Source organism: Hymenobacter qilianensis, assembly GCF_014638675.1.
Classification (GTDB): Bacteria; Bacteroidota; Bacteroidia; order Cytophagales; family Hymenobacteraceae; genus Hymenobacter; species Hymenobacter qilianensis.
On record NZ_BMFN01000004.1, the window covers coordinates 171,967 to 215,412 of the forward strand.

The window sequence follows — 43,446 nt, forward strand, 5'->3', positions numbered from 1 at the left end:
CGGGTACCGGCAAAACGGCGGCTTATCTGCTTCCTCTCCTCGACCGCATTTCGCACGCCAAGCACGGCCACACCTCCACCCTCATTCTGGTGCCCACCCGCGAGCTGGCCACGCAGATTGACGAGCAGGTAACCGGCTTCGGCTACTTTGTGGAAGCCAGCAGCATAGCCATTTATGGCGGCGGCAAAAGCGAAGGTTGGGAGCAGCAAAAACGCGCCCTCACCAGTGGCGCCGACATCATCATTGCCACGCCCGGCCGCCTGATTGCTCACTTGCAAATGGGCTACGTGAAGTTCGACCAGATCAAATATCTGGTGCTGGATGAGGCCGATAAGATGATGGACATGGGCTTCTCCGATGACATCCTCAACATCGTGAGTCAGTTGCCGAAGAAGCGCCAGACGCTGCTTTTTTCGGCTACCATGCCCAATAAAATCCGCGACTTCTCGAAGCAGATTCTCAACGAGCCCGAAGAAATCCGGCTGGCCGTATCCAAGCCCGCCGCCGGCATCGACCAGCAGTTGTACATGGCTTTCGACCGCCAGAAAATCTATATTCTGGAGCACATTCTCAAAACCCAGAATGTGCAGAGCATGGTGCTGTTTACCTCACAGAAAGCGGCCGTGGGCAGCATCGTGCGGTCTATTAACAAGCTAGGTTACGTGGCCCAGGGCATCAGCTCCGACCGTACCCAGGAAGAGCGCGAGCAAATCATGCGCGACTTCAAGAACAAGCAGTTCCCCATTCTGGTAGCTACCGACGTGCTCAGCCGTGGCATTGATATAGATAGCCTTTCGCACGTAGTGAATTACGATATTCCGCGGGCTGCGGAAGATTATGTTCATCGCATCGGCCGCACGGCCCGCGCCGCCACTACCGGCACGGCCATCACCTTCATTGCCGACCAAGACCAGGACCGCGTTCTTAAGATTGAGAAGCTCATTGAGCGGGAGCTGGAAAAGAAGAATATCACCGAGGAATTGGGCTTGGGCCCTGCACCGGAGTTTGACCCCAAGCGCTTTAGCGGTCTGGGGGGCAAAATTGGTGGTCGCCCGGCTCGCAATGGCCATTCTGGCGGCGGAAGCTCACGTGATGGAGGCCGTGGCCCCCGCCGTGAAGGCCCTCGGGATGGTAGCCGCCCGCCCCGCCGCGATGCAGATGCCAACGATCCTGGGCAGAAAGAGCGTATTGCCAAGGCTAACGCGGCCCTGGCTGCTCTCGACGCCGGTGGTGCGCCAGCTCAGCCCTACCAGCGCCCGCCCCGCGCCCCGCGTCCGGAAGGCGAAGTGCGGGAGCCGCGTGCACCCAAAGCTGAAGGCGAACCAACAACTGGCAGCAGCCAACCACGCCCACCACGCGAGCCTCGAGCTGAAGGAGACGCTGGTGAAGTTCAGAAACGTCGCAAGCGCGGAGGCCGTAACCGCAATAGTCGTGGCCCACGGCCTGAAGGCGGCAGCACCGAGACCGCGCAAGCGGCGCCTTCAGTAGCTGACAAAGACTAGAACTCAAGTAAAAGCCCCCCAGATAACTATCTGGCGGGCTTTTTTTATAAGAAGCCAAGCTGCCAAATTCCTAAAGTTGCTGGCGGAACTAGCTTAGGCAAGTGGGTCACCGATCTCGCGTCCTGTTGGGAGTCGGGCAAGGTAATTAACTACTTAAAAGTTGACTTGAGCCTGCAGGCGCAACAACCCACCGCGCTGCTGGTTGCTGGGTCGCTGAGAATCCTCGAAGCGTCGCGAGGAAAGCGTGTACATGGCCACCAGTTCGAAGCTGCTGAACGGCTGCCACTCCGCCCCGATTTCGGCCTCGCGCACGGTGTAGCTGCGGGCGTCACGCTCGTGCTTTTTGCCGCCATCGTAGTACTGAATGCGCAGAAACGGATAAAGCTGCTGCTGCTTATAGCGCAGCCGGTAGTTCAGCAGCATGTAGCCGCCGTGCAGGTTCTGGGTTTCAATGCTATCGGTGCGGGGGTTAAACTCGGGGCCTCGGCCCACATTGTATTCGGCCTGCACCCCGAACGGCTGGGGATAAAGCACGAAAGTGGCCGCCACGCGCTGATCGGGGTAGCGCAGGTCGGGTCGATACTTCACGCGGGCCGACAGTTGATCCTTGGCTACCACGTACTCGCCAGTATAGGCCTGTAGTCCCGGCTCTATGATCTGCTGACCCACGACCAGCGGGTACGTGAAGCGCGCTACTATGTGGCGCTGGTTGTTAAGTTCCGGGCGGTTGGCGGTCTGGCCATTGTAAGCGCCCACGCCCAGCATGCCGTAGTCGCCGGAGCCTTTGAGTCCATCCTTGACGAGCTTTGCCAAGCGCTCCCGCACGGCCGTAGGCGCCCAGTAGAACATGACCCCTAGATCCCGCTCATTAGCCACAGCGCTATTCAGGCCGTCATTGCGGTCGAGGGCCAGACGGTTCTGGCTCGATTGCATATTCTCGAAGCCATAAGGCACTTTGCTCTGCCCTATCCGCAGCCGAAACCGGCTAGCCTTATCCAGGCCCAGATCGATGTAGGCATCGCGCAATTGCCCAAAGTTCTGGGAGCTGCTCCCACTTGGAACGCTGGCAAAGTCAGGCTGCAAATAAAAATAGACGCGCTCGTGCAGCTGCCCGAAGAAAATTACCCGCACCCGCCGCAGGAAAAATCCACCATTTCTGCCCCACGACCTGTCGCACTGCTCACAGGTCAGGTCGGGGTTGGTCTCAAGCAAACGGTTGTAGCGTGCCTGCGCGTAGCCCCGGATAGCAATGTTCTGGTACCATTTTTTAGCAGCCGGCGTGGTTGGAGGCAGCGAGTCGGCCATTTGACCGTAAGCTTGACTGGCTAGTAAAACCAGCAAGCTGAGTAACAATTTCTTCATGAAAGGATAATGCTGGCACAAAGTGCGGCATTATATGTTACCCCTATGTTACCTAAGTGTGACCTTAATGTTACGAATGAATTGCCGGCTTTAAGGTTAGTCGTCAGGATGCATCTTTTTAAGAACAAAAAGCCCCCTAGTGTTGGTATGGGGGGCTTTTTTGGGTCTAGACAATATTGCTGGGTAACGGAAAAGCGGCAATTCGCTCTACAGCCCATCTGCTTATTCAACCTCCCATTACACCTACCCTGAATAGGCAAATGAAGGTGCTAAGCAAGGGAAGGTAAAAAATCAGCAAATAGATGCCTGAATAAAAAGGCCTTACATTTGGCAATTCAATGAGTGAATGTATCCTTCTCGGAATATCTACCGTTGATAAGCACCTAAATACTTCCCTTATGAAGCCTACCAAATCAAAACAGGTTGAAGAGCTGAAAGACGCAGCTACCACCACGCGCCAAGCAGAAACGCCTCTGGAGGCGCTATATCGCCGGGTTAAGCAGGCCCAACAGCGTCGTATCCAAAAGCGCAAGCGCATTCACGCCCACTAATCTGGCCGTGCAGTTTCAATAAAAAGCCCCGGCTACTGTTTACGTAGCTGGGGCTTTTTATTGAAACTAGAGCTGATGGTGAGCCTGAGAATGAGAGTTTATTTCTCTCATTCTCAGGCCACAGATTTTTCATCAGTGAAAATGAGCGTGGCATACGCATCAAATCTAAAAAAGCCCCCCAGCATATTGTTGGGGGGCTTTTTTAGATTTGATGCGTATGTCTAGTTGCGGGTCATCAGCGCATTTGCCTGCAACTCGCCAGCCGGAATTGGCCACACATACAGCGGATCTGATGGGGCAACGGCGCTGACAGAGCTTTTCTCTGGAATCGTGGCATTCAATCGCATGATGTCCATGTTGCGAATTCCCTCGCCCAAAAACTCGATACGGCGCTCAAGCAGAATATTACTGACCGTAGCCTGCGTATAAGGGGTGCCTGCAGAGCGCGTACGCACAGCATTGAGCAGGTCCAAAGCCTGAGCATCGGTGGGCCCGTTTACTCGAGCACGCGCCTCAGCCAAATTCAGGAGCACCTCAGCGTACCGAATAACCGGCGCTTTATCCAGGAACGGGTTTGTGGAAGTAGAGCCGTTGGAATACTTCGTCAGAAAAGGAGTCGTTCCGACCCGGAATACGAAATTCGTCCTGCGCGCATCCGTAGCCGACCAGGCCGCATTGCCCAGAATGCCATCGGAGTTCAGCGCGTACTCACCGTTGCCACCGCGTGAGCCTGGCAGGAAGTAAAATCCCAGCTGATTTTGGGTGCCAGGAGCGTTCTGAGCAGTAAATGGGAAGCTCAAGATGCTCTCTGAGGTTTCCTCTGGAAAGGTAAATACGGCGGCTATCGAAGGATTGAGAGCATGAGCCACGCCACTAGTCGCGGTAAAAGGCGCGGCGGCAGACACAATCTTATTGGCCTCCGTAATAACCTCTGCGTAGCGTCCCATTGCCAAGAGTACACGCGTTTTTAGGGCAATAGCGGTATTGCGATGTGCTCTGGTTGTGTTTAGGGCAGCACCACTATACGTCAGGGGCAAATTTTGCTCGGCAAAGATCAGATCAGCTAAAATCTGATCATACACTTCAGCTACTGTGCTGCGTGCCAAGTCGTTGTTGGTGGAGCCGGTTTCTGCCATGATGCGCAAGGGCAAACCGGGCCTGCTCCCCTGACCATCGGCATAGGGCCGGGCATAGAGTTGCAAAAGCGCGTGGTAGCTCAGCGCCCGGAGCAGCCGTGCCTCACCCCGGTAAGTATTGGCTGTAGTAGTTGCGAAGTCGGCGGGAAAAGCCGGAGCCACAAACTTTGCCGTGTTGGCATCAATGCCAGCCAGAAACACATTAACCTGGTTAATAGCAGCATACGCGGCGTTCCAGAGGTTGGTAACGTCATTTTGCGACGACTCGGTAAGCGTATGATTCCATACACTATAGCCCGTCACGTTATTACTCGTTTGCACGATAAAATCGTCGGCCCGAATATCGCCATACACCTGATAGCGGCCGCCATAAAAGGCGCCTGCCTTCACATAGGTGTAAAGGGAATTAACCTGTAGCGCAACCCGCGTGGGAGTGTCAAACACCACCAAATCGGAGAATACCGTTTCTGGAACCGGCTCCAGCAAATCAGTCTGGCAGGAGAAGGTTCCCATGCTTAGTAAGGCAGTGCAGATAGCCACCTTCGCCTTGTTCTTTAATATTGTATTCATCAGTGTCAGAGAGAGCTAGAATTAGAAACCAATGTTGAAGCCAGCCGTGAATGTGCGGGCCTGACCGATGGAGTTGCGGTCGACACCGGCGCCAGTGTTGGTATTTCCGTTTGTCGAGATTTCGGGGTCAATACCTGAGTAGTTCGTGAGCAAGGCAGCATTCTGAACCTGCACATACACGCGAGCGGTGGCAAGTCCCAACTTGGTAGCCAAGGTTGAAGGCACCGAATAGCCCAGCGACACATTGCGCAGACGAGCGAAATCACCCTTTTCTACATTGCTCGATATTACCAGCGCAGAGCCGTTCGACACGTTGTCGCCGTACACCACGCGGGGCCATTCAGCATTCGTGTTTTCTGAAGTCCAACGGTTCAGGATATCCTTCTCGTTGTTCCAGAAGCGCTGATCATGCAAACCCGACTTGGTGCCATTATAGATATAATTGCCCCCCGAGTACTGAATGAATACACCCAAGTCGAAATTCTTGTAGCGGAACGTGTTATCGAAGCCGCCGTACCACTTTGGCAGCGTTGGGCCAAAGTAAATACCGTCGGCCAGCTGCGTAGGAGCCGTGGTGTTCACGCCGTCAAGCGTTGTCCAGCCGGTAGAGCCGGGGCCGGACGTACCTAAGTGATTGTACTGAACGACTGTGCCGTCAATTTTGCGCACCATACGCTGACCGTTGGCTGGATTCACGCCCATGGAGGGAACAGCCAGGATTTCGCCCACCGACCGGCCCACTTCCGTGAAGTTGACAATCTCAAGACCGGAAGTAGCCGTAGCAATGCGCTGGCCTTCAGTAACAAGCGTCAATACGCGGTTTTTCAGGGTTGTAAAGTTGCCGTTAACTGTCCAGCTGAAATCCTTGCCCTGGATAGCCCGCAGGTTAAGGTTTAACTCAACACCAGTGTTGTGCATGGAGCCTACGTTGGCTGCAATAGTGTTATTCGGAACACCTCTGGAAGGCGCCTGGGGCACATCCAGAATCAACCCATCAACGAGGTTGTGATAGTAAGAGAAGTCACCCTGTACCCGATCCTGGAATACGCCGAAGGAAAAACCAACATCGGTCTTTTTGCTGGTTTCCCACGTCAAATCCGGGTTGCCAGCCGTAGAGTAGCCCAGCGTTGCACTGGAGCCATACAGACCCGAACCATACGTCGACAATGAAGCGAAGTCGTTGATGCCCTGGCTGTTGCCTACCTCACCGTAGCTACCCGTAAACTTCAGGAAGTTGAAGACATTAGAAAAGGCGGCATCCTTCCAGAACTGCTCTTCCGATACAATGTAGCCCAGAGATGCCCCGTAGAAATTGCCCCATTTTTCGTTGCCCCAAGCTGAGTAGCCGTCACGACGCACATTGATAGAGGCCAGATATTTTTTGGCAAAATCGTAGGTCAAACGGCCGAAGTAAGAAACTAAGTAGTTTTCTCCCTGAGAGTTGCCCGATACGGCAATGTTGGTGTAGTTGCCTTGGTACGTGTTAAAGAAGTCATCAGCTACCTGCGTACGACTGGCTCCCCAGCGGTCCACCTGCGTGCGCTGTTGCTCGCCGCCTAGCAGGATGGAAGCATTATGGTTGCCGAAGCTGCGGTCGTACTGAGCAGTGTTCTGCCAGTTCCAGCGCTTGTTAGTGCGGAAGTAATTGGCGGCTTGGCCCCCGGTGGCATAGCCGTCGCCGGATAGGGCGGTATAGAACAATTGATCTTCAAAGGAGCTATTGTTCAAACCATAGGTGGTCCGTACGTTCAGGCCTTTCAGTATCTCCCAGTTCGCATACAAGCTACCCTGAATCTCGTTGCCTTCGGAGGTGAAGTAGTTGTTCTCCAGGTCAACCAGTGGGTTGTAGTAGCCCGTGACCAAAGGAGCGTAATTCGGCGCGGGGTTGGTATTGGCTCCCGGCCCAACGCCATTGCCCGCCGTATTGATATTTGGAGTGCCGTCGGGATTGCGAGCGGCTACGTTTGGAGGCAATACCAGCGGAGCCCGACCTAAGCCGGCTATGCTGAAAGCGGCATCACCAATAGAGCCAGAGTTGGGCGAAGAATTGTAGTTATTAGAATAGCCGATTCGAGCGCCTACGGTGAAGTTCTTGTAGACTTTGTGGTCGATGTTTATCCGGCCCGACAGACGCTGAAATTCGTTATTCTTCAACATGCCATTCTGGCCCGTGTAGCCAACCGAGGCATAATAGGTCGTCTTTTCGGTACCGCCCGAGAAGTTCAGAGCGTTGGAATGCGAAAAGCCGGTGCGGTAGATGTAATCATACCAACGGGTATCAACGACATTTCCATCAGCATCAAAAGAAGGCAGAAACCCTTCCCGGTTGTTGGCAACGGCCCCTACAGAGGCGCGGTTTGCATTCAGATTGCGAACAGCCTCGTTTTTGATCAGCATGTAGTCTTCGGCACCCAGCACTTCGTACAGGCGGACGGGTTTGCTCCAGCCTACCCATGAGTCGAGCGATATGCGACTCTGCCCTTTTTTGCCACTCTTGGTTGTTACCAGAATAACGCCCCCCGCAGCCCGGGAGCCGTAGATAGCAGCCGCAGCGGCATCCTTCAGCACTTCAATGCTTTCAATATCGTTGGGGTTAACGTTGCTGAGCGGGTTGTTTGGCACGCTGGAAAGCGCCGAGTTGTTGCCGCTGAACGCCGGAATGCCGTCGATTACATACAACGGAGCCGAGCTGAGGTTGATGGAGTTCACCCCCCGAATCCGGACGACGGGCGGCGTATTCAGCACGCCATTAGGAGTCGTGACGTTTACGCCGGGGGCGCGGCCCTGCAACGACTGCTCAAAGCTCTGCACTGGCTTCTGAGCTATATCCGTTCCGCTGATGGTCGCTACTGAGCCCGTCAGCTCGCGGCGAAGCTGGGTACCGTAGCCAATCACAACTACTTCGTTGAGGCCGGTAGTATTAGGCACCAAGCTCACATCGATGGTCGTCTTGTCTCCTATTGCTACCTCTTTTGTATCGTAGCCGATAAACGAATACACAAGGATAGTAGCTGTGGTTGGCACCGCGGCCAAGGTGTAAGCGCCATTGGCATCAGTAGAGGCGCCCTGCGTGGTTCCTTTTACCACCACAGTAACGCCTGGAAGCGTACTTCCATCTGCTGCTGCCACCTGCCCAGAAATGGTGCGTACCTGCGCCTCGACTTGGTGGACGAGGAGGGCAAATACTGTAAGCATGCACAGTAGTAATGTTTTTCTCATGTGTCGGTTTTTAAGCGTTAAAAAAATTTAACTGATGCCGACAAGAAATGGGCTTTATTTTAACTGAACAACTGGATCTTTGAATTATGAAATTGTAAACGTTTGAGTTAGAAAACATTGTTTCTTAAATCATATCATATGTAGATACGGTTTTTATTATCTAACTATCACTTAGACGATTACGCTCTGTAGACAATTAACTTTTTAAACAGCTTCACTTTTGTAATTTCTCTTTTAGAAGCCATTTAACCGAAAATAAAAATGGCTAACACAGTAGTTTTCACGGCTCATTTCATTTAAAAATATGGTCTGTTATTAGAAAAAACTCGAATCAAAAAAGGCTCATTTTATCTGTTGCTTCACAGATAAAATGAGCCTTTTTTGATGCTATTCTACTGCATCGATTATTTCTTACTCGCTTAAGAAGAGCAAGAATTTTGAACCGACGTATTCCAATAAAGTCAAAGAGCCGGCTCGCACCTCAAACGCGACGAACCGGCTCTGACACTTGCTACCAAACTGAATTGCTCAGTCTGGAGCAAGGATTGATTAACTGTTGCAAAGGCTAAGGGTTACTTAGAAAAAAGCCCCCCAGAGGTCAGCTAAGACGCTTTTGCAGCAGCTTTATTTGTACTGATAATACCGCACGTAATCAACCTGCATCTGCTTGGGAAATGTGGTGCTGGCATCGGGGTTGCCATCAAAATCGCCCCCCACGGCTACGTTCAGGATCATGTAGAACTTATTGTCGAAGGGATATGGGGAAGCGTCGTTGGGCGTAATGGTGAAATACTGCTGCCCATCCAGAAACCACCGCAGCTGGCCCTTGCTGCGCACCAAGCTGAAGATGTGATAATCGTCGGAAAAATCGCCGCTGGGCAAGCGGATCTCTGTGCCTTTGAACTTGCGCTCGGCCACCGTATTACCAAAGTGCACGGTACTGATATTCACCGCTGGCTGACTGCCGCGTAGCTCCATAATGTCGATTTCGCCGCAGGCTGGCCAGGGTGCCTGGCTGTCGTTGCTGCCCAGCATCCAGATGGCCGGCCAGATGCCTTTGCCCTTGGGTAGCTTCGCACGTACATCGATGCGACCGTAAGCAAAGTCCTGCTTGCCCTTCGTAATGATGCGGGCGGAGGTATACTGCCGGTTGCGCAGCTGCTCCTGCTTCGCCTGAATGGTCAGGTTGCCGCCAGTGAGAAAGAGGTTTTCGCTGCTGTTGGTAGTGGCTTGCAGCTCATTATTGAACCAGTTGTCGCTCACTTCATAGGTCCACTTTGTCTGGTTCAGTGCGCTGCCCTCAAACTCGTCGCTCCACACCAGCTCTGTGTACTGATTATAGTCGCGGGGGTCGGCGTTTACTTCGGTGGCGGCGGGTGGCGTGGGCGTTGGGGCCGGCACAGAAGCTTCTTTTTCCTCTGTGCAGGCCGTTGCTGTTAAGCAACACAGTACAGCACCAACAAAAATGCCCCCCAAGCTCCGATAATACTTCAAATCATTTTTCATGCAACAAACAGTTAATCAACAGCATACAGAGCTCTCAGCACAACTTTACTTGGCCACGAATTTCATGGTAAATACGGTACCTCCGTTTGCACCACTACCCGCCCGCAACGTCATCTTCTTATCATCGATGGAGATAATGCGGTACACGCGCTCGGTGGGTGAGGCATCGGTAGTGCCGATAAAAGCATTGTTCCGCGCCAGAACAAACTGCGCTAAGCCAGTGCCACTTGCTGGGCCAAAGGTGAAAGCTGAAGTACCAGACTGCGCTGGCTGACAGGTAAAGCCGGCGGCAGCCGAGAACGTTTCAGCCTTCGCATTATAAGTCAGCGTATTCGTCGTGGAGAACGTGTACTCGTCATCGGACTGGCAAGTGGGCAACTCGCCTGCCTTTACGCCTGCGAAGTACTGTAACGGATTACCTTCCGTACCTACTATAATAGGCGCATCGGTAGCGTTGTCGAGCATCCAGGTCTTAGACGAACCACCCGTAAGCAGCTGACGAACAGGATCAGTAGCGTTGAAGGGCACAAGTGTTACTACGGTTTTGGTGCCATTGGCATTCGTGCTTTTCAGACGCAGACGCTGGGCAGTGGCCTCCACGATGTCGTAGGTGCGGGCCGCGGCGGGGCTGGAAGTGCCAATGAAGGCATTATCAGCCTGGAGAACAATTTGGGCCGGGCCGCCGCCATTGGGACGAAACCGGAAGGCAGAATTGGCATCAGCTGCGGTAGCGCAAGCGCCGTTCACTGAAGTTTGCCCCCCGCTCTTGTAGATATACTGGTAGCCGCTGCTGAAGCTGAACTGATCGTCGGCCTGACAGGCAGGCAGGCTATTGGCAGCCGAGCTCGACACCACCGTGCGGTCATCGGCCGCCAGCACTTCTATCGCGCCGGCGGCGCGTGAGTACGTCCAGACCGTGACACCTCCCCCGTTACAGTCGGTAAGGCCCGCGAAGGATGCATTGGCGCAAGGCGAAGGAACTACTACGTCCTTCTCGGGCGAAGTGCCGGTACCACCCCGACCCGCGGCGGTAAGGCGAACCTTATAGGTGCCCCCCCGGGGATAGGTGTGTGTCACGGTTTCGCCGCTGCCAGTAGAGTTGTCGCCAAAGTCCCACTGGTAGAGAAAGCTATTCTGGCTGGTATTTGTGAACGTGACAACGGTAGGAAACTCAGTGGTATTGACCTCAGCCGTAAAATCGGCCGTTGGCACTACGCCTTCTATCTCCCCCGTGTCTTCTTTATCGCAGGAGGCCAGCAGCAACGAGCCGCTCAGTAGCGCCAGACCCGCTTTATTCCAGATATTTTTCATACAAATCAAAGTAAATCGTCGGTGGGAAGTGGCTTAGTAGCCAGGATTCTGAATGAGAGCAGGGTTGGCATCAATCTCCGACTGCGGAATGGGCAGCACCAGATTGGTAGCCGTTGGTACGCCGCGCTGCACACCAAGCGTCCGCAGGAAAGCGGAGTGCTCAGTCATGCGCGTAATGAACTTGCCCGTCCGCTTCAGGTCAAACCAACGGTCCATCTCAAAGGCCAGCTCGTAGAGGCGCTCGCGCAGCACGGCATCCGTAAAGTTGGGGGTCGTCGTGGTCAGGTCGCGGGCGGCAGAAGGCGTATTAATAGGCAGCCCGAACGCACGGCGGCGCACTTTGTTGATGGCTTCTACGCCCTCAGCTGTTGGTCCTACGGCCTCCGCCAGAATCAAATACACCTCAGCCAGGCGCATCACCTTCATATTCAGGGGCGAATCCCAGATGTTGGTGTTTACTTTACCGATAAACCATTTCTTGGAGCTGTAGCCGAAGGGAGAACCCGGCAGGCTACCAGGATTCGTTCCGCCACCGGGCCACGCGTCGCCAGGTGCGAAGATGCTGACGGCTTTGCGCGTATCGCCGGCCTCGTAGCCATTCACGAAGTCGGGCTCCGGAATGTTGAAGCCGTAGCCATCGCCTACGGGCGTGAGTCCACCACCGCGGGGGGCAAAAAACTGGTTGGCCGCCGAGCCTACATTGTTGCGGTCGTACTGGTTGCGGCCGTTCACGAACTGCACCTCAAACAGCGACTCCTGGCCGTTGTCGTTTTCTACTTTAAAGATATCGGCGTAGTTGGCGTACAGGGTTTTGCCGGAGCCAGCAATGACCTCGCGGGCCCGCTGCGCGGCTTCGGTCTTTTTATCCTGGGTGAGATATACCTTGGCCAGCAGCCCCGTAGCTGCCCACTTCGTAGCCCGGCCGATATCTTCGCCGCTATACGAAGCGGGCAAATTACCGATAGCCTCAATCAAGTCCTTTTCGATCTGCGCATATACCTGCACGGCGGGCGTACGTGGGATATTTACCTCAGCCGCCGTGACGGGCGGCACAGTATACAAAGGCACATCACCGTAGGCCCGCACTAAGTCAAAGTAATACTTGGCCCGCAGAAACTGTGCTTCGCCCAAGCAGCGCTTTTGAATATTCGGATCAATATTCGTAATCAGGGGCACCTTCTGCAGCACAATATTAGCCCGCTGAATACCAATAAAGGACCCGCCCCAGAGGCGGTTAGCAATGATATTGGTAGTGGGAATATTGTAGTTGTCGAGCTGCTGGTATTCAATACCATCGCCGCCGCCGCCGCCGCCCGTAGTCGAGACGTCCGCCATAATATCCATGGCCCACAAAGCCGCGTTGTACTGCCCTTCCTTCGTCAGCTCGCTATAAGCGGCCGTAACGGCCTGAATGGCGTCGGTCTGGGTTTTGTAAAAGTTGGCGTCCGTTATCTGGTCGGTGGGGGCCTCCTCCAGGAATTTCTCGCCGCAGCCGGTCAGTAAGCCCAGCGTGAGCAGAAAAGCGCCGCACGTATATTTTGAGATAGTCATTGTTCTGTGGAAATTTTAGAAAGGATTAAAACCCGATGTTTAAACCGGCCATGAATACGCGCGACTGGGGATAGATACCCAGGTCGACGCCGCTGGCGCTCACCTCAGGATCGAAACCGCTGTACTTAGTCAGCGTGGCCAGGTTCTGAGCCGTGACGTACACGCGCAGCTGGGTGGCCGAAATCCGGCTCATCAGGCCTGTTGGCAGCGTATAGCCCAAAGTCAGGTTTTTGATGCGGGCATAAGAGCCATCTTCGATAAAGTAAGTAGACACACGCAGGTTGGTGTTCGGGTCGCCACTAACGGCGCGAGGCACGTCGTTGCTGGTGCCGGGGCCGGTCCAGCGGTTCAGTACGCGGGTAGTGCCATTGGTAGTACCATACAGGGCGCCTTCCGTGATGTAGCGGTTCAGGTTGTACACGTCGTTGCCCTGCGAGCCTTGAATAAAGAAGCTCAGATCGAAACCCTTGAAGGTCAGATTGTTGGTAATACCGTACGTGAAGTCGGGGTTAGGATTACCGATAAAGGTCCGATCATCGGCGTTGATGACATTATCCCCATTCAGATCGCGGAAGCGGATATCACCGGGTGCGGTGCCGGTTTGCTGGGTGGCGTGCGCGGCTACTTCATCCTGCGTCTGGAACAGGCCATCGGCCGTGTAGCCGAAGAACGAGCCAAAGGCATAACCCTCGTCGTAGCGCACAATGGTGCCGCTCAGCGAGCCCAATCCGTTGTAAGGCAGGCCTTCACCCAATGACTCCAGCTCCGTTTTGAAAGCCGACAGGTTCAGCGTCGTGGTCCAGTTGAAGCCTTGCCCTGAGCCCTGCACATTGCGGGAAGTAAAGCTAAAGTCGACACCACGGTTGTAAGCGGAGGCCGCGTTACGATTTACTGGCTCGTAGGTGCCCGAAGCGATGAGCGGCGGCACGGGAGCAATCAGGTTGGGCGAGCTACGGTTGTAGAGGTCGATGCTGGCCTCGAAGCGATTTTCCAGGAAGCCCATGTCCAGACCAATGTTTGCCTGGTTGTTGGTTTCCCAGCGCAGCTCAGGGTTAGCTAGGCGCGTGGGTGCGCCGCCCGTATTGATCGTGCCATCCGGACCGAACGGATACGTGATACCGAAATTGACCGAGTAGAGGTAAGCAAAACGCCCGGCGTTCAGTGGGTTACCCACTTTGCCGTAGCCGGCCCGCAGCTTCAGGTTGCTGACGGTGGTGTTGTCTTTCAAGAACTCCTCTTCAGAGATGCGCCAGCCGGCGGATACACCAGGGAAGAAGCCAAACTTATCGCCGGGAGGGAACACGGAGGAACCGTCGTAGCGGGCTACGGCTGAGAGTAGGTACTTACCATCAAACTCGTAGTTGAGGCGACCAAAGTAGCTGGCCAGGCGCTGGGGGGCATTTATGGTGCCCGCATTAGCCAACTGCGTATTGAGCGGACCAGCATTGATTACCTGCAAGTCGTTGCGAAGATAGCCCGTGCGATAAGCCTCTACGTTGCTGCGGTTAAACTCCTGAGCCGACTGGCCTAACAGAACTGTAACCTGGTGCTTGTCGGCGAAGAGATGATCGTAAGTGGCCGTGTTCTCGATCAGATAGGTAGGCGCGTAGGCGGAAGTAGCCGTGGCACCTGCCACCGTATAGCGTGAGCTGTAGCCTGCCAGTGTCGGCGCAGAAGGAGCAAACGCATTGAAGTTGTCGAAGATAAAGTCGCCACCTACGTTGGTGCGCAAGCGCAGGCCTTTAACTGGCTCAAGTTCAGCGTATAAGCTGATCAATGCCCGGTTGCGAGTAAACTTCTGGTTGGTTCGCTGGGCGCTGGCGAGGGGGTTCTCCTCAATAAAGTTATCGACGCTGCCGCTTGGCTCATACCAGTAACCATCGGGGCGGTAAGGCTGCACGGTAGCCGGGATACGCAGTAAGTGCTGCACCACGCCATATTCTCCGCTGTTGGTCGTCACCTGACGGTCCTCTAAGTGCGTGAGCTGAATGCTGTTGCCTATCTTCAGCATTCTGCCTAACTGCACGTCGCCATTGGCCCGCAGAGTAAAGCGCTCGAAGTTGGTGCCGACAATTGTACCGTCCTGCTGGAAATAGGTACCCGACAATGCGTAGCGTGCGCTTTCGCTGCCGCCCGTAGCCGAGAGGGAATAGTTCTGAATCTGAGCCTGACGGAATACGAGGTCCTGCCAGTCGGTGCCTTCGCCCAACGCGGCCGGGTTGCGCAACTGGTCCACCACAATGGGCAGACCCGCCGCGATGCGGTTTTCGTTGTTGATGAGGGCATATTCCTGGGCGTTCAGCAAGTCCAGCTTGCGGGCCACGCTCTGGATACCGCGGTACACATCCAAATTGACGTTCGTCTTGCCGGCCTTGCCGCGCTTGGTTGTAATGATTACAACTCCGTTGGCAGCACGCACCCCGTAGATAGCCGTCGCCGATGCATCCTTCAGAATATCAATGGTTTCGATATCATTGGGGCTGATGGCGTTCAGCTGATTTTCCTGGTCGCTGGAAGGCAGCGGAAAACCATCTACAACGTACAGCGGGCTGTTATTACCCGCTGAAGTTATGCCGCGAATACGTACCGAAGTACCAGCAGCGCCGCCAGGAGCGCCGCCGTTGGAGATAATGGTAACACCGGAAACCTTGCCTTGAATAGCCTGGGTAACATCAGCTACCGGCTGGCGCACAATCTCTTCACTGGCCACCGATGAAATAGCGCCGGTTACGCTGCCCCGCTCCTGGGTGCCGTAACCTACCACGACTACTTCGCTCAGCGACTTCGTATCGCTCTCCAGTGTCACATTAAGACTGGTAGTTGCTCCTGTTACGGGGAACTCGCGGCTGGTAAAGCCAATGGAACTGAACACCAGCGTGCTGCCCTCGGGCACGTTGAGCGAGAAAGTACCGTCGCTGCTGGTAGAAGCACCTATGGATGTGCCCTTTACGAGCACCGTTACGCCCGGCAGGGCTTCGCCATTGGACTGAGTTACGCGCCCCGATACGGGCACATCAGCCGTTGCCAGAGAAGCGGCAGCGGGGCTGGGGGGCAAATTTCGCCCGGCCAAAGCGGGAGCCACAACCGCTGGCAACCCACAGGCCGTCAGCAGAATGGCTCTTCGCAAGAAGGATGAGTAAGAATTTAGGGTCATGTGGGTAGGAATAAGTAAGCTGAAAGCAAGCGTGAAAAAACCGATCAGCACCGACTATTCGTCGGCGCTACAGGTGAGAAATTAAGGTTTGGAATCTTTTGCGGCGCGGCCCGCTCCTCCTGCCTGAGCAGAAGCACCCGCGTAGCGAAAACGTTTTAGTTGATCGCCAATACGAAGCGTGAAATAGCCATCTTCTAGTTGCCGGCGGCCATCAGCGTCTGGATAAGTTAAATCGCGTTGGGGCTGAATCTCAAAAACCAGCTCACGACTTTCACCAGCCTTGTATTCGGCTTTTTCGAAGTGCTTGAGCAAGCGCACGGGGCGGGTGATGCGGCCTACTTCATCGGTCAGAAACCAGAGCGCAGCCTCTTTACCGGCGCGGGAGCCAGCATTGGTCACGCGCACGGTAGCACGCAGCGTAGCGTTGCCGCTGAGCACTGAGTCGGTGAGGGTTAAGTCGCTGTAGCGGAAGGTGGTGTAGCTCAGGCCCTGCCCAAACTCGGTGAGCATAGAAGGCTTGTATTTTGCCCCCCGGTTCTCAAAGCCAGCACCAAAGTCGCTAAGCTCCAGGCTGTTCTCATTATTATCGTGGTGATAGGGCGAGAAGTGCCCGGCAAACTGCGGATAAGTGAAAGGTAGCTTGCCACTGGGGTTCACCTTGCCGCTGATAATCTCGGCAATAGCCTGGCCACCGCCAAAGCCGGGCAGCCCGCCCCACAAAATGCCCCCCGAACCATCGGCTACGGCCCGAATGATGCTGGGCCTCCCTCCTATCACCACCAGTACAGAGGGCTTGCCTACGGCCTGCACTGCCCGAGCCAATTGCAGTTGATCTTCGGGCAGCGTCAGGTCGCTGGTATTACCTAATCCTTCCGTGTAAGGCCGTTCGCCAAGAGCCATAACAATAGCATCGGCGCGGCGCGCGGCAGCCGTTACGCGCGGCAGCGCCAACGCCCCCGCGGCATCACGGTAGGCCACGGTTTCAACCTGGGCATTCGGGTACTCCTTCTTTAAGGCTGCGTAAATAGTCAGAACTTCCTTAGGATAAGCCTCTTCTGCCCGGCCCTGCCACGCCAGTGTCCAGCCGCCGGCCAGGTTTGCGCGCGAGTCAGCTGAAGGACCAACCACCAACAGGCGCTTTACTTTAGACGCTGCAAGGGGCAGTAAGTTATTCGTGTTTTTGAGCAGCACGATAGACTCGCGAGCAGCCTCTACGGTTTGTTGTTTCAGGGCGGGGTCGCCAATCCGGCTGAGGCGGTCGGTGCGGGGCATGGGGTTTTCGAACAAGCCCAAGTCATCCTTTAATTGCAGTATGCGGCCTGCCGACAAGTTGATGCGTTCTTCAGTCAGGCGACCTTCCTGCACTAGCTCCTTTACCAAGGTGCAAAAGGTCGTCGTGTAGGGCGTCATGGCCATATCTACGCCCGCATCAATGGCCATAAACGTGGCTTCCTTCTCGTTGGCGGCTACTTTCTGAATGCGCACTAAGCGTATGATGTCTTCCCAATCGGTGACGGCCACGCCCTGAAAGCCCATTTTGGTGCGGAGCAGATCGGTGAGAATGCGGCGCGAAGCGTGCACCGGCTCACCGTTGATCTGCCCGCTATTGATCATGATGCTCTTCAGTCCTGAATCGATTGCGGCCTGAAAAGAAGGACGAAAAAACTCCTCGATACGCTGATCGGAGATTTCGGCTACCGTGCGGTCCCATCCGGTACGCGGATCGGAATAGCCGAGGAAATGCTTACCGCAAGCGGCCACCTTATAGGGGGCAATTTCCTTGTTTTCCTGCATCTCCCGCACAAAAGCAGCGCCCATCACCGACGCTACCAATGGATCTTCGCCATAGGTTTCGTAAAAGCGGGGCCACTGCGCATTTACCCCTAAGTCTATGACGGGAGCGAACACCCAGTGATGGCCCAGATCAGCCGACTCAAGCACGGTAGCGCGCGCAGCCTGACGGGAAAACTCAGGATTAAAAGTGGCCCCCAGGTTTAAGTTGTGAGGAAAAATGGCCGCCCCGGAAACATAGCTGGCCCCGTGCATATGGTCGATGCCATAGATGATGGGAATATGCAGACGCGATTCGCGCATCGCAATTCGCTGTAAAGCAGCCGAATACTTAGCCCATTGCGCTGGCTCTACAGCCTCACCATTTAGAAAGGAGCCGACGTGGAATTGCTTGATGAGCGGTATCAGCTTGGCGGAGTCTAAGGTGATGTCCTTCTGCTGCCCAGTATTATTTATGGTTGTGTTGGCGAGCTGAGTCATCTGCCCGATTTTCTCCTCCAGCGTCATTTGCGCGAGCAGGGCGCGCACCCGCTCGCTCACAGGCGCAGGCTTAAAGCTGGTGGCGGGCTGAGCCGAACCAGCGACAGTAGTTGCTGGAACTGTGGCGGCAGAAGTGCTTGCCCGCTGGCAACCCTGACTAGCACTGAGCAACACCCCAAGCGTGAGCCCTTGCAGAGCAAGCTTGCCAAGATGGCTCGGCGCTGCTGCTCCCGTATTTGTGAAAGGAAAAGATACCCGTAAAAAGGAAGTAGGTAATCTCATAAGGACAGGGAAGTTTTCCCAAATATATCCGTCCTTGTTTTGAAAATGCAAAGCAAAAAAGCCCCCCACAGCCTCAAAACGAACTTTTTATAGGTATACTAAATCTAATTTATACACTTACTGCACACGTAAAACCCAGCTAATTACGGGCTGCTGCGCTATAGCTGACTTAAGCCCGAGAAAGCAGACAACGGCTAAGAAACAATGAAAAAAAGCGAAGTCAGACAGATTTTTTTTCAATAAAACACTCAGCTAGTCGTCTTTTAAATGGTTTTCCTCTGAGACACCGTATACCAGCTACTCTGCCCAGCGTTACCTGCAAAGCCTACTTCGCGTCTGGGCGGCAGACATAAGTTTAGTTTGCTGCTGGTGGGAGGCTTCAGGCCTTTTGAGAAAGTGAAGCGGAAAATTCTGATTCAGAAGTTTCATCTGCTTCGCTGGTCGCGTCAAGCAGGATATGTGTCCAGCTTTCGTTTACCTCATAATCAGGTGACAGGCGGCGGCGGCGCATGGCATCCATTACTTTCTGACTAAAGCTCCAGCACGTGGCTTGGCGCAGGTCCAGAAGGCGGGACATCTCCTGGGAGGAGTAATTGCCTTGGTGGGCATTGATCAGGAACACTGCATACAAAGCCTTGACTATCGAGAACTTACACTTCTGCAACATAGTGTAGGCCGTGGCCGACTCCACGTAGCGGCAGCGGGTACAGCGCCGCGCGTGGGGCTCGCGGCCGGTGCAATACTTCTCGTAGCCACACTTGCGGCACTGGTAGCCGTTTGCCCATTTCAGGTCCGCTAAGTAGCTCAGACAGGCATCTTTGTCGGGATAGATCTGGCTGAACTCGCCAAAATCTACCTCTTTGGCTAAGACACGGGCGGTCTGGGCCTGCTGCAAATCGTGCTGAAGGTTGGCATTTAGCTTTTCAATAGCGGCCGATTGCAGGGCTAATAATCCGTTGGCTTGCAGCAGTTCGCGGTTTTGGGCAGCTATGGTTTCGCTTTGCTGACGCAGTTCCTGGGTGCGTCGGGCTACCTGCGCTTCCAGCTCTGAGTTGAGTTGATCCTTGAGCTGCTGATTTTGCTGGAGCTGCTCCACCAGGCGGTCTTGGGCCAAATGCTTTTTGCGGAGCTGCTTCACCAGGCGAGCCTGCACGGCCAGCCGGGCATCTTTAATTCCCTTAATCTTTTCGCCCAGCGCATAGGATAAGATAGTCACTTCCACCACAAACGCCACGTTCATGCTATACACGGTGAAGTGATTATTTAAGAATTCGATGCCAAGCTTGCGGGTAATGAGGAAAACCAAACTGACAGCTACCAGCGCGTGCGCCAGCAAAAAATAGCGCGCCGCCCGCAGCCCCTGCTGATACACCAGCACAGCGGCATAATAAATAAGACAGTAAGGCAGTAGATACAGCCAGAAGCTGAAGCCCGATTGCACTACCAGTATATCGGCCAGCAGCAGGGCCACGCTCAGGGCGCCAATCAGCCGAATCCACCAATCGAGGCGGGGCACGCGTAGGGATGTATCGAGGAAGCCGCGCGCGTAGTGCATAAAGGTAAAGAGCAGCACTACGGGTGCGCCAGCATTGATCAGGCGATTAAGCCACGGCAAATCTGACCACACATACTCAAACCCCAGCCCGTCCTCGGATAAGAACAATAGGCTACAGCTCAGCACGTACAGCACGTAGCGCAGGTAGGTTTCTTCCCCGATAAAAAGGTAGATGCACAGATTATACACTACCATGATGAAGAGCACTCCATAAAAGCCCCCCAGCAATCCGTATTGGGTCTGGAAATGGGTGAGCAGCACCGGCTCATTGCGCATCATGGCGCGAAAGCTCGTCTTGGAATCGGACGCTAAGCGCAGGTAGTACGTTTGAGTCTCACCCAGCGATAAGGGAAGGTCAAACAGAAAGTCTTTGTAAGGATGGGGGCGCGTGGCGAAAGGCAGATCGGCACCGGTATGAAACTGCTTGTAGCCGGTAGCGGTAGGCTGAAAAAATCGCACATCATTGATGTGGGAGTCGAATAAATCGAGGAACCAATGCGTGCCAGATGGGTCTTCGTTGCGCACGGTAAAGCGCAGCCAATACGCCGAATTCGTATTACTCATGTTCGGTGCGCCGGTGTAGGGGGCAAACTGGCTGGCCTTGGCCGGGCGGCGCACGTCATGAATTGTTAACTGGCTCGAGGAGTCTTCCAGCACACTATAGTAGGAGCCATCGATGAAAAAATCGGCTCCGGAAGGTCGCATTACCAGCGTGTCTTCCGTGGCGGCCCGCGCCGAAGTAGTGGCAAAAAAGCTGAACAAGCAGCTCCACACTAATATAAACCGAGTAGAGAATAACAAGGATAGGCTTAGGGCACGCATAGTGCTGGCTAATGTACACATTTGCCCCCCAGAAATTGCTACAAATGCGCAAGAGCCGGGTCTACAGAAGCTGCCCTATTCCAAACAACAGCACAAATACCAGTGTACTCATGGCCATTTGCTTCAGCAATGGGTCGAGTTTTTTGGAGTCTTGTCGCGCCCAAACCTGACGGCCATTAAACCAAAACAGTGGTACAGAAAGCAAAAACAGCCACTGCCAAGGCGAGTGATAGGTAAGCGCCACGTATACAGTGGCGCTGCCCAGGCCGAATATCAGCAGTAGCCAGTGGTAGCGCCGCGCCGATTTGCCCCCCAGCCGCACGGGAATCGTGATTTTACCGGCCAACTCGTCGGAGCGCAGGTCGCGGATATTGTTCACATTGAGCACGGCCGTAGCAAAGCAGCCCAGACTAGCAGCGGGCAGCCATACAGCCAGCGGTAGCGTCTGGGTTTGCAGAAAGTAAGTGCCGCCCACGCCCACGAGCCCAAAAAAGATGAACACCGACACATCGCCCAAACCGGCGTAACCATACGGATTACTGCCTGCCGTATAGTTAATAGCGGCCCAAATAGCGGCCAAGCCCAGCAGCAGGAACGTGAGCAGAACCCACATGCCAGCCGCGCCTAGCGCTACCCACAGCAGCGCCAGCCCAGATACAAATGCAGCCACGCCAAACACACCCATAGCCTGCTTCATACGGGCCGGTGTGATATAGCCGGCCTGCACCGCCCGCAACGGGCCTTCGCGGTGCACACTGTCGGCGCCGTTTTGGGAATCGCCGTAGTCGTTGGCGAGGTTACTCAGAATCTGGAGTAAGATGGTAGTGAGCGCCGCCAGCCCAACGACTGCGCCATTAAATTGCCCCCCAGCGGCAGCTAAAAAGCCCCCCGTGAGAATGCTGGCTAAGGCCAAAGGCAACGTGCGCGGCCGAAAAGCCGAAACCCAAGCGCTGACGGGGCTTGGGTGGGGAGGTGTAGAAGAAGCCGAAGAGGAAGTCATACGCCAGAAGCGAAAATCAAAACGTCATGCTAAGGATCTCGAAGCATGACGTTTTGCAAAGCAAACAAAAGCTATAAACCTTTTATTTCAGAATAGCACTCACCAGTTCATCGCTCATGGGCTTCACTTTGGAAGGATAAAAGCCGATTACGTGGCCTTGCTCATCCACCAGGTATTTGCAGAAATTCCAGGTAGGCGCGTCGCTGATAGCGCCGTTCTTGGTTTTGTCGGCCAAGAACTGAAACAGGGGCGCCGTGTCGTCGCCTTTCACCGATACTTTCTCAAACAGAGGAAAGGTTACACCAAAGTTCTTCTCGCAGAAAGTGGCAATCTCCTCGTTGGTACCGGGCTCCTGACCACCAAAATTATTGGCTGGAAAGCCCAGCACCGTCACTTTGTCGCCGTGATTTTTGTGCAACTCTTCCAACTCCTTGTATTGTGGCGTATAGCCGCACTCCGAGGCCACGTTTACGATGAGCAGCTTTTTGCCAGCAAACTGGCTTAGCTTCAAATCTTTACCATCAATGGTTTTGACAGTGTAATCGTACACGGTGCCAGCAGCGGCGGTTTCGGGAGCAGTGGTAGTCATGGTATTAGAATTAGAATCGGTTGTAGGCTGAGAGGAAGAGGAAATTCCGCAGGACGCAAGCGCGACCGTTAGAAGAATGACTGATGCTTGCATGGGGGGCTTTTTCAAGGGCTAAGTATAAAAACCAATACGGGTAGCATCGCCCAAACCGCTGGTACTGACACAATGTTTCGGACTTGATATGTCAGAGGATAGAAACAAAGTCGTGCTTACTTCTATCTCCTCAATCAGCCGGTTGTCGACTTAAGTAGTGGGTGGTGTCAGCCATTTTTCTACCTCAATCGGCTCAAAATGCAGCATCTTATCCAGCAGCACTGATGGCGATTCGTGCTGCAAGAGCTGCGCACGGTTCTCCTGGCGCAGCAGCCCCTCCCGTGCCATCGTATCGAGCAGGGCCAGCAGCTGATCATAGTAGCCGCCTACGTTGAGCACAGCCACCGGCTTGCGGTGCAGTCCCAATTGCGCCCAGGTCAGCACTTCAAATAGCTCTTCCAATGTGCCGTAGCCCCCGGGCATAGCCACAAAGCCTTCCGCCAAATCAGCCATCAGCAGCTTTCGCTCGTGCATTGACTTCACGATGTGCAACTCGGTCAAACCGCGGTGCTCTACTTCCTTCTCCACCAGAAAATCGGGGATGACACCAATGGCCCGGCCACCATGGCGTAGCACGCTGTCGGCCACAGCACCCATGAGGCCTACCCGACCACCACCATAAACCAGCATCATATTACGCTCGGCCAGGGTTTGCCCCATTACTTCCGCCTGCTGGCGGTAGATATCATTGAGGCCGGCATTGGCACCGCAGTATACTGCTACACTTTTCATACAGGAAGGTATTCGTCGAAACACATAGGAGCGTATTTCGGCTTTGACTACTTAGAAAACTGCCTGCCTTATTATTTAAGTGAAGGCAGCTTAACTTTTACATTCGCTCGGGCACGGTGATACCTAGCAGGCGCATACCGGCTTTGATGGTACGGCCGGTTTGGGCCGAAAGAGCCACGCGGAAGCGACGCTTCGTTTCGTCGGGCTCGCCAAACACAGGTACTTCCGTGTAAAAGCGATTGTATGCTTTCGCCACTTCGTACACGTACTGCACCAGGATGGAAGGCGCCATAAGACGAGCAGCCTCCGCCACTACCCCAGGGTAGCCGGCCAGCAACTGTACGGCGTCGCGCTCGGTTTCGTGCAGGCTTTCGGGAGCGTCAATTTGCCCCCCAGTCAGGCCCAGCTCGGTGGCTTTGCGCATAATGGCCGCAATGCGGGCGTGCGTATACTGCACAAACGGACCGGTATTGCCCTGGAAGTTGATGCTTTCCTCGGGGTTGAAGAGCATGCGCTTTTTAGGGTCAACCTTCAGCAGAAAATACTTGAGCGCGCCCAAAGCCAGCGTGTGGTAGAGCTGCTCGGCTTCCTCGGTGCTGAGTCCTTCAATTTTGCCCAGCTCCTGGGTAGTGCGGCGGGCCGTGTCTATCATTTCCTGCACCAGCTCGTCGGCGTCGACTACCGTTCCCTCGCGGGATTTCATGCGGCCCGAAGGCAAATCGACCATGCCGTAGCTGAGGTGATGAATGGCTTCGGCGTAGGGCTTGCCCAGCTTGTGCAACACCGCCTGTAGCACCTGCATGTGGTAGTTCTGCTCGTCGGCAATCACGTAGACCGACGAATCGTAGTTGAAATCCTGGTATTTGAGCTCGGCCGTGCCCAGGTCCTGGGTGATGTAGACGCTCGTACCGTCGGCGCGGAGCAAGAGCTTTTCGTCGAGGCCTTCTTCCTTCAGATCAACCCACACGGAGCCGTCGTCTTTGCGGAAGAAGACGCCTTTTTGGAGGCCTTCTTCCACGCGCTCTTTGCCCAGCAGGTAGGTTTCGGACTCGTAGTAATACTTATCGAAATCGACGCCGATGGTGCGGTAGGTTTCGTCGAAGCCTTCGTACACCCAGCCATTCATCTGCTTCCACAGAGCAAGCACTTCCTCGTCGCCCTGCTCCCACTGCTGTAGCATGTATTGGGCTTCGGTCATCAGGGGAGCCTGGCGCTTGGCCACATCCGGCAGGACGCCCTCCGCTTCCAGCTGCCGGATTTCTTCCTTGTAATGGCGCTCAAACAGCACGTAGTATTTCCCGATCAGGTGGTCGCCTTTGATACCGGAGCTTTGGGGTGTTTCGCCGTGCCCGAAGCGCTGGTAGGCCAGCATCGACTTGCAGATGTGGATGCCGCGGTCGTTGATGAGGTTGGCCTTGGTAACGGTGGCGCCAGTGGCTTTTACAATCTCGGCCACGGAGTAGCCCAGAAAAATATTGCGCAGGTGGCCCAGATGCAGCGGCTTGTTGGTATTGGGCGATGAATACTCCACTACTACCCGCTGGGGGCCATTTGAAGGCACCGGAGCGTTATCGGGCCGGGCCAGCATCTCAGCAAATTGGCGCAGCCACTCACTGTCACCTATTTCCAGGTTCAGAAAGCCTTTCACTACGTTGAACCCACTCACGCGGGGCTCATTGGCGGCCAGCCATTCGCCCAGCGCCTGGCCTATCTGCTCCGGACCTTTGCCCAGACTTTTCGTCAGCGAAAACGTTACGAGCGTAAACGTGCCGGCGAATTCCTTGCGGGTGGGCTGAATAACAAGCTGCTCCGTTGTAACCGTAGCGCCAAATACCTGCTGAATAGCTGCGCTTAGCGCAGCTTTGATGTCTTGTTCGAGTTGTTGCACGGGGTGCGGAGAATTAGGAAGTTAAGCGGCACAAAAGTAGTGCAAGCTACGGCTTAGGTTACGAAAAAGCCCCCCAAGCGCTTATTTAGCATTCACTTGCTGAAGCACAATGTTCACGTCGAGGGGGTTGCCGTGGGTGATAACGGGGTAGGCTTGGGTAGTAGTGAATAGCAATTTGCCATCTGCCAGAATGCGGGCCTGCACGGCGTAGGTACTCTGCGCGTTGATTTGGGCCGGATCGTAGCGCAGCAAAAACTCGTAGGGCACCTGCTTGCCCTCCGAGGGGCGCAGGGTCAGGGAGTCGAGCACGGTGGCGGCCACATCGGCGAAGCTTACGTCCAGAAGCTGCAGCTTCACTATGGCCGTGGGCGGCAGTGCAATTCGCTCGCGGTAGCTTACGGTGCCCGTAACGGCGGCGCTTACGGTCTGGCCGGGCACATCGCCCTCAGGGCCGCGCTTTTGGGGCGATACAGAGCAGGCACTTAGCGCCAAAGCCATTATTCCCAACCGCGCGTTACTGAGCTTCATAGGACTGGAGTTTTAGTCTGAACTTGAATTGAATATAAGGAAGCCACCGCAGCTTTAGCAGTGATAATCGGAATCAGGCACCACAGGCCGCGAAAAAAGCCCCCCAGCATCCTGTATTGCTTGTGTTCTCGTTAAACTTAGCAGACTACGTAGTGGCGCGGCTTTGGCGCGAGGTAGCATCGGCGTGCTGCAAATGATTCTGGATGGTATCGGTGGCCGCTTCCAGAATGTCGAAAGCGTTTCTGGCCATCGTGTTTTCCGAGTCGAGCGTCGGGTTTATTTCTACCATCTCGAAGCAGACTATCCGGTCGTTATCCAGTAGCGCCTGGCACAAAGCAATGGCTTCTTCTACATTCAGGCCTTCTTTTACGGGTGTGCCCGTGCCTTTGCTGAAGCGCGAGTCCAGAGAGTCAACGTCGAACGACACGTACACCAAGTCGCAGTAGCGGAGGCGCTCATAAATCTCACGGGCTACCTGCTTCGGACCCTTTTCTTTGAATTCGGCCAAGCCGAAATTCTTGATGTTGTAGCGCCTGATTACTTCATTTTCCTCGTGCTCCGTATCGCGCACCACTACATACACTAGGTGTTCGGGCTTGAGCTTGGGACCCGGCTCGCCCAGGTTTTTGAGGCGATGCCAGAAGAATTCGGTTTCCGGCTCCGGCACATTCCGCTGACACTCCAGGTTATCCTCGTTCAGCGCCATGGCGATGGGCATGCCATGAATATTACCCGAAGGCGTGGTGTAAGGAGAGTGAATATCGGCGTGAGCGTCTATCCATACTACGCCCAACGTTTTGTGCGGATAAGCTGTTTTAATGCCCGCTAGGGTTGCGGCGGCGTTAGAATGGTCGCCGGCTAGCACTAGTGGGAATTCGCCGAGGCGTAATGTTTGTTCAACCGTATTGGCAATGTTTTTCTGAACCGTATAAACTGAGTCGATGTGCTTGGCGTAAGGGAAGTGGTTTTTATCGAACAGCACATGATTCAGATCCGGCACAGCCACGGAATTGAACCGGCGGAAATAATCAGAACCTTTGTTTAAACAGGCAATCCGTAGCGCATCTACGCCCAGACTGGCCCCGCGAGTCCCGGCTCCTAGCTCGGAGCGGACTTCGATGAGCTTAATACGTTTCATAAAAGAACGATGCGCCGACAGGAACGGACGGCTAAGGGCCTTGGCCGAATACCAGAGAGCAGGACCACGTCTCACCGCTCTCGCCCTGGGCGCCCCATATCGGAGTACCCACCTACCGCCTATCTTTGCCGGCCCACAAAGGTGCGGAAAAGCCCGCAAAAGGCCAATCTGTTGTTAACTGGCGGAAAAGGCAGTTAGTGATTTATCACCTGACCACTTCGTCCCCTAATTCTACCCATTCAGTTCCTTACTTCCCCTAATGGATACCTACCACGACCTGATTTCCCAAACCTTCGATTTCCCAACTGTCGACTTCACCGTTCAGGACAACGAGCTTCGCTTCCACGATATTCCGCTCATGGATATCGTGAAAGAGCATGGCACCCCGCTGCGGCTCACGTATCTACCTAAAATAAGCTCCCAGATTCAGCGGGCTAAAAAATGGTTTGCGGACGCTATCGAGAAAACCGATTACCAAGGCACCTACACGTACTGCTACTGCACCAAGTCGTCGCACTTCAGCTTTGTGCTAGAGGAAGCGCTCAAAAACGACATTCATATCGAGACTTCTTCGGGCTTCGATATTCACATTGTGCGCGAGCTGTATCGGCGCGGTAAGCTCAATAAGCAGAGCTATATCATTGCCAACGGCTTCAAGCGCGAGCGGTATCGGCGGCACCTCACGGAGCTGATAAATGAGGGTTTCGTGAACTGCATGCCTATTCTGGACAACCTCGCCGAGATAGATTATTACCACGATCACGTAACCGAGAAGTGCAACATAGGTATGCGCCTGGCTTCCGACGAGGAGCCTCGTTTCCAGTTTTATACTTCTCGCCTCGGCATTCGTTACGCCGATGCAGTGCCGCTATACGAGCAGAAAATCAAGGAAGACCCGCGCTTTCAGCTCACCATGCTGCATTACTTCATCAATACGGGCATAAAGGATACCAGCTACTATTGGTCGGAACTGTCACGCTTTGTGCATAAATACTGCGAGCTGCGCCGCGTGTGCCCTACCCTTACCACTATTGATATCGGCGGCGGCTTGCCCATTCAAACCAGCATTCAGCCCGAATATGACTATCAGTACATGGTAGAAGAAATTCTGCGCACCATCAAGCGTATCTGTAAGGAGGAAGGTGTGCCGGAGCCGCATATTTTCACGGAGTTCGGCATTTTCACAGTGGGCGAAAGCGGCGCTACTATCTACTCTATTCTGGATGAGAAGCTTCAGAATGACAAGGAGTTGTGGTATATGATCGACGGCTCTTTCATCACCAACCTGCCTGATACCTGGGCCCTGAATCAGCGCTTTATTATGCTGGCGCTGAATGGCTGGGAGAAGTCTTACAAGAAGATTCAGCTGGGCGGCCTCACCTGCGACTCGCAGGACTACTACAACGCCGAGAAGCACATTTATCAGGTGTTCCTGCCCGAGCGCAAGCCCACCGATGCCAAGCCGCTCTACGTTGGATTTTTCCATACCGGCGCTTATCAGGAAAGCCTTTCGGGCTACGGCGGCCTCAAGCACTGCCTTATCCCGGCGCCCAAGCACGTCATCCTCGACCGCGACGCCGACGGCACGCTGCGCAATTGGGTATTTGCCGATGAGCAGGACAGTGACAGCATGATGCGTATTCTGGGCTATCAGCAGTAGAGTCTTTGTTTATAGACAAACCTGAGGCTACAAAGCCATTACAGTACTAAAAAAGCCCCCCACGTTCGCTTTGGGGGGCTTTTTTAGTACTGTAGAATATAAATAGCTGGCAGCAGCAATCCGCAGATGTTTTTCCGCGCAGGAAAGTGTTCTTAACACTACCTACAATTGAACATTGGACAAGACTGAAGTATATTAGAGGACAGGATGTACGCTGACGCACTGATTTTGCGTAGGCTCCACCTAATTCCTAGCCTCACAGACAATTTAAATTGCGCCTGACCGTTATCGGGCATAACATTTGAGGAATGCATTATCAGCGTCCGAATTTCCTCTCAACTTGTATTTTATCATGAAAAAACTGCTTCTAGTAGCCGTTGTCGGACTGGCCGGCCTGGGCTCATGCCGCACCAAGTGCCCGGCTTACTCCACTACCAAGCCTGCTACCCAGGTTTCGTCTTCCATTACGGCTAGCGCAGAACAAACTTCGGCCGCGCGGCAGTAAGTTGCCAAGGTTTTGCTACACGCATCAAAGCCGGCTTTCCTTCACTGGGAGGCCGGCTTTGATGCGTGTAGAGAGGCCAGCAACGGGTTAGCTATTTCTGAGTATGAAGTCGGTGGCTTCTACTAAATCATTGGCTTGCACGAGGTTGGAATGAGTCGTAGTGTCGCCTACCAAGATGCCGCGCACGCCGGCGCGGGCACCCGCTTCCAGGTCGCGGAGCCGGTCGCCGATTATCCAGCACTGAGCCGGATCGAGATGAAAGCGGGCCAGGCCTTTCTCCACCATCAGCGAATCCGGTTTGCGCAGCAGCGACTCGCTTACCGAAGGATGCCCCGGCGCGAAGTAAAGCGCATCCAGCACATCATTGCAGGCTGCTTGTAGCTTGGCATAGCAGGCCTTTACCTCGGCAGCCGTGTACAAGCCCTTGGCAATGCCAGCTTGGTTGGTCACCACAATCAGATGATAGCCAGCCGCTTTGAGGCGGGCCAGGCTGTCGGGCACGCCTTCCAGTATCTCAAAGTCCTCCAAGCGCCAGACGTATTCGCCGATTTCTTTATTCAAAACCCCATCGCGGTCCAGAAATATGGCTTTGGCGCGGGAGGAAGTAGCAGTTTGCGGGTTATTCATTGGCATAAAGCTACTGATTCTGGCTGGGGGGCAAATTAGCGGCCTTACCTTTGACGCCACTGCTGATCAAGGGCATTTATTAGCGGCAGGTTGTGTTGATGAAAGTGTCGCTCGTGGGTCACTGTTCAGCTCGCACAACTTAGCGGCATTTATTTTTCGCTGACTATGAAAGTCGCTATTCTGGGGGGAGGAATTTCGGGGCTTACGCTTGCTTTTTACTTGCAAAAAGCGGGCATTGCGTACGATTTATTTGAGGCTGATGAGGTGCTGGGGGGCAATTTGCGTACCGAGCGCCGCGGTAGCTACCTGCTCGAAACCGGCCCCAACTCCCTGCAGCTCAGCGACGAGCTGCGCGACTTGCTCACCGATCTGAACCTTACTACCGAAATTCAGGAAACGGCCGCCGTCAGCGCCAACCGCTATATACTCCGCGATGGGCGCTACCATCGCTTGCCGGCCTCGCCGCCGGCTTTGCTCACCAGTGGCTTTTTCGGCTTCAAAGCCAAGCTGAATCTGCTGCGCGAATTCGTACGTCCGGCTGCCCCAATCAATACGCAGGAGACGCTGGGGGGCTTTTTTCGGCGGCGCTTTGGGTCTGAAGTCGTGGATTATGCCCTCAATCCATTCATCTCCGGTATTTACGCCGGCGACCCGGAACAGCTGCTGCTGCACAAAACTTTCCCGAAACTCGCGGCCCTGGAGCAAACGCACGGATCGGTGCTGCGCGGCTTGGCCAAATCGGGCGGTGCCGGCGGACGGCGCAAGATTTTTTCGCTGCGCGGCGGCCTCCAAACGCTGGCCATAGCCCTTACCCATCACCTCACCAACCGCCACACCAGCCAGCCCGTTACGGGCCTGACGCGTGATGCGGCAGGTAAATATCTGGTTCAGACGGCTCGGGGGGCTTTTTCGGATACCTCCTACGATGTAGTTGCTTTGGCCCTGCCCGCCTACGCCGCCGCGCCGCTGCTCAAACCGCTTTTTCCGGAAGCAGCTTCGGCCCTGGCCTCCGTGAATTACCCGCCTATGGCGGCCGTATTCACCGCCTACCGCCGCACCGATGTAACCCACGCGCTTGATGGCTTTGGCGCCCTTCACCCGAAGGTAGAGCAGCCCTATGCGGCTGGCAGCATCTGGACCAGTTCTATCTTTCCTGACCGAGCCCCTGCCGATCAGGTGCTGTTTACCACCTTTGTGGGTGGCAGCCAATACAGGGCTCATGCCGGGCAGCCGGCCGATGCGCAAAAGGCGGCCGTACACACGGAGTTAAGCCGCTTCTACGGAATTAAGAGCGCCCCGCTGTGGCAGCACCAATACTACTGGGCCAAGGCTATTCCGCAATTTGATGCAAATATCGTAGCGGCTCATGCCGCAGCCGATGAACTGGCAACGCAGGGAATAGAGTCTGTGGCCAATTGGCGGGCTGGTGTTGGCGTGCCCGACTGTGTGCGCTACGCTCGTCAGATGGCAGAAAAAATCGCTAAGAGTGCAGCTTGAGTGCCTATATTTCTATCTTTGATCCAATGAATGATGGGCTGGTCCTAATTCCGACGTACAACGAGCGCGAAAACGCAGAGTTGATTATTCGCAAGGTATTCTCGTTGCCTAAAGCCTTCGACGTGCTCATCATCGACGATGGCTCGCCTGACGGTACCGCTCAGGTTGTGCGGGAGCTGCAAAACGAGTTTCCTGGCCGCCTGTTTCTGGAAGAGCGGCGCGGCAAGCTGGGCCTAGGCACGGCCTATATTCATGGTTTTGGCTGGGCTCTGAAGCACGGCTACAGCTATATTTTTGAGATGGACGCCGATTTCTCGCATAACCCCGACGACCTCTCTCGCCTTTATGAAGCCTGCGCAGTAGAAGGCTACGACATGGCCATCGGTAGCCGCTACTGCCAGGGCGTGAATGTGGTCAACTGGCCTATGGGCCGGGTTTTGATGTCATGGTTCGCCTCGGCTTATGTTCGCTTCATTACGGGTATGCCTATTGCCGATGCTACGGCGGGCTTCAAATGCTATTCGGCAGAAGTATTGCGTACTATTGAGCTCGACCGAATCCGTTTTGTGGGCTACGCCTTCCAGATTGAGATGAAATGGCTGGCTTACAAGTATGGCTTTCGCATAAAAGAAGTCCCGATCATCTTTACTGATCGTACCCGCGGCACCTCCAAAATGTCGAAGGGTATTTTTAAAGAAGCTTTTTTTGGCGTCGTGCAGATGAAAGTAGCCAGCTGGTTTCGTCGCTTCGATCGGACTTCAGTTGCCAGTTCCGACGCTATTTCCGTTACGACCGCAACCCCGGCCCGCTAAACGAGGTAAGGCACCTACGGCGGAGTTGCTGCCGGGCAGCGGTCCAGTATCTACCTACTAACAACGAATGGAAAATACCCCCGCCTTTTGGGTTGGCTTCAACATCTTTGTATTGGCAATGCTAATGCTGGATTTGCTGGTGTTCAACCGCAAGGCCCACGTGGTAAAGATGCGCGAAGCCCTGGGATGGAGCGCCTTCTGGATTGCACTTTCTCTTTGTTTCAATTACCTCGTGTACCGCACGATGGGGCAGCAGGCCGGACTAGAGTTCCTTACCGGCTACCTGATCGAGAAGTCCCTGAGCGTGGACAATTTATTCGTGTTCCTGCTCATTTTCAGCTACTTCAAGGTTCCGCAGCAGTATCAGCATAAGATTCTGTTTTGGGGTATTATCGGGGCCTTGGTGCTGCGGGCAATATTTATTCTGGTGGGAGCAGCCTTGCTGGCTAAATTTCACTTCCTGCTCTACGTGCTGGGCGCCTTCCTGATTTATACCGGCATAAAGATGGCCACCAGTGGTAGTGAGCCCGAAATAGATCCGGATAACAATCCAGTGGTCAAGTTCTTGAGCCGCTACATGCCCATTACCAGCAAGATAGAGGATGGGCGCTTTTTCGTGCGCAAGGAAAACCTGCTCTTCGCCACTCCCCTGTTTGTAGTGTTGGTGATGGTCGAAACCACCGACGTGGTGTTTGCTGCTGATTCCATTCCCGCTATCCTCGCCGTCTCCCGCGACACGTTTATCGTGTACACTTCTAATGTGTTTGCACTACTTGGCTTGCGGGCTTTGTATTTTGCTTTGGAAGGCCTGATGCGGCTTTTCCACTACCTGCACTACGGCTTATCCCTGATTCTGATATTCATCGGTTTCAAGCTTTTAATTACCGATTACTTCCACATTCCTATGGCCATTTCTTTGGGAGTGGTAGGCTTTATTCTGGTGATATCGGTTATTCTATCTCTGATGTTGCCCAAGAAGGAAAAGGAGGATACGCTGCCATTGCATAAGTAATAGAATACCCACAAAAAAGCCCCCCAGACTATTTCTGGGGGGCTTTTTTGTGGGCGTATGTTCCTTTATCAGGAACGCAGCTTTTAACACTCACCTTTAGCTAACTGAATAGCGGACAGATACACTGTTCCCCTCGCTTAGACTAGAGAGAACAAGCAGCTTATGGCTGTTTTGGGGTTGGAGCAGGGTTATTATCCTGATCCGGCGGGGTGGTATTTACGCCCTCATCGGGCGTTGTATTGCCGCCAAGCAAGTCAATCAGATTCAGAGGCTCAAACTGCGCGGAGTCGGCGGGCGCGAAGGCTCGTACCGTATCTACGGCCGTAACGATGTACTTGCGGGCCGGACCATTGAGCGCCACTCCTAGCGATAAATCATCATAAGCGCTTTGGGAGATCATGCCCCGTTTGGCCATAATACCCGCAATCAGCCGGTAAAAATAGCGCGCACTACCCCGCAGGTTGCCGTAGCTGTCGAAGGAGTAGCGGTAGAACTTAGGCTTGGGCACAATGCTGGCTAAGTACAAGCTCTCGGATAGATTCAGCTCACTGGGTGATTTATCGAAGTAAAAACGCGCCGCATCCGTCACGCCGTACACTTTTGGCCCCCACTCAATGATGTTGAGGTAAACCTCAAACATGCGTTCCTTCGATGCCAGCCGCGTATTTTCAATAATCCACACAATGAGGGTTTCTTCCGCTTTTCGAGCTACCGTCTTTTTGCGCGTCAGAAACACGTTCTTGACCAGCTGCATCGAAATAGTGCTACCACCCCGTGCAAAGCGTTTCTCCTTGATGTTTTGGATAGCCGACTTCACAAAAGCCTTTTCCATAAACCCTTTATGCGTAAAAAAACGCGGGTCTTCGGCCGTCAGAATGGCGTTCTTAAGATGGTTTGAAATTCGGTTGAAGGGCGTGAAATCCCGATTGGGCGGCCCCACGGGGAAAGTGCGAATGGAGTCGCCTTTATCATTGTATGCCGTGTAGGCAAAAGCGCGGTTGAGCTTGCTTAGGTCTTCATTACCCCAGCGGGTAATCCGAAAGTTTTTGCTCTTCAGGGTTGAATTAAACTCCAGGCTATCGAGCTTATTCATGTCCAGCGCTGCCTTGAGGCTGTATGTGAGCGTGCCTTCCCCCTTCGTACCCTCCAGGGTTTCAAACATGCCTTCTGGCAGCGAAGCGAAAAAGTCGTTGGCCGTCGTCTCAGTTGACTTTATATCGGCGCTGAACTGCAATCCGGCCAGCAAGTCTTTGCGGGAGGTCAGTCCGTTCAGCTTTTTACCAATACGACGCTGCTGAACGGGCAGCTTGCGCAAACTGATGGCGGGGTAAAACACCATCTTATTCAGCGTAACCTTTGTGCCCTCATCCAGCGAAAAAGCCCCCTGGCCCAGCGTAGCCACGAAATCCATGCCTCCGTTGCGCACCACAATATCCCGATCAGAAAGCTTGGCCTGATAAACAGCGAAGTTATTGGCAGCGGCTGTACCACGCAGCGTCAGCTCATTGTCATCTAATTCCTTATCGGTCAGGCTAAAGCGCAACGTATCAAACTGTACGCGCGCCTTATAGCGCTGCTGTAAATAAGGGAATACTACGGGCCGCTTATTCAAGCCGTATACCTTGGCCTGCACCGCATAGTCGCGGGGTTCTACGCGCCCCTGAATACCTACTTTATTCTCGACGGAATCGAAAGTCGCCGTCAGTTGGCCCGCGATATTGCCATCCTCAATGGTGAGGCTGGGCATAGCAATAGTTGCCGCATGCCCAGGGCTACGATACGTAACAAGAAAGTTCTTAAAATCAGCCTCAGCGGGGATATTATCGAACCCGGCCTCGATTAGCTGGTTCAGCAGCAGACCATAATTGGTGCCTTGCGTGGTATCTCGGGCCACGGTGGTCTTGCGTTTTTTTGTTTTGTAGAGGAAAGAAAAATTATCGGTAGTAGCCGTTTTGAGTGCCGTCAGTCGAGCATTATCAATCTGCAGATTACTAAACACCGGCCGACCCGCGAATAAGGAGCGGGCGCTGAGTGAAGCATTAATGCTATGGGCCCGCAACAACGTGTCTCTGCCCGTAGGCACGAAAGAAACGCCCTCAATACGCACTGTGTTGAAGTCGGTAAACTTCGCCGGCCCGAGGGTAAGCTGCGCGGGATACTTCCGCTCTACCCGCGTTTTGACTTGGGCGAGAGCATAGTCCAGAAGTTGCTGGCGCTTCAGGAAGAACATGCCAACGGCGCCGGCCAACAGCAGCACGAGAACGCCGAAGCCTAGGGCGATTTTTTTCTTAGTAGCAGGAGTCACGCGAATAATCAGGGAGAGGATATCGCGACCAGGCTCTGCGAAATTCGCGCCGAACCCACGGCCGCACGAGCCACAAAGGTAGCGAAAAGCCGCATGTGGCGTTTATGGTAGCGCGAGCGCATTCGCTACCTTTGGTCCTTCTGACTTTTTCTGCGCCTCATGTCTGCACCTGATACTACCCTTTCACCGCTCACGGCTCTCTCCCCCCTCGATGGCCGCTACCACCGCCAGACGGCTCCGTTAGCACCTTATTTCTCCGAGCTGGCGCTGATTAGATACCGGGTTCGGGTGGAAGTAGAGTACTTTATTGCGCTTTGCGAGTTGCCATTGCCCCAATTATCCGGCGTTGATTCTGCCCTTGTTAAGCCTTTACGTGCCATTTATGAAACGTTTTCTGTAACGGAAGCCGAGGCCGTAAAAGCTCACGAGCGCGTGACGAACCACGACGTAAAAGCAGTTGAATATTTCCTGCGCGACCAGTTCTCCTCACTAGGGTTAGGCGATTATCTGGAGTTTATTCACTTTGGCCTTACCTCCCAGGACATCAACAATACCGCTATTCCTCTCAGCTTGCGCGAGGCGCTGATGGAAGTAATTTTGCCGCAATACACTGGCCTGCAACAACATTTGCAAACACTTTCCCAAACCTGGGGGGCAATTCCGATGCTGGCGCGCACCCACGGTCAGCCTGCTTCGCCCACCCGGCTGGGCAAAGAAATCGAAGTGTTTGCCGCCCGGCTAACAGCACAGTTGGCGCTACTGGCCCAGGTTCCATTCGGTGCTAAGTTTGGAGGAGCTACTGGCAACTTCAATGCGCATCATGTGGCTTACCCCACAGTAGACTGGAAGCAGTTCGCTAACCAGTTCGTGAATAACACTTTAGGCTTGCATCGTAGCCATCCAACTACCCAGATTGAGCATTACGACCACTTAGCGGCTACCTGCGACGGCTTAAAGCGGCTGAACACCATTCTTATCGACTTTGCCCGCGACGTGTGGCAATACATCTCTTTGGGATATTTCCGGCAGACCATCAAGGCCGGAGAAGTAGGCTCTTCAGCCATGCCACACAAGGTCAATCCTATTGACTTTGAAAATGCTGAGGGCAATCTGGGAGTGGCGAATGCTTTGCTGGAGCACTTAGCGGCCAAGCTGCCTATTTCCCGCCTCCAGCGCGACCTCACCGACTCCACGGTACTCCGTAACCTGGGCGTGCCACTTGGCCACACACTGTTGGCGCTGAACTCCTTACAACGCGGCTTAAGCAAGCTGGCCCTCGATGAAGAAGCTCTGCGCCGCGACCTTGACGCCAACTGGCCCGTAGTAGCGGAGGCCATCCAAACCATTTTGCGCCGCGAAAACTACCCCGATCCTTACAATGCGCTCAAGGCGCTCACCCGCACCCACGGCCCCATTACTGAGCAAACAATTCGGGAGTTCATCGAGACATTGACGGTAAGCGACGAAGTGAAAGTCGAATTGCGTGCTATCTCGCCCATGAATTATGTGGGTATCTAATAGTCGTTGATTGGTGATGAATATGCTTGGAGTAACAGCTCCATTCGCCAGATTGCAGAACAACAAAAGATAATTTCAGTCTTCAATGCCCGAACTCAACGGCATCCTCGTTCATCCTGACTGCCGCCATTTCCGCGGCGATGTGCCTTGTCGGCCTAATAAAGAACAGGGCTACCAGTGCGCTGGCTGCCCTGTGTATGCGCCTACCCAGGAAAGGATTCTCATTATCAAGCTGGGTGCTATCGGCGACGTAATTCGGACGACGCCGCTCCTGCGCCGGCTTCGCGAGGAATACCCGGCTGCTAAAATCACGTGGCTCACGCATACGCCCGCTATTTTGCCCCCCAGCGCCGTCGATGAGATTCTGAAGCTGGACATGACTGCTGTGTTGCATCTACAAGCCCGCGAGTTTGAGATTGTGATCAATCTGGATAAAGACAAAGAGGCCTGCGCCCTGCACGACACCATTCGGGCAGTTCAAAAGTTCGGCTATACGCTGCTCCCCAACGGTGTGCCTTGGCCTGGTAATTCGCTGGCCAATCACAAGTTTCTAACGGGTGTATTCGATGAGCTGAGCTTACAAAATCAGAAGCCGTATGTGCAGGAGATTTTTGAGCTGTGTGGCTACGAATTTCGGGGCGAGGAGTACGTTTTCGAAAATCACGACGATAAAGGGTATCGCTGGGACAACTTGCCGACGAGTCGTCCGCGCATCGGCCTCAATACGGGTTGCGGCGACCGCTGGACCACGCGCTTATGGTCTGACTCGCACTGGATTGCATTGATTACCGAACTTCAGCAAGCCGGCTACACGCCTGTTCTGCTCGGAGGAGCCGCTGAGGACGAGCGAAACCAGCGCCTGCACCTAGCTACTGGGGCCGCATATCTGGGCACGTTTCCGTTGGAGCAGTTTATCAACCTGATGCAGCAGATGGACTTAGTCGTGACCCAGGTTACGATGGCCATGCATATTAGCATTGCGCTGGGCAAGCCAACGGTGCTGATGAATAACATCTTCAATCCCCACGAATTCGACCTGTACGGCCGCGGCCAGATCGTGCAGCCCGACCGGGAGTGCGTCTGCTTTTACCGTGGCACTTGCAAGCTAGGCACGAGTTGCATGGAAGATTTGCCCCCCAGCAAGGTTTTTGCGGCCGTGCAGGCATCATTACCGACTTCTAGTTTGCCACGGCTTTCAGCGCTGTAATCATCTCTCCCCAGGAGAATTGCTTTTTTTGCTCCTGCACGCCTGCCGTAAACTGCTGCTCCCGCTGGTTTTGGTAAAAATCAACCAAGGCGTCGGCAATGGCTTTGGGCTGCGCTTTGGTCACGTAGCCCACCTCGCCGTCGGGTATCAGTTCTGATAAGCCGCCTACATCAGTCACCAGCATTGGGCGCTCAAAATGGTAGGCAATCTGTGACACGCCACTCTGAGTCGCGTTTTTGTACGGCTGAACCACCAAGTCGGCGGCGCAGAAGTAGTCGGCCACGCGCTCATTGGGGATAAAGTCGGTGGCCCGCACCAAGCGTTCCGCTAATTTATATTGCTGAATAAGAGCCTCGTACGGTACGGCGGGCTCGTAAAATTCGCCGGCTATAATAAGCTTAACTGGTAAGGCAGCAAGGCGCGCATCAGCAAAGGCTTCGAGCAACAAATCAAGGCCTTTGTAGGCTCGGATAAAGCCAAAAAAAAGAATGTACTGAAAATCCGCGCTCAGATTTAAAGCCTTCAGTGCCTCCGCTTTTGGCTTTAAAGGGCCGAAATTATCGTAAAGCGGATGCGGCTGATAACGGGCGGGCTGGTTGAAATGCAAGCGGCGCAGATCGGCCAGCACGGAGCGCGACATCGTCACAAACCCGTGGCAAGCCGACAGGAAATAGCGCGTCAGGGGCCGATCACCGGGGCGTTTTTCGTGCGGAATCACATTGTCGGTGATGGCAACTAGCCGCGTGTGCCGGTTGCGGGAAATAAGGCGGGCAATGGTGCCCAGCGCCGGCCCCATAAACGGCAACCAGAAACGAAAAACAACCAGATCTGGCTTCTCGCGGCGCAACCGATTACCCACGCGCCACCACGATACCGGACTCACTGAATTAATACTAACCTCAATCTGCAAGTCCTGGGGGGCTTTTTCGGTGCTAAACTGAGTCTGCCCCGGAAACAGGAAGCTAGGATATTGTAAGCTAAACGTCACCAGCCTTACCTCATCGCCAGCGTCGCGGAAAGCCCGGGCCAGTCGCTCGTTGTAGGTAGCCAATCCACCCCGTAACGGATACGCAGGCCCGATAATGACGACGCGCATAGATTCAACTTAGCCGTGAATAGATAAAAAAGTAGCCCGTGCTCAGCAAGTTCTGACGCTTACCAACCACGGGCTACTGCGCTATTTAATATTCAGTTTCTCGCGTACTAAGTAGTCGTTTCGGCGGGCTCCGCTCAAAGAAATCATCTCGGCTAAAAAACCCGCTAAAAACAACTGAACTCCTACTATTACCGCTACCAAGGCCAGAAAGAACAACGGCTGGGCTGTTACGTCGCGGGCTTTTAAGTTGTTCAGCGCCAAATACACTTTTTGCCCCCCAAGCCATAAAGTGATGATCATTCCGAGCAGAAATGATAAGGTGCCCATCGTACCAAAGAAGTGCATGGGCCGACGCCGAAACCGACTCACGAAGGTGATGCTTAGCAAGTCCAGAAAGCCGTAGACGAAGCGCTCCAGGCCAAACTTCGTAACGCCGTACTTGCGCTCCTGATGCTGTACCGGCTTCTCCCCAATGCGGGCAAAGCCGTTCCACTTGGCAATAACCGGGATGTACCGATGCATCTCCCCGTACACCTCAATGCCTTTCACCACGCGCTGGTCATAGGCTTTGAGTCCGCAGTTGAAATCGTGCAGTTGAATGCCTGATATCCAGCGCGTAACGCCGTTAAAAAGCTTGGTTGGAATGGTCTTACTCAGTGGGTCGAAACGCTTCTTCTTCCAGCCGCTCACCAGGTCATAGTGATCTTCCGTAATCATGCGGTAGAGCTCGGGCAGCTCCTCCGGCGAATCCTGCAAGTCGGCATCCATGGTGCACACCACGCGGCCAACCGCCGCCCGAAAGCCTACGTTGAGAGCCGCCGACTTACCATAATTACGATTGAAGCGGATGCCGCGCAAATGGGTATCAGCTTGCGCCAACTCCTCAATTACCTCCCACGAGTCATCTGTGCTGCCGTCATCTATCAAAATGACTTCATACGTGAGCCCATGCTGAGCCAATACCCGATGAATCCAACGTGTTAGCTCTGGTAATGATTCTGCTTCGTTGAGCAGCGGGATTACGACTGATATTTCAACAGGAAAATGCTGCGGCAAACGCTTACTCAAATTCAGGACGATTATGTTTCGTGATAGCAGCTATAATAAGTGTAAGCAGAAAGCCTATTAAAGCTGATCCAAGGATGGCCACTGCAATGCCAATTGGGCCAGTAGCGAAACGCTGCGACATCTGGATAGCCTGATCAATCTGAGCGTCGCTCATATTACCCGCTTCTTCCATCTTGGCACGCGTTTGCTCAATCGCGCGCTGGGCTGCTGACGGATCAATAAACTCCATGTAAACATAGCGAAAAATGCCCCCCAGAAGACCAGAGACCAAGCTCAATATGACTCCAATTCCAAGGCCCTGGCCATAAGACATAAAGCCGCCATTATTCTCCTTATAATTTTTGTGCGCTAAGAAAATACCACCAATCAAGATGACAATCCCTAAAAGGGAAAGCGCAGTGTTCTGCTCCAGATTAGCTGCCAGCAGAATAAAGGAATAAATAATGGATACAATACCCGTCAGCAGCCCGTAGCGCAAGCCAACAGAGGTTGTGGAAACCGGAGTAGAAGTATTTTCCATGGAGTTAGAAGAATGAGAGTAAGAAGAACAACTAGCAACAAGAACGTAGTTATTTTCTAAAAAAAACGGCTCCAGGAAAGCTTAAGATCAATCCAAACAGTAATTTCTTCTCAAAATCATCAGATGCCAACGCCTGCGGCGTATGAGCGAGGCTTTGCTGGGCACGCTCGTATTGTTCTTGGCCTCCTGCCTGCTTTATAAATTCGTCCTTACTAGCCTCCAGAAGAGCTTTCATCTCTGATAAATGCCGATCAATTGGTGCTTGTCCGGTAGCTCGAGCGAATCCATATACGCCAGTCGCCGATGTGACAGCAGCCAACACTGTCGTCAGAATCCCGGCCATCAATACACGTCGGAAGCCCGGCCCGTCAGGTAAAAAGGAGCGCCGGACTACCCATTGACATAATAAGGCAGCTAATGGCGGGACAAAAACACTCAGCAGTCGCTTTGGTCCATAGGGGTTATTATCGGTCAGGTAGAGAACAATTACCCAAATAATACAGATGATTCCAGCCCCAACTCCGTAGCGGAGAGCATGACGTACAATAAGTCGCTTAGATTCTGTGGCTGGGTTCACGGGATTTGAAAGGTGATGCAGCAAGATAATAGACGGGCGCCTAAGATGGCTCTTAGGCAGCCACAGCCATTGGTTCCACTGTTTTACGCCTCGTCATAAAACGAAGCAACAATACTTCAGCTAATAAACAGGCCAGAGCAGCCCATAGGCAATACTGCCATAGCGGTGTGCCTATACGCTCGGCACTATATTGCGCTGCCACAGTTTGCCCCCCAGACGCATCGTAAACCTGAATATTCGGATAATCTTTGCCAATCAAGGTACGTAGTTCTTCCGCTGAGTAACGCGCCAAATTTGATTCTTTCTTGTCAACGTTGAATGCTAAAGTTTTAACAGTACGACCATTACGAATGAGTTGATAAAAGCCAGGAATCTGCATTCCGGGCGGAACATCAAAACGTAGCTCTCCAGCCTGTAGTCGCTGCACCGGAATGAAGGTCAAGCTGTCTTTTGTCAGCTTAAATACCTGTTCAGTATTGTCCGTCGCCTCTGGCACTGCCACTACTACCGTCTTTTGATTCAAGCGATAAGCTGGATCTTGATCATTGCGGAAGCTTTCCATTGCCAAACGATACATAACCGGCACAAATAGAGCATGATTAGTAAAGTCTGAATACTCAGTCTCGAAAGGCGCAGAGAATAAAAACACAGTACCACGTCCGCTGTTGAAGCTGGCTAAGTAGCCATCGCCATCTTGTAGACGCAAAATGTCTGTCTCCGATCTTGACCATCGTAATACGGGCGAGACTTTTGGCATCACTGCCTGCCGATTACGGGCTGCGAATACGTCTTTGAAGAAAGGGTTTTGTGGGCTTGGAGTAGCTACATCCCTTAAGTTTGGCGCGCCATTAGGCGCTGGCTCCCACTGTACTGAGCCTATTCCCAAATCCTTAAATAACTGAGTGTAAGACGTACGACCTGCGGTAATTGCGGGTGGCACAATAACTACCGACCCGCCCTTATCAACCAACCTCTTTATACTTTCGCGCAAGCCGGCATCCACACGTGGTTGCTGCACCAAAACAAGGTTAGCACCTTCTATTTTGGAATAGCTTATAGCCTTTGGAGTGCTTTTGCTATAGGAGAATAGGGACTCGTTTGCATACAAACGCTGCGTAGCTGGTTCGCCTGCAGCCAAATCAACAATGCGTATTTGAGGTGAAGGCTGCAGCGTAAAATAATAAGTATTATCAAAGGTTACGGGGAAATCCTCAATTTCCACCCTACAGCGTTGCAGCTCATTGTTATCAATGCGAACTCTTACTGAAGTTGTTGTCGAACTTCCCGTTCCAATGGACGCACGGTATACTGCCGCCTGTTTATCGCCAATAAATAATTTTACCTGACAGTTATCCACTGATTCTTGTCCACCATTGCGCAATCGAATCCGCAGTAGGATATCAGTTCCACGCCGCACGAAGGCATCATCTAGCAATACACTATCAACATAGACATTTTGAGTGGCTACATTCTGAGTTATGGGCACCAAAAATACACTTTCCGCAGAGTCAATCTGAGCTAAAGACTTCGGAGAAAAATCATTCTTTTGAAAATCAGAAAAAATGAAAGTTTGTCCATTCTCATCTCTGCTGATTTGCCCCTTTCCTTTAGCTATCAATGCGCTTAACCCTGCAGCTTGTCCTGATACGGTAAGCTGTTCTGTAGCAGCTTGGAAAGCGGATTTATTTAAGGAATTAGCTGCTGGAGAAAGCTTAAACTGCGTTGTTGCTGGATATATATTCACGAGACCGTTAGCCTCTTCTACAGCTTTATCTAACAAAGATTGATCATTACCTTGAGCTTGCATACTTGGTGATGTGTCAATAATCATTGAGACGAACTCACCTTGTTTTACATCATTCTTTGCAGCAGGTATAAACGGTTGACAAAACATTAATACTAGAAATAGAACGAACCCAATCCGTGCTAACAAAACAAGTAAATGCTTTAACTTCCTTTGGCGCGCCGTAACCAACTTCACTTCTCTAATGAATCCGACATTAGTAAAGTGAACGAGTTGCGGTTTACGTAACTCAAAAAAGTGAATAGCGATAGGAATTGATACAGCAAATAGGCCCAATAAAAACCACGGAAATAGTAGCGCCATTGTCAAAAATGCATTTTACAAAAGATCATCAATCATCAAATCCGTATTCTAATATGTTACTTATATTATTATAATAGGGTTAAATCTAGCTAGCACTCAGGTGCTAGCATCTCGAGGTGTGGGGGGCTATAAACGAGGGCAGCCCCCCGCATCCGGTATGGGGACGCTGGGGGGC

At 53.5% G+C, this 43,446-nt stretch carries 31 protein-coding genes (1 of these 31 only partly in view); 9 read left to right on the plus strand and 22 right to left on the minus strand.

The genetic code is table 11. From position 1 onward, the window contains the following. On the plus strand, nt 1–1,502 hold the 3' portion of the coding sequence (locus IEW06_RS18835; RefSeq protein ID WP_187734264.1) for a DEAD/DEAH box helicase. It extends 85 nt beyond the left edge of the window; 1,502 of the gene's 1,587 nt are visible here — the last part of the coding sequence; the start codon falls outside the window, past its left edge; its stop codon occupies nt 1,500–1,502. A 153-nt stretch (nt 1,503–1,655) separates the two neighbouring features. Here the strand turns inward: IEW06_RS18835 and IEW06_RS18840 are convergent, their stop codons facing one another. Beyond that, complete coding sequence (locus tag IEW06_RS18840) at nt 1,656–2,864, minus strand: porin (protein WP_187731345.1); 1,209 nt, start codon at nt 2,862–2,864, stop codon at nt 1,656–1,658. Nucleotides 2,865–3,262: 398 nt separating this feature from the next. Here IEW06_RS18840 and IEW06_RS18845 point away from each other — a divergent pair, with 398 nt between their 5' ends. Then, nucleotides 3,263–3,415, plus strand: a complete 153-nt coding sequence (locus IEW06_RS18845; protein WP_187731344.1) for a hypothetical protein — start codon at nt 3,263–3,265, stop codon at nt 3,413–3,415. Between the two features lie 221 nt (nt 3,416–3,636). Here IEW06_RS18845 and IEW06_RS18850 read toward each other — a convergent pair whose 3' ends face one another. The 14 genes from IEW06_RS18850 to rocF all read right to left on the minus strand — a co-directional run bounded on the left by IEW06_RS18850 (nt 3,637) and on the right by rocF (nt 26,760). Further along, nucleotides 3,637–5,121: a RagB/SusD family nutrient uptake outer membrane protein gene (locus IEW06_RS18850; RefSeq protein WP_187731343.1), complete on the minus strand. Its 1,485-nt coding sequence runs from the start codon at nt 5,119–5,121 to the stop codon at nt 3,637–3,639. 21 nt (nt 5,122–5,142) lie between these two features. Continuing rightward, complete coding sequence (locus IEW06_RS18855) at nt 5,143–8,316, minus strand: SusC/RagA family TonB-linked outer membrane protein (RefSeq protein ID WP_229743178.1); 3,174 nt, start codon at nt 8,314–8,316, stop codon at nt 5,143–5,145. 648 nt (nt 8,317–8,964) lie between these two features. Then, nucleotides 8,965–9,846: a glycoside hydrolase family 16 protein gene (locus tag IEW06_RS18860; protein ID WP_188548748.1), complete on the minus strand. Its 882-nt coding sequence runs from the start codon at nt 9,844–9,846 to the stop codon at nt 8,965–8,967. A gap of 45 nt (nt 9,847–9,891) precedes the next feature. Further along, entirely contained in the window at nt 9,892–11,157 is a 1,266-nt protein-coding gene (locus IEW06_RS18865) for a PKD domain-containing protein (RefSeq protein WP_188548749.1), read from the minus strand. 33 nt (nt 11,158–11,190) lie between these two features. Next, a complete protein-coding gene (locus IEW06_RS18870) occupies nt 11,191–12,708 on the minus strand; it encodes a RagB/SusD family nutrient uptake outer membrane protein (RefSeq protein ID WP_187731338.1) in 1,518 nt (505 codons plus the stop codon). A gap of 25 nt (nt 12,709–12,733) precedes the next feature. After that, nucleotides 12,734–15,862, minus strand: coding sequence for a SusC/RagA family TonB-linked outer membrane protein (locus IEW06_RS18875; RefSeq protein WP_187731337.1), 3,129 nt, complete (start codon nt 15,860–15,862; stop codon nt 12,734–12,736). An 81-nt stretch (nt 15,863–15,943) separates the two neighbouring features. After that, nucleotides 15,944–18,415, minus strand: a complete 2,472-nt coding sequence (locus tag IEW06_RS18880; protein ID WP_188548750.1) for a beta-glucosidase — start codon at nt 18,413–18,415, stop codon at nt 15,944–15,946. Nucleotides 18,416–18,794: 379 nt separating this feature from the next. Then, nucleotides 18,795–20,792: a 7TM diverse intracellular signaling domain-containing protein gene (locus IEW06_RS18885; RefSeq protein ID WP_187731335.1), complete on the minus strand. Its 1,998-nt coding sequence runs from the start codon at nt 20,790–20,792 to the stop codon at nt 18,795–18,797. A 61-nt stretch (nt 20,793–20,853) separates the two neighbouring features. Continuing rightward, the gene (locus IEW06_RS18890; RefSeq protein ID WP_188548751.1) at nt 20,854–21,792 is read right to left on the minus strand and encodes a 1,4-dihydroxy-2-naphthoate polyprenyltransferase; all 939 of its coding nucleotides are present in this window, start codon (nt 21,790–21,792) and stop codon (nt 20,854–20,856) included. 82 nt (nt 21,793–21,874) lie between these two features. Then, nucleotides 21,875–22,381 (minus strand): glutathione peroxidase, encoded by a 507-nt coding sequence (locus IEW06_RS18895; RefSeq protein ID WP_223284416.1) that lies wholly within the window; start codon nt 22,379–22,381, stop codon nt 21,875–21,877. Nucleotides 22,382–22,624: 243 nt separating this feature from the next. Beyond that, nucleotides 22,625–23,206, minus strand: coding sequence for an LOG family protein (locus tag IEW06_RS18900; RefSeq protein ID WP_187731334.1), 582 nt, complete (start codon nt 23,204–23,206; stop codon nt 22,625–22,627). 97 nt (nt 23,207–23,303) lie between these two features. Then, nucleotides 23,304–25,094 (minus strand): arginine--tRNA ligase, encoded by a 1,791-nt coding sequence (argS, locus tag IEW06_RS18905; protein ID WP_187731333.1) that lies wholly within the window; start codon nt 25,092–25,094, stop codon nt 23,304–23,306. Between the two features lie 81 nt (nt 25,095–25,175). Then, complete coding sequence (locus tag IEW06_RS18910; RefSeq protein ID WP_188548752.1) at nt 25,176–25,622, minus strand: YbaY family lipoprotein; 447 nt, start codon at nt 25,620–25,622, stop codon at nt 25,176–25,178. A 145-nt stretch (nt 25,623–25,767) separates the two neighbouring features. Beyond that, nucleotides 25,768–26,760: an arginase gene (gene rocF / locus IEW06_RS18915; protein ID WP_187731331.1), complete on the minus strand. Its 993-nt coding sequence runs from the start codon at nt 26,758–26,760 to the stop codon at nt 25,768–25,770. Nucleotides 26,761–27,019: 259 nt separating this feature from the next. On the opposite strand from rocF, the gene IEW06_RS18920 reads away from it, so the two are divergent. After that, the gene (locus tag IEW06_RS18920; RefSeq protein ID WP_187308801.1) at nt 27,020–28,420 is read left to right on the plus strand and encodes a type III PLP-dependent enzyme domain-containing protein; all 1,401 of its coding nucleotides are present in this window, start codon (nt 27,020–27,022) and stop codon (nt 28,418–28,420) included. Between the two features lie 352 nt (nt 28,421–28,772). Continuing rightward, nucleotides 28,773–28,925 carry a hypothetical protein gene (locus tag IEW06_RS18925; RefSeq protein WP_165963497.1) on the plus strand — a complete coding sequence of 51 codons (153 nt, stop codon included), beginning with the start codon at nt 28,773–28,775 and terminating at the stop codon, nt 28,923–28,925. Between the two features lie 87 nt (nt 28,926–29,012). Here IEW06_RS18925 and IEW06_RS18930 read toward each other — a convergent pair whose 3' ends face one another. Next, a complete protein-coding gene (locus IEW06_RS18930; protein WP_187731330.1) occupies nt 29,013–29,552 on the minus strand; it encodes a D-glycero-alpha-D-manno-heptose-1,7-bisphosphate 7-phosphatase in 540 nt (179 codons plus the stop codon). Nucleotides 29,553–29,717: 165 nt separating this feature from the next. On the opposite strand from IEW06_RS18930, the gene hemG reads away from it, so the two are divergent. The 3 genes from hemG to IEW06_RS18945 all read left to right on the plus strand — a co-directional run bounded on the left by hemG (nt 29,718) and on the right by IEW06_RS18945 (nt 32,873). Continuing rightward, complete coding sequence (gene hemG / locus IEW06_RS18935; RefSeq protein WP_188548753.1) at nt 29,718–31,049, plus strand: protoporphyrinogen oxidase; 1,332 nt, start codon at nt 29,718–29,720, stop codon at nt 31,047–31,049. Nucleotides 31,050–31,075: 26 nt separating this feature from the next. Continuing rightward, nucleotides 31,076–31,861: a polyprenol monophosphomannose synthase gene (locus IEW06_RS18940; RefSeq protein WP_187731327.1), complete on the plus strand. Its 786-nt coding sequence runs from the start codon at nt 31,076–31,078 to the stop codon at nt 31,859–31,861. 67 nt (nt 31,862–31,928) lie between these two features. Further along, nucleotides 31,929–32,873, plus strand: coding sequence for a TerC family protein (locus IEW06_RS18945; RefSeq protein ID WP_187731326.1), 945 nt, complete (start codon nt 31,929–31,931; stop codon nt 32,871–32,873). 160 nt (nt 32,874–33,033) lie between these two features. Here the strand turns inward: IEW06_RS18945 and IEW06_RS18950 are convergent, their stop codons facing one another. Beyond that, the gene (locus IEW06_RS18950) at nt 33,034–35,178 is read right to left on the minus strand and encodes a transglycosylase domain-containing protein (RefSeq protein ID WP_187731325.1); all 2,145 of its coding nucleotides are present in this window, start codon (nt 35,176–35,178) and stop codon (nt 33,034–33,036) included. A gap of 159 nt (nt 35,179–35,337) precedes the next feature. Here IEW06_RS18950 and purB point away from each other — a divergent pair, with 159 nt between their 5' ends. Together purB and IEW06_RS18960 are read left to right on the plus strand one after the other, a co-directional pair. Then, the gene (gene purB / locus IEW06_RS18955; protein WP_187731324.1) at nt 35,338–36,696 is read left to right on the plus strand and encodes an adenylosuccinate lyase; all 1,359 of its coding nucleotides are present in this window, start codon (nt 35,338–35,340) and stop codon (nt 36,694–36,696) included. Between the two features lie 85 nt (nt 36,697–36,781). Then, the gene (locus IEW06_RS18960) at nt 36,782–37,903 is read left to right on the plus strand and encodes a glycosyltransferase family 9 protein (RefSeq protein WP_188548754.1); all 1,122 of its coding nucleotides are present in this window, start codon (nt 36,782–36,784) and stop codon (nt 37,901–37,903) included. Here IEW06_RS18960 and IEW06_RS18965 read toward each other — a convergent pair. The 5 genes from IEW06_RS18965 to IEW06_RS18985 form a co-directional block, all read right to left on the minus strand. Continuing rightward, complete coding sequence (locus IEW06_RS18965) at nt 37,875–38,999, minus strand: glycosyltransferase (RefSeq protein ID WP_187731323.1); 1,125 nt, start codon at nt 38,997–38,999, stop codon at nt 37,875–37,877. The genes IEW06_RS18960 and IEW06_RS18965 overlap by 29 nt on opposite strands. A gap of 81 nt (nt 39,000–39,080) precedes the next feature. Next, nucleotides 39,081–40,067: a glycosyltransferase family 2 protein gene (locus IEW06_RS18970; RefSeq protein WP_188548755.1), complete on the minus strand. Its 987-nt coding sequence runs from the start codon at nt 40,065–40,067 to the stop codon at nt 39,081–39,083. Beyond that, nucleotides 40,060–40,587, minus strand: a complete 528-nt coding sequence (locus IEW06_RS18975; RefSeq protein WP_188548756.1) for a DUF4199 domain-containing protein — start codon at nt 40,585–40,587, stop codon at nt 40,060–40,062. The genes IEW06_RS18970 and IEW06_RS18975 overlap by 8 nt, the downstream gene beginning before the upstream one ends. Nucleotides 40,588–40,636: 49 nt before the next feature. After that, nucleotides 40,637–41,188, minus strand: a complete 552-nt coding sequence (locus IEW06_RS18980) for a DUF4199 domain-containing protein (protein ID WP_187731320.1) — start codon at nt 41,186–41,188, stop codon at nt 40,637–40,639. A gap of 28 nt (nt 41,189–41,216) precedes the next feature. Continuing rightward, nucleotides 41,217–43,271 (minus strand): BatA domain-containing protein, encoded by a 2,055-nt coding sequence (locus tag IEW06_RS18985; protein WP_188548757.1) that lies wholly within the window; start codon nt 43,269–43,271, stop codon nt 41,217–41,219. Between the last annotated feature and the right edge of the window lie 175 nt (nt 43,272–43,446).

Excerpts from the sequence above, each read along its gene's own strand:
- IEW06_RS18875 (WP_187731337.1), bottom strand. The coding sequence starts at position 15,862 with ATGACCCTAAATTCTTACTCATCCTTCTTGCGAAGAGCCATTCTGCTG.
- IEW06_RS18960 (WP_188548754.1), top strand. The coding sequence starts at position 36,782 with ATGCCCGAACTCAACGGCATCCTCGTTCATCCTGACTGCCGCCATTTC.
- IEW06_RS18940 (WP_187731327.1), top strand. The coding sequence starts at position 31,076 with ATGAATGATGGGCTGGTCCTAATTCCGACGTACAACGAGCGCGAAAAC.
- IEW06_RS18900 (WP_187731334.1), bottom strand. The coding sequence starts at position 23,206 with ATGAAAAGTGTAGCAGTATACTGCGGTGCCAATGCCGGCCTCAATGAT.
- IEW06_RS18925 (WP_165963497.1), top strand. The coding sequence starts at position 28,773 with ATGAAAAAACTGCTTCTAGTAGCCGTTGTCGGACTGGCCGGCCTGGGC.
- IEW06_RS18850 (WP_187731343.1), bottom strand. The coding sequence starts at position 5,121 with ATGAATACAATATTAAAGAACAAGGCGAAGGTGGCTATCTGCACTGCC.
- IEW06_RS18890 (WP_188548751.1), bottom strand. The coding sequence starts at position 21,792 with ATGACTTCCTCTTCGGCTTCTTCTACACCTCCCCACCCAAGCCCCGTC.
- IEW06_RS18865 (WP_188548749.1), bottom strand. The coding sequence starts at position 11,157 with ATGAAAAATATCTGGAATAAAGCGGGTCTGGCGCTACTGAGCGGCTCG.
- IEW06_RS18880 (WP_188548750.1), bottom strand. The coding sequence starts at position 18,415 with ATGAGATTACCTACTTCCTTTTTACGGGTATCTTTTCCTTTCACAAAT.
- rocF (WP_187731331.1), bottom strand. The coding sequence starts at position 26,760 with ATGAAACGTATTAAGCTCATCGAAGTCCGCTCCGAGCTAGGAGCCGGG.
- hemG (WP_188548753.1), top strand. The coding sequence starts at position 29,718 with ATGAAAGTCGCTATTCTGGGGGGAGGAATTTCGGGGCTTACGCTTGCT.
- IEW06_RS18910 (WP_188548752.1), bottom strand. The coding sequence starts at position 25,622 with ATGAAGCTCAGTAACGCGCGGTTGGGAATAATGGCTTTGGCGCTAAGT.
- IEW06_RS18965 (WP_187731323.1), bottom strand. The coding sequence starts at position 38,999 with ATGCGCGTCGTCATTATCGGGCCTGCGTATCCGTTACGGGGTGGATTG.
- IEW06_RS18845 (WP_187731344.1), top strand. The coding sequence starts at position 3,263 with ATGAAGCCTACCAAATCAAAACAGGTTGAAGAGCTGAAAGACGCAGCT.
- IEW06_RS18885 (WP_187731335.1), bottom strand. The coding sequence starts at position 20,792 with ATGCGTGCCCTAAGCCTATCCTTGTTATTCTCTACTCGGTTTATATTA.
- IEW06_RS18855 (WP_229743178.1), bottom strand. The coding sequence starts at position 8,316 with ATGCTTACAGTATTTGCCCTCCTCGTCCACCAAGTCGAGGCGCAGGTA.
- IEW06_RS18870 (WP_187731338.1), bottom strand. The coding sequence starts at position 12,708 with ATGACTATCTCAAAATATACGTGCGGCGCTTTTCTGCTCACGCTGGGC.
- purB (WP_187731324.1), top strand. The coding sequence starts at position 35,338 with ATGTCTGCACCTGATACTACCCTTTCACCGCTCACGGCTCTCTCCCCC.
- IEW06_RS18975 (WP_188548756.1), bottom strand. The coding sequence starts at position 40,587 with ATGGAAAATACTTCTACTCCGGTTTCCACAACCTCTGTTGGCTTGCGC.
- IEW06_RS18860 (WP_188548748.1), bottom strand. The coding sequence starts at position 9,846 with ATGAAAAATGATTTGAAGTATTATCGGAGCTTGGGGGGCATTTTTGTT.
- IEW06_RS18930 (WP_187731330.1), bottom strand. The coding sequence starts at position 29,552 with ATGAATAACCCGCAAACTGCTACTTCCTCCCGCGCCAAAGCCATATTT.
- IEW06_RS18945 (WP_187731326.1), top strand. The coding sequence starts at position 31,929 with ATGGAAAATACCCCCGCCTTTTGGGTTGGCTTCAACATCTTTGTATTG.
- IEW06_RS18840 (WP_187731345.1), bottom strand. The coding sequence starts at position 2,864 with ATGAAGAAATTGTTACTCAGCTTGCTGGTTTTACTAGCCAGTCAAGCT.
- IEW06_RS18920 (WP_187308801.1), top strand. The coding sequence starts at position 27,020 with ATGGATACCTACCACGACCTGATTTCCCAAACCTTCGATTTCCCAACT.
- IEW06_RS18985 (WP_188548757.1), bottom strand. The coding sequence starts at position 43,271 with ATGGCGCTACTATTTCCGTGGTTTTTATTGGGCCTATTTGCTGTATCA.
- IEW06_RS18895 (WP_223284416.1), bottom strand. The coding sequence starts at position 22,381 with ATGACTACCACTGCTCCCGAAACCGCCGCTGCTGGCACCGTGTACGAT.